This window comes from Bacillota bacterium, assembly GCA_013178305.1.
GTDB lineage: Bacteria > Bacillota > Sulfobacillia > JABLXB01 > JABLXB01 > JABLXB01.
In genome coordinates this window covers 57,672-115,342 of record JABLXB010000006.1, presented here as the reverse complement: position 1 = coordinate 115,342, position 57,671 = coordinate 57,672, and the positions used below count along the sequence as shown (strand labels likewise).

Sequence of the window (57,671 nt, the reverse complement as noted above, 5' to 3'; positions counted from 1 at the left end):
TGTCGCCAGGAGGTTGCTCGTCATCTGTCTACACCCCAGACATCGTCATCAGAGTGAACCCACAGCTCGTTTTCGGATAGTAGCCGCCTATCTTATTTGTCGCGACATGCGATTCCCCTGCTGAAGTGTCGTGTCAAAGTGGGATATTCTCATTCTGCGACAACAGACGCCCGGCGAAGGCCACTGCTATGCACGTGTTCTCCTACCCGGGCAGATTGGTACGGATCTTGCTTCAGGGGGTTGAACGCATGCACTGAGGATACTGCAAGGGGGAGTGCTCCAATGACGGAGGAAGCAAGCCTTCTGTTGGCGTTGGTACGGCAAGGGGCTGAGAAGGCGACGGTTTGTACGGAGCCAGCCATGATAGCCTTCGCGGCGGCCAAATCGAAAAGCCTGATTAGCGAATCCCCCGCCCGCGTGGAGGTAACCGTAAGCCCTGGAGTAATGAAGAATTGCCTGGCTGTCGGTCTTCCGGGCACCGACCGGAAAGGTCCGGAAATCGCGGCGGCCCTTGGAGCTGTCGTGGGTAGGCCTGAGATGGGTCTAGAAGCCCTAAGTGGTGTTGATCCACGTACTGTGCGGGAGGCGCACCGGCTCCTGGACAGCAACAGCGTGAAGGCGAGCTGCAGTCTCCGTTATACGGGCGTGTATTGCCTGGCAAGAGTGGTGGGGGCAACCAGAACAGCAGAAGTGACTATAGAGGGCAATCACACACGTATTACCAGGATGATGGTAGACGGACAGGTCGTCGTCGAGCAGCCTGTGCCCCCAGAAGGCATGGACAAAGGAGACCCGGCACCAAGTAGATGGTCTTCCATGGAATCCGTCAAGCAATTCTCCTACGGTTTTCTGCTTGACATGATCATGTCCGCGGACGTGGACGAAATCCAGTACCTGCAAGAAGGTGCTTTGTCGGCGTTATCGCTGGCGGAGCAGTCCTTACATGGAGGATGTTCTGTCTCGCTACCGGACTTTCCCCATGCTCTTTCGAACATCCTTACCTGTGCCCCCGCAAAGGATGAGGTTGGGCGTAGTCTCATCACAAAGGCTCGATTGTGGGTGGCCGCAGCGGTTTGCGCACGAATGGCGGGCGTTATATGGCCGGTGCTTACATCCTGTGGAAGCGGCAACCAGGGCATATCGATTAGTATTCCCGTCCTTCTGGCGGCAAGAGCCGTCAACGCCGGGCCAATCAAAGAGGTTAAGTCTCTGTTGCTGGCACACGCTACAAATCTCTATGTTAAGGCTTTTACTGGAAATATATCTGCACTGTGTGGAGCGGTAAGCGCAGGGGCCGGAGTGGCTGCTTCGGTCTGCTGGCTAATGGGAGGTCACAAGAAACAGGTGGAGGGAGCAGCTCAAACGGTGATAGGGAACCTCTATGGGATGCTATGTGATGGCGCCAAGGCCAGTTGCGCCCTCAAATGCGCAGCCGGGGCTGCCGAGGGCGCCCTGGCAGGGCAGATGGCGGTGAGCGGGGTTTTCTCGCACGGTGAGGCCGGTATTGTCGGCTGCTCCCTCGGAGAGACCTTATGCACGATTGGGTCTTTCAGTCCAGTTCTGAACCAGGTTGATCCACTGATAGTCGGGGTCCGAGGAGCCCGGATCGAGGGATGATGGTGGGCTTGGATCTGCAGATCCTGGAGAGGATGGAACTCCGCCGGTAGCGTTCTTTCGCGGTTCCCCTTGGCCATCCTCTCTATCGGGGTCTGGTTCCTTGGGTATGACACCGCAGCAGGTCGTGTTGTCACTATGCTGATTCACCATTCTGTCACGGGAGGCCGGCGGCGCATAGCTTATAGACGGCGGGGGATAGGGGGAAGCCGGTGTTGAGAACCTACGACGAGATCGTGCGCCTCTTCGAGGATGGCAAGGTCGGCGCGCCCGAGGTTTTCAGGATGCTCCGCGAGCACGGCTCCAGCCCCCCGGCGCCCGCAAAGACCCCACCTTCCATGCAGCAGGACCCGCTGGAGGAGCTACATTCCCTTGTCGGCCTCACGGAGGTCAAAGCGCTGGTCAGGGAGACCCACGCCTTCGTGGAGGTTCAGCGGCGCCGGCAGAGGGTGGGTCTCGCCACGGAGCCCACCGTACTCCACATGATATTCACCGGCAATCCGGGTACCGGCAAGACGACTGTAGCGCGGATACTTGGGAGGATCCTGAGGGACGCGGGCGCGCTTGAGAAGGGCCACCTGATTGAGGTCGAAAGGGCGGACCTGGTGGGGGAGTACATAGGCCATACTGCGCAGAGGACCAGGGAGCAGGTCAAGAGGGCGCTGGGCGGGATGCTGTTCATCGACGAGGCGTATTCGCTCGCGCGGGGCGGGGAGAAGGATTTCGGCAAAGAAGCCATCGATACGCTCGTCAAGGCCATGGAGGACCACAAGGGCGATTTTGTTCTGGTCCTGGCCGGGTACCCGGACGAGATGGAACGGTTCCTCTGGACCAACCCCGGGCTCAGATCGAGGTTCCCGCTCCACCTGGCGTTTCCGGATTACAGCGTTGACGAGCTCCTGGATATCGCGGGTGTAATGCTCAGGACGCGCCAGTACACGCTCACTCCCGAAGCGAAGGGCGCGCTCGCGGAGCACCTCGCACGCCTGACTGCCGCCGAATCCGTTCCCTCCAACGCGCGGCTCGTCAGGAACCTGATCGAGCGGGCGATCCGCAGGCAGGCGGTAAGGGTGGTCGAGCGGGAGATATTCGAGCGCGATGCGCTGATGACTATCGCTGAGGAAGAAATCGGGGAGGCCGCCGGACTTGAGGGACTGCATCATAATCGGGAAACCCAACGCCGGTAAGACGTTGTTCCTCATAAACTTCGCGGAGTACATAGGCGCCAGGGTCCTGCAGTTCGCGCCGGCGCCGCGAGGGGGGACTTACGAGCTTTCCTGCTCATTCGAGACCGCGCGCAGCGGTCTCGTCGAGCCAACGCCCCACACCACGATGGAAGTGCGTCCCGCAGTGCTTCGCATCAGAGTCGGCAAGGGGATAAGGGATTTCTACCTCACCGATACGCCGGGCATATCCGAGGGCATCCACCCCGACCCCGCTGCCAGATCTGCAATGGCCCAGGCCCTGAAAAGGCTCCGTTCCAGCGACGTCGTCCTGCACGTCGTCGACGCCTCGAAGGCCACCCAACCGGGCGCTCCGGAGGCCCTGGGCGACGTCGACCTGCAGATAGCGGCATTCTCCAGGACCAAGCTCGGCTACGCGGTGCTGGCGAACAAGATGGACCTTTACGGGTCCGAGGCCGGTCTCGCCTACATAAGGCGGATGTTTCCGGCGTGCGTGGTCATTCCCACGTCGGCCGCGCGAGGTACCGGCTTCCGGCAGGTGAAGGCATTCATAGTACAGCACGTCTGACCGCCCTTGCTGGAGGCGCGGTAGACTGTGCCTTCCGGAGTGAAGTCATCCGAGGAGGCGTTGAGCCTTGGTTCCGGGATCGCCATTCTCCTGGCAGGCATGGCTGTTGCTCGCGAGCGCGGCGGCTCTCCTCGCGGCCGTGGCGTTCGCCGCGGGGCGGCGCGCGGGATTACGCCACGGCACCCGATGCGGCCGGGCTGAGGCCCTGATCGTCGCAAGGGAGGCAGCGCTCCGTTCGGGGTGGTGCCCCTTGTGTTCGCCTGGCGTGCTCCCGGCTCCTGACGCGTTCGATACTCGCCGTCCCATCCAGTCTCGACCACGGGCCCCGGACATATCCTCCTAGTGGCCGCGCCGCAGTGGGCGGCTGTGGGAGGATGCACGATGAGCGGCATAGCGCGCGCCGTATCGGGCGGATTAGTCCTGAATATTTTGCGGTTCTTCCTCTGCTCCGCCTTCGTAGGCCTGGCCGTCAAGATCATGGATGACTGGCTCGACGGGGGAGCAGGCGTGGCAAGGCCTGCCAGCGACAAGTCAAACCTGGCGGGCAATCTCGGGGCTGCCTCGCTACCGTACGCCATGCTGGCATTAGTCTGCGGGGCATTGTTCGCTCCCGAGACCGCGGCGGGGCTGTTCCTGTGCTCCTACGCCCTTGGGATGGCCTGGGGCGCGGGGCGGGACCACTATCCGTCGGGCCTCACAGGTTGGCAGGAGTCGGCGCTGGCGCTCCTCATATCGCTGGCGGGCTGCGGGTTCAGGGTCACCGCGGTTTGCGGCCTTTGCATGGCAGCCGTCCAGGGCCTGGACGATGCAATCGACTACAGGACGCTGGGCCCGTCTTCGGCGCCCTTCGCGCGCCGCCTCGGACTTGTGGAGACGGTCCTGGCGTCGTCGGGGATCCTGATGCTGGCATTCGCCGTCGACCTCGCCAGGACCGCCGGCGCGGTGTTGGGCGCGGTGTTCGTGTGGGTACTGGAGGGCTTCTTCAACTCACGTTACTGGGGTTTTGGGGAAGCGGAGTGACTCCGGCCGCGGTCGCGATATGGTATAATTTGTCCTTGCAGGGCTGCCGCGGTCGCTCTCGCGCCGCGGGGCTCTCAGAGGGGTGAGGAGTCGTCGTTACAGACACCGCCGGAGCGCTACTGGTCTCAGTCGTGAGCCCGATGGTGCCGCTGGCTGACCGCGAGGAGCGGGCCGAGGAAATGGTGAGGCTGGCCGATACCGCCGGCCTGGAGGTCCGCGGCCACCTCTTGCAGGTAAGGGAATCACCCGATCCCGGCTTCTTCGTCGGGAAGGGCAAGATCGAGGAGATCAGGGTGGCCATGTCGGAACTCGGCGCCGCCGTGCTCGTCTTCAATTCGGACCTGACTCCCGTTCAGATCCGTAACATCGAGCGCGCTACGAATGCCCGCCCCGTGGACAGGACCCAGCTGATACTCGACATCTTCGCGGCTCGCGCGAGGACCGGGGAAGGCAAACTCCAGGTGGAACTCGCGCAGATGCTGTACGCGCTGCCGCGGTTGACGGGACGTGGCAAGGTCTTGTCCAGGTTGGGGGGAGGGATCGGAACCCGCGGTCCCGGCGAGACCAAACTGGAAGTGGACAGGCGCCGGATGAGGAGACGGATAAGGGACCTCCGCAAGGAGATCGACGCCATAGGTGAGAGGCGCGAGATCCAGCGGTCAAGGCGGAGGGCCGTCCCGTGCCCCGTGATTGCCCTGGTGGGCTACACCAACTCGGGAAAGTCGACGCTCCTGAACTCGTTGACGGGGGCGGGCGTGCTCGCCGAGGACAGGCTGTTCGCCACGCTCGACCCGACCGTCAGGCGCGTGGCCTTGCCTTCGGGACAGGACGCCCTGCTCATCGACACGGTGGGCTTCATCAGGGACCTTCCGCACGAACTCGTGGCCGCTTTCCGTGCGACGCTGGAGGAGGTCCTCGAGGCGGACGTTCTCGTGCACGTCGTTGACGCCAGCAGCGCGGCCTATCCCCAGCAGATGGAGGTCGTTTCCGGTCTCCTGAGATCGCTGGGGGCCGGCGACCGGCCGGTAGTCACGGTGTTCAACAAGTGCGACCTGCGGCCCGTCCCGGACGCGGTGCTCGAGCAATACGCTCCCGCCGTCCGGATATCAGCCCTCACGGGGGCCGGCCTCGATTCGCTCCTGGCTGCCGTAGACGAGCGGCTCGGCGTCGACAGACAGGAAGAGGAGTTGCTGATCCCGTATTCGATGCAGGCGCTCATGTCGCTCATTCACTCCAACGGCAAGATCTCCGAAATTGACTACCTGGCCGACGGTATCAGAGTTCGCGCGGTGTTGCCCCGCGTATGGTCGAGGAGGATACGGAGCAGGATTGAGCAGGATGGAACTCATGATTGCGGCGCTCGAGAGGCTGGGCCTTCGTGATGAGGTCCGCTCCGCGGCGCGAGAGGCCCTTGATTACGTAGAGCCGCTATGTGGCAGGCTGGATGCCACGGCCCTGGGTAATACCAGGAGGGTACTGGAGGCATTCAGGGATACCAGAGTGTCGGAGACGAACCTCTGCCCGAGCACGGGTTACGGCTACGGCGACGCCGGCAGGGAGGCCCTGGACCGCGTCTACGCCCTCGTGTTCGGGGCGGAAAAGGCCCTCGTACGGCTGCAGTTCGTATCCGGTACACACGCTGTGGCATGCGCCCTCCTGGCCGCTGCCGTGCCGGGTAGCGAGCTCCTGTCGCTGACCGGACCGGTGTACAGGACTTTGCACGATACTATACACGGGACCCGGGATGGCTCTGCGCACGGCGGTTACGTCGCCCCGGCGAAGCCCACTGCGGCGCCGGCGCTGACCGGCGGACTCCGTGACTACGGCATAACCTACAGGGAACTCGACCTGACTCGCCTTGACAGGCCCTGGGAGGCTGTGCGCGAGGCGCTGTCCCGGGGCACGCGGACTGTGTATATCCAGAAGTCGAGGGGATACTCGGACAGGGTCGCGCTCTCCACGGAAACGATAGGGAGGATCGCCCGCGAGGTGAAGGCACACAGCCCATCGTGCGCGGTGGTTGTTGACAACTGCTACGGCGAGTTCGTCGAGGAGCGGGAACCGGCCTCGGTTGGCGCGGACCTGGTCGCCGGGTCGCTGATCAAGAACCCCGGTGGAGGCCTGGCCAGGACGGGCGGCTACGTGGCGGGTCGAGCCTCTTTCGTCGATGCCGCGGCCGCGCGGTTGACCGCCCCCGGCCTGGGCGGCGAGGTCGGCGCCACGCTGGGCCTTAACAGGGAATTCTTCCACGGGTTGTTCCTCGCGCCCCATACTGTCTGCGAGTCGCTCAAGGGTGCAGTGTTCTGCGCTCGCCTGTTCGAGAACCTCGGCTTCCAGGTTAGCCCTCTGGCCCGCGAGCCGCGTTACGACCTCGTGCAGGCGGTCAGACTGGGGTCGCCGCAGCGCCTCTCGGCCTTCTGCGGGGCGATTCAGGCATGGTCGCCAGTGGATTCGCACGTCACACCGGAACCCTGGCGGATGCCGGGCTACGATCACGACGTGATCATGGCAGCGGGTACGTTCACGCAGGGATCATCCATCGAGTTGAGCGCCGACGGGCCGTTCGAGGAACCATACTGGGCCTACCTGCAGGGTGGACTCTCGAAGGAGCACGTCATGATAGCCGCCCTGAAGGCGGCCGGAGCGGTGCTTGACGCGACCAAAGAAGCCTAATAGCGGCGGAAAAGGCCGATGACCTTTCCGATTATCCTCACGTCGCGGGTGATTATGGGCGTCATGGCGGGGTTATCGGGCTGCAGCCGGACGTGGTCGGCCTCGCGAAAGAACTTCTTCACGGTGGCATCATCGCCGATAAGCGCGACTACTATATCCCCGTTCTCGGCGGTGTCCTGCGGCCTGACCAGCACGTGATCACCGTCGAGTATCCCCGAGCCTATCATGCTGTCCCCCTTCACAGACAGCAGGAAGGCCTCTTCGCTCTCGATCAGGTCCGTGGGCAGGGGGAAGGTGTCCTCGACATTCTGCACTGCAAGGATCGGCTGGCCTGCGGTCACGCGGCCCAGTAGCGGGACGTCAACCAGGCGCTTCGCGGGGTGTTTCGACCCCGTGATCTCGATGGTCCTCGGTTTCGTAGGATCCCTCTTGATGAGTCCCTTCTGCTCGATCTTGTCGAGGTGGCCGTGGACGGTCGAGGTGGAGCTGAGGCCGACCGCGCGACAGATTTCCCTGACGGACGGGGGATACCCCTTTTCCTGGACGCATCGCTTGATAAACTGCAGTATCTGGGTCTGACGTGGAGTCAGGTCCTCCGCCAACTACCTCACCCCCGTGTTCGTTTCGCGCCAATTATACCACGCGGGCATGCGTAGCGCAAACACCTGTTCGCCGGACCCACGAAGCGCCAATACCGCAAGGCTACAGCATGCTCCAGATAAGCGGGTCCTCGTAACCCAGCCTCCAGATAGCGATGCCGCCCAGCCCGCGCGACCTGGCCACCTTCAGCTTGAACGCCAGGCTGTAGCTGTTTTCCATGTAGACGTGCCTTTTCTCACTGCCGCGCCAGTAGTAGAAGTGCGGGACCTGGGCGGCGTTGTCCCAGAGTATTTCGGCCCCTGTCTCGGCTGCTATCTGCATCGCCCGCGGCGTAGTGATGTACATCGCCGGCCCGCCGGCGTCGGGCCAGTCGTAGGCGTATTGAGGCACTCCGAGGAGCACCTTCTCCGGCGGTGCCGCATTCGCCGCGTAGGCGGCGACCTTGTCCACCCAGCCTATGGATGCTATCGGCCCCGCCGGCCCGTTAACCCAGTGCTGGTCGTAGGCCATTATGACGAGCCTATCCGCGTCGTTCGCCAGCGCGGTGTAGTCGAATGCGCCGCTCCAGGCATCACCCGGGATGTCGCGCGTCTTCGCGGGGACAGCGATGCTGACTGTGCGCCCGTGATGATGAAGCCTCCCCGCGAGGTTCTTGATGAACAGGGAAAACGGGGTCCTCAGATCGGGGGTTAGGCCTTCGAAGTCGATGTTCACGCCGCTGTAGCCTTTTGACAACACGAGGTCCGTGATTGCCCCGGCGGCGCGCGCCCTGCCTTCAAGCGTCACGAGGGAAGGGCGGACGACCTCGGGATCGAAGTTCCCGTTCCTGAAGTTGTGGACCACGGCGACCAGATTGAAGCCAGCGGCCTTCTGCAATGCGAAGAGCCTCTGGTCATCCTCTCCGTATGGCCTGCCGCTCGCGTCGATCCCGTAAAGGAAAGCCGCTGCCGTGTGGACTTTCGAGGCGTGCGCCTTGAGCGAAACGTACCCGGACGGATCCCCGGGATAGTCGACGGGGCAATAGGCGAATACCTCTCCAATCCCTGCAGCCGGCCTGCTGACCTCGGTCGCCGGGCCTGAAGACGGCGCCGCGCCTGCCAGCTGAGTGGAGGTCCCGGCCCCGGCTCCTCCCGGCGACGAAGTTGGCTGCGCCAGCGTAGAGGGGGCGACAGGGGGTTGCGGGTCGGGATACACGGGCGGCGTAGGGGTGGAGACTACAGGTCGCCCCGCGACCCGGCCTCCGAACTGGTAACCGCCCCGTATAACACCCGAATAAATGACCGGGGAACTCCGGTAGGGAAGGGGCGCCCGCACCGAGGCTGAATAGCCCGGCGTAGCGGATGAGATGGACGAACCCGCCTCGACCCGCGGTAAGGTCATGGGTGAGAGGGCGAGTGACGCCACGACACCCGCGGTAATGATGGCCCTGTCCGCTCCGCTCAGTAGCCGGCCGATCCGCGACGGGGCAGCGGAGGGGCCGGCGTGACCAGCGAAGGGAAGGCCGCCAATTCCTTTTGATTGTCTCATTGATTGTCTCATATCAGATTCCCTCCCGGTATTCATCAACTGTCCATCACATGACCGTCACTGTTCGGGGTGAGGTGTTCAAAGTTTACGGAATTCGACGGCACGCCTGGAAAGGCCTTGTCAACAAGGCAGTAGTTACATAACGCAGGATAAATATGACGGCACAGGAACATACTCCTGCTCACCGGGTCAGGGATTTTATGGAAGGAGGTTTCTGTTGACACCGGAACAGCCATAGGATACATTCTATGGCGAAGTGTACCTTTAAGGCTGGTCCGGTGAGGCTAGCAAGGGGACAAAACGATAACCACGGTTTCCGCCCCGGATTGGCAACGCTGGCCTGTCCGCGACCGGCCCCACACAAGGGGGTTGGTTTGATGGATGAGCGTAACGCGCATGTAGTAGGCTATTTACCGGACGACACTCCGCCTCCAGGTCGACTCCTCATCTTCGCGCTCCAGCATGTAATCGTCATGTTCCCCGCGACTGTCCTGGTGGCAATCCTCACGGGCTTTGACGTCGGTGTCACTATCGTGGCGAGTGGCCTTGCCACCCTGGGATTCATCCTGTTCACCTGCCGCAGGATCCCGCTGTACTACGGATCGAGCTTCTCGTACATAGCTGCCGTCGCGGGAGTGGCGAAGGCCGCTGGCGTTCCCGCGGCGCAGTGCGGCATCGTTGCATCCGGCCTGGTCTCGATAATCGCCGGTTGGCTGGTCAAGCGGTACGGCCAGAAGTCCATCAACACGATACTCCCACCGATAGTAACGGGTAGCGTCGCGATCGTCATAGGGCTCGCGCTCGCGTTCGCGGCGATGAGCATGGCGGCTGCCAACTGGACGGTGGCGCTCATTACCCTTGTGGCGACCATCCTGTTCTCGGTGTACCTGAAAGGCGCGCTCGGGCAGCTTCCGGTTCTGTTCGGCGTGGCCGTGGGGTACCTTGCGTCCCTGGCGACAGGCGTTGTCAACTTCGAGCCGCTGCAAAAAGCGGCGTTCTTCGCGATCCCGAAGTTCACCATGCCGGTATGGAGCCCCGTAGCGATCGCCGCGATCATGCCGGTCGCGATAGCCACGATCCCGGAGTCAACCGCCCACCTCTACCAGATCGACCTCTACGTCAATGACCTCGCCGGGAAACTCGGCCGGTCGAGGCGTTACGGTATCTCGGGTCTGCTGGGCGAGAACCTGATGGGCGACGGGATCGGCGACATTATCGCCGGCTTCATCGGAGGGCCCGCGGGGACGAACTACGGCGAGAACAACAGCCTGATGGCGATAACGCGAAACTTCTCCGTCCCCGTGATCATGACCGCCGCCGCGGTGGCCATCGTGATGGGCTTCTTCGGATGGATAGCGGGCATCGTTAACACCATTCCGGTGGCGGTTATCGGCGGAGTATCGATATACCTGTTCGGCGTCATCGGCGGCCAGGGCGTTGCGCTCATGATCTCGGAGAAGGTAGACCTGTTCGACCCGAGGAACCTTGCGATAGGCGCCACCATCCTGGTCATCGGCATCGGTGGATCGTTCTTCGCGGACCCCGGGGCGCTGAAGGCGGGCGCGGTATCATTTACGGGGACCATCCCGATCTGGGGTATGGAGCTTCCGGCGATAGCGACGGCGTCAGTATTCGGCATACTGCTCAATCTCGTATTCAAGGCGTTCCCGTCCAAGCGCTGACGGGTTCGGCCGGGTGGGTGATGACGGTTGCGCGCGTTCTTTGAATGCTATCCCTGCCTCGTGCGCCAGGCGTACGACGTGACGATGAAGTACTGCCCTGATGAGAACAGCCGGGTCGCGGTGATGAAGAGGATATTTGGCGAGATTGCGACAGCGCGCGAGTGGGCGAGCACGCCCGAACTGGCGGGGGCGATCTACAGGATCCTCGGTGAGGCTGCTGGAGCGCGCGACCTGTTCCAGAACGAGAAGGAATACTTCAACCGTGAGATGATGAAACTTGAGGACGACCTCGGGAACGTCATCGCCCGCTCGGCGGACAGATTCTTGACAGCGGTAAGGCTTGCCGCCGCGGGGAACATCATAGACTTCGGGGTGCTTCGTCATGTAGATAAGGAAACCGTGATGGAGGCCATCCGGACTGCTGAATCGAAGCAGATCGACCGGAACGCTCTCGAGAGCCTGAGGAGCGACCTCGCCGGCGCAGGGGTGCTCCTCTACATCGGCGACAACGCAGGCGAAATCGTATTTGACAAGGTGCTGGTATCGTACATCCGTGAGGAGTTCCCGCACCTCGAGGTGTACTTTGGGACGAGAGGCGCGCCCATCGTGAACGATGCCACGCCGGACGACGCTCGGCTGGTGGGCCTTGACTCCCTGGCTACGATAGTGAGCAACGGGACCGCTTTACCGGGGGTGGTTCTGTCGAAATGCTCGCAGGAGTTCCGCGCGGTTTTCGACAGCGCGGACGTGATAATATCGAAAGGCCAGGGGAACTTCGAAGCGCTCAAAGGCGAGACCCGGCGGAACATATACTTCCTCTTCACCTGCAAGTGCGACCTCATCACTCGTACGATGGGGTTGAAGAAACTCGACCTCGTGCTGCTGCGCGAGGATCGCGGAGGGGAATGAACGGTGCGTCCACGACTTCCCGATAGGGTCGGCGTCGCGCTGGGCGGCGGAGTCGTGAGGGGCCTTGCCCATATCGGCGTGCTGCAGGTACTCGAGGAACTCGGCGTCCGTATAGAGTACATAGCCGGCACGAGCTGCGGCGCCGTAATAGGTGGACTGTACGCCGCAGGGGTGCCCCTCGCCGGCATGATGGATATCGCGCTTCACGCGCGCTGGCGGGACCTCGCCGAGATCTCGGTAAGGCGCGACGGCCTCATCGGGACGAGGAAACTCGCAGCCCACCTCGACTCCATAATCGGGGGCAAGAGGTTCGAGGACCTCGACATTCCATTCGCCGCAGTGGCCACCGACATATGTACCGGTGAGGAAGTGCTCATCAACTCGGGGCCCGTATCCGAAGCCATCAGGGCGAGCTGCTCGATTCCCGGGATATTCGTCCCGGTCAAGATGGGCGGGAGGATGCTGGTGGACGGGGGCTTGTGCAACAACGTCCCCACAAGCGTGACCCGCGCCATTGGGGCGGATTACGTGGTCGCGGTCGAGTTGAACTCCCGCGGCGTGGGCGGGCCTCCGCCGAAGAACGTCTTCCAGATAATCCTCCACGCCCACGACATCATCCAGCGCACCAACGTCGACAAAGAGGTCCGCGATGCCGACGTGCTGATCCAGCCCGACCTGTCCGGCCTGAGCCTGATAGATTTCGCCGCGGCCAGGGAGTTCATCAGGAGGGGCAGGGAAGCGGCGGAGCAGGCATTCGCCGTCATTGAGTAGGACCTCGTCATCCTCCAGGGAGGGAGAAGAAAATGCCGGAGTTGTGGGATCCCACCATCTCGGACGTTTTCCGTGCGAGAACCATCGTGAACCGGTTCCTGCAGCCGACCCCGCTCATCAAGCCGGCGGCCCTGGGCAGGATTCTCGGGTGCGAGGCCTGGGTCAAGTGCGAGAATCTCCAGCCGGTCGGCGCGTTCAAGGTGCGCGGCGGGCTGAATCTGGTCTCGCAGTTGACGCCGGAAGAACGGGCCCGCGGTGTCATCACGGCGTCTACAGGAAACCACGGCCAATCCATCGCATACGCTGCCAGGGCGTTCGGCGTGCGGGCTATCGTCGGCGCTCCGGAGGGCGCCAATCCCCTCAAGGTCGACGCGATGCGCAGCCTGGGAGCTGAGGTTGTCCTGCGGGGAAAGGATTTCGATGAAGCGCGCCGGTGGGTGGAGGAGACGGCGAGGGAGGAGGGCTACCGCTACGTTCACTCAATGAATGAACCCCTGCTCATTGCCGGCGTAGGGACCTGCACCCTTGAGGTCGTCGAAGATCTACCCGACCTCGATTACATAATCGTGCCCATCGGCGGTGGCAGCGGGGCATCCGGCGCGTGCATAGTGGTGAAGTCCATTGAACCTCGCATAAAGGTGATCGGGGTTCAGGCCGAGCGCGCGCCCTCTGTCTACCTGTCGTGGAAACACGGTCGCCTTACCGGGACCGACAGCGCGAACACATTCGCGGAGGGGCTGGCAACGCGGGTGGCGTTCGAGCTGCCGTTCCGAATCCTCAGTCGCTATCTTGACGATATGGTCCTCGTGTCCGAGGACGAGATGAAGAATGCCATCGAGATGTTGCTCGAAACCACACACCAGGTCGCCGAGGGCGCGGGCGCGGCCGCCACAGCGGCCGCCACCAAGATAGCTGATCGGCTCCAGGGCAAGCGCGTGGCCCTCATGCTGTCGGGCGGTAACATCACGCTGGAGACCCTCAGGGGCATCCTAAGCCGCCGGCAGGCCCCGGCATCAGGACCCACGGCGGCCCACCAATGAGGCAACTGTCCGCTCAAGACAGGCCTGAGGCGGCCTCCGGCACGTGCCGTGCCTCACACGGCGAGGAGGTATACTCAAAGGAATCGACTATACTCTACATAAGAAATATTATACGACGTTACATTTGGGTTGGCGAGCAACTTTACCGTTGCCCGCCGTCTCTCCCCGCGCGGTCAATCCGGTAGCACCGCACACTGAGCAGTACTGCCGCCGTCCGGGACGCACATGACGAGGTCGGCGGTATTCATATCGATCGCGAACTTCGAGTTCCCCAGCGCGATTACCGGCAACGGCCTTTTCTGGATCAGCCTGATGGCCGACCCGGCGACTATCCCGAGCGACGCGAGTTTCCTGCATGCCAGGTCGCCGCGACCGGAGTGCCCGGGACGGATCCCCACCACCAGAAGCCTCGCACCGTCGGGCCAGTGACATAGCGGCACGCAAGACCTCGGGGACGGCGGCCGGTCGTCACCAGGGTGACCATGACCATGGTGACCGTGAGCAGTATGTGCCTGTCTGCAGCGGCCTCGCCACCCCCATCGAAAACCGGTCACAACACCACCCCCAGGGCGCCCATGGCGGCGTTCAGAACAATGCCAACCCCTGCGGCGCAAAGCGTCACGAACGCGGATATTGCCAGCGTGGCGGTGACCCCACGCTCCCTCATCATTACGGTAAACTGGGCGATACACGGAACGAACAGGGTCAGAACGACGGCCGCGATCAGGATCTGGTTTGTGGACAGGACACCAGCCCTGGCCAGGTCGTAAAGCCCCGCAGCCCCGTAGTCGCGCCGGAAGAAGCCGTATATGAAGACCTCTGCCGCAGCCGCAGGCAGACCCATCGAGCTCATGAGCGGCCCGATCACGGTTATGACCCGCTCGAGCACCCCAAACCTGTCCGCAAGCGTCAGGACCACGCTCATGCCGGCGAACACCGGAATCACCTCGAGCACGTACCACGTCATCCTCGCCCAGGACTTCGAAAGGATGTTCGCCAGTCGCGGGACCCTGAGCGGAGGAAGTTCCATAAAGAAACCCGGCGGGTCTCCCGGTAGCAATCGCGCTGCCATCGTACCCACTGTCACCAGTACCGCGAACACGACCAGCGCCCACAACAACAATGCGACCGGCTGCGGGGACAGTATCGCCATGATGAGTCCAAGTTGCGCCGAGCATGGAATCGCCAGGGCCAGGATCACTGTGGCAATCAGCCTCTCTCTCCTTGTTTCGAGCGTCCGGGTGACTACAGTGGCCATGGTGTCGCACCCGAAGCCCAGCACTATCGGTATAACTGCGCGCCCGTTGAGACCCAACCGCCTGAACCAGCTGTCGAGCAAGAGCGCCATTCTCGGAAGGTAGCCGGAGTCCTCGATCAGCGCGAAGGCGATGAAGAACGTGCCCACTATAGGCATGATGATGGCGAAGGCGTACCGCAGCGCCACCGTGAGTAACCCGTAGTCACCGGCGAGGAGGTCACGAGCGAGATCGGGGAACGCGCCGACTGCCGTAGTGGCCCTGGGGGTCACGAATCGCTCGAATAGCCCCGAGTCGATAAAGTCCACGACCACCCCCGCCCCCAGCTTCCCTACCAGGAGGTAGAGTCCAAAATAGACGACCGCGACGAGCGGAACAAACCCCAGAAGCGGGTGTATCAGCACCCTATCGATGTCGGGGACGGTCTTCGGCAAGGCTCGCCCGGAGGCCGCGGGCCCGCGAGCACCATCGTCTTCCGCCGTGCATGCCTGCGCTTGGCGTGCGAGTTCTCTGGCTCTCGCGTGACGGGCGCCCGCGAGGATAAGGGCGATCTGCTCCGCCTGCTGCGGGTCGATGTCTCCCACGGTGTCGCGCGCGGCCACGAGTGTGGCCTCGTCCAGCACACCGGCCAGCCCGTCGCGCCCGCCCTCAAGGTAGACAGATGCATACAGCCGGCCGCGCCCCGGCGCCCGGGATTCGAAATACCGGCTCAGCGCCTCAAGCATGCTCTTCGCCTGTTGCAGAGCCTCGCCAGCCTCGCCCCCTGGCCCCGCTCCGCTATCCTGCCCCTCGAGCTCCACGGGACCCCACAGGGCGGCAGCCGCACACGAAACCCCGGTTGAGATACACCCGCAGGGCCGGCCGAGCCACACTGTCTCCAGGCTACCGATAATGACGTTGCGAAGATCTTCAATCCCCCGCCCGGATACAGCGCTCGTCGTCACAACGGGTATGCCGAGACAGCCGCTCAACGCATCCGAGTGGATGCTTATACCGGCGGATTCGGCCTCGTCCATCATGTTAAGCACAAGAACCAGGGGGATTCGCAGATCGAGTATCTGCAGGGTTAAGGCCAGGGTCCTTTCGAGGTTCTTGGCGTCGCCGACCTGCACGACTACGGTGTTCTCCGTAGCCGTGAGCGTCTCCCGTACCGCGATGCGTTCCTCCTCAGTCACAGGGACGATGGAATACATCCCGGGGGTATCTGTCACCTGAATGCAGGCGGAGACGCCCTTCAGAAAACCCTGCAGCATTTCCACCGTCGTTCCGGGGTAGTTTGATACAGTCGCCCTGCCACCTGTGAGCGCGTTAAACACCGCGCTCTTACCCACGTTCGGGTTGCCCAGAAGCAGGACCCTGCCGGCCATCCGACGGCTACCCCGGCCTGGACACGACCGGTGGCAGCCCCGGCACCTGCCGTACCCGTAAAACCGGGAAGACAACGACCTTACGAGGTCTCGTACAGTATCGACGGCGGATCTCATTGGGGAAGGCCCCTTTCAACCTGCTCTGAACGTCGCCCGGGCCTTAAGTGAACTTTGGCTGAGAATCATTCTCAATAGTGGGCACGCGTAATCCCTTATGAACCCGTGGAACCACCCGTACCCCTGCACACGCTGCAGATGCCGTAGATCTTCAACGAATGATTCCTGACTGCGAAACCATGGCGAGCCTTTACGTGCTCCTCGATCTGATGCAAGAGGTCGTGTTCGACCTCCTCCACCCTCCCACACACTGTGCATATGAGGTGATGGTGGTGGTGCTCGGGGGCGTCGGAGATCTCGTACCGCGCCCGTCCATCCCCGAGGTCAATGCTTCTCACAATGCCGATTCCCTCGAGCATCGACAGCGTGCGGTACACCGTGGCGAGACCGGGCCCGTCGGTGGCCCTTACTTCCTGGGCGATTTCCTCGGCACTCAGGTGGCCTCCGCCGGCGCCGGCGAGTACACGGATAACGGCCTCTCTCTGGCGGGTAAACCGGAATCCCGCCGTTGTCAGCGCGTCCCTGTAAGCCTCAAGCGAATCAGTTTTCACAGGATATCCGTCCAAGGCCAGGAACCTCACATGTGAGAACGATTCTCATCCCTGGCGACATTATAACACCGCTTGCGGTCGAGTGCAATACCGGGCAGTGTCCGCTCACAGCGGCAGGACGGTACCCCTGCCCGACTCCAGCGCTCTCCTGAACACCGCGGAACCCACGCTGACATCCAGCGCGGACAGGCCGACCATTTTCGCGAAGGTTATTTCGTCGGGCGACTGCCTCCCGCGCAGGCGTCCCAGCACGAGGTCGCCGATCTCCCCCGCTATCCTGTCGCTTGTGATGAGGCCTTTCCGGAGCGGGATTATCACGTCGCCGGCCTCCTCGAGCGCGGCTTCGCGGGAATCGACGATCACGCGCGCCGCGCGTACCACGGTGTCCTCCCCGACCTCCTGCATATCGGGCCTGAACGACCCGATTCCGTTTATGTGCGCCCCGGGCTTCAGCCATTCCGCCCTGAATACCGGCTTCGACGAGGTGGTGGCCGTGACCACTATGTCGGCGCCGTCCACGGCCTCGCGTGCGCCAGGCGCCACCACGCACTTGAATCCGGGCGCCACCCTACCCACGGCAGCGACCTGAGAGATCTCAGCCGCCAGCGCCTCCGCGCGGTCGCGGGCCGGATCGAATATCCTTATCTCGACTATTCGGCGCACGTCCAGGAGTCCCAGGATCTGCATCCTTGCCTGGCCACCGGCACCGAAGACCGCCACCACCGAGGACTCCGGCCTGGACATGTACAGCGCGGCCACTGCCGCCGCCGCGCCCGTGCGCAGGGCGGTCAGGTATGCCCCCTCCATCAGGCACGCCGGCGCCCCGGTCTCGGGGTCGACGAGCAGTACGGCAGCAAGGATCGTTGGTAATCCCTTCGAAGTGTTTCCCGGGAATACCGAGGCCATCTTCATACCGAGGCCGCCCGACGCCCCTCTCAGGCCCGTGGCACCCCCTGCGGATGCGGGCACGTAGCCCGGCATGAACAGGGAGACGCCTCCGTGAGCATCAACCCTTATGGGCGTCCTGACCGGTACCTGGGCGGTCCCGCCGGAGACGGACCCGTATGCGGCCGCAGCGGCCTCAATGGCCTCCGTCATCGTTATTGATTCCGCCACATCCCGTCGGGACAGGAACAGGATACTGTGCCCCGGCTTCCACGCCGGGCTCGACACGCCGTTCCTCACAGTTCGAACACTCCCCGTTTCTACTTTTCTCCCAGGTACGCCTTCCGGACCCGCTCGTCCTTCAGGAAGTCGGCCGCCGACCCGGACAGCGGGATCCTCCCCGTTTCGAGCACGTACGCGCGGTGCGCCAGCTTCAGCGCGGCCCTCGCGTTTTGTTCGACGAGGACTATCGTCACACCGTGCTGGTTGATCTCCTTTATCGTAGAGAAGATGCTCTTCACAAGGAGCGGGGCCAGCCCGAGCGACGGCTCATCCAGCAATAGCAGGCGCGGCGAGGCCATGAGTGCCCTGCCGATGGCGAGCATCTGCTGCTCGCCACCCGAGAGGGTCCCGGCGAGCTGCGCCCGCCTCTCGAGAAGCCTCGGAAACAGCTCGAACACGCGTTTCTTTGTCCCCTCAACGCCCTTGCGGTCCTTCAGGCGCACGTACGCGCCCAGGGTGAGGTTCTCCTCGACGGTCAGCGTCGAGAACACCTTCCGGCCCTCGGGCGACTGCGAGACACCAAGCCTTACGATTTCGTGAGCGGGGCAATCGTTGAGTACCTTACCATGAAACAGGATCCGCCCCGATTTCGGCTTGACAAGGCCCGATATGGCCCTGAGAGTCGTGGACTTACCCGCGCCGTTCGCCCCGAGGAGGGTGACGATCTCCCCTTCCTCGACCGTCAGGTCGATCCCCTTGAGAGCGTGGACCGCCCCGTAGTAGATGTTGAGGTCTTCGATTTGCAGGAGAGCCATCAGAGTTCGTCCTCTTCCTTTCCGAGGTAGGCTTCAACCACCCGCGGGTTGGACTGGACCTCCGCCGGGGTCCCCTCGGCGATTTTCTCCCCATAGTCGAGAACGACCACTCGGTCCGAGATGCCCATCACAACCGTCATGTCGTGCTCGATAAGTAACACTGTAATACCGGAATCGCGGATGCGGCCTATCAAGCCCATGAGTTCCATGCTTTCCTGCTCGTTGAGACCGCCGGCCGGCTCGTCCAGGATCAGCAGTATAGGACTGGTGGCAAGCGCCCTGGCGATTTCCAGGCGCCTCTGGTCGCCGTAGGGCAGGTTCTTGGCGAGCATCTCCTCGTGACCGTGGAGGCCGACGGTTTCGAGGCGGGACAGGGCCTCTCTCCGGATCGAGAGCTCCTCATCTCTCTGAGAACGTGGCTGCAGGATCGCTGAGAGTACGCCGGAGCGAGTCCTGCAATGCCGCCCGGACATCGCGTTCTCCAGGGCGGTGAGGTTCTTGAACAGGCGTATCGTCTGGAACGTCCTCGCCACTCCGAGCTCGGCAATCTTGTGGGGCCTCAGCCCGACGATGCTTCGGCCGTCCAGCAGGATGCCGCCCTCGTCGGGGCGGTAGATCCCGGTTATGAGGTTGAACACCGTGGTTTTACCGGCCCCGTTGGGCCCGATCAGGCCAAGGATCTCCCCTTGCTCGATCTTGAAGTCGACCCTGCTGACGGCGGTCAGGCCGCCAAATCTCTTCGTTAGTGACTTTACCTCAAGCAGTGCCATAGGAGAGCATCATCCCTCGCTTCTCGAGGAGGCCGACGCCCGCTTCCATTGCTGGACCGGCAACAGCCCCTCGGGCCTGAACAGCATCATCGCCACCATAGCCAGACCGAACACCAGGAGCCTCGACTGCAGGAAGTACCCCCGGAACAGCTCGGGCAAGACGAACATGCCGAACGCACCCACTATCACTCCGGGGACAGACCCGGCGCCGCCCAGGACGACGATACAGAACATCAGCACCGATTCCCAGAAACTGAAACTCTCGGGGGCGATGACCGTCATGTTCCCCGCGTAGAGGTTCCCCGCCATTCCGGCGACGCCGGCCCCGAGCGCGAACGCCAGGAGTTTGAGCCGCGCGGTATCGATCCCCATGGCCTCGGCGGCAAGGTCGTCCTCGCGAATGCAGTTCCAGGCCCGCCCCACTCTAGATTCCTCGAGCCGTCGCATGACGAATATGGTTATGACTACCAGAACCCAGATGAGGTAGAAATAGTGGTGCGGCCTCCGGAAAACGAATCCGAACAACCGCGGCCTCGCGATTCCGAATATGCCGTTCGGCCCGCCCGTAAGGTCGAACGGGTTCTGGTACAATGCGATCCGTACGATCTCGCCGAAGCCGATCGTCACTATGGCGAGGTAGTCTCCCCGCAGGTGGAGTATCGGTTTAGAGATCAGCACTGCAAACAGCGCTGCAAAGAGAGCGCTTACGGGAAGCAGGGCCATCGTGGGTATTCCGAACACCGTGTTCAGGATGGCCGTGCTGTAGGCGCCCACAGCGTAAAACGCGGCGTGGCCCAGGTTGAAAAGGCCGGCGTCTCCAACGATCAGGTTCAGGCTGAGGCCGAGCAGCACGTATATACCGTAGAAGTTGCCCACCATCGTCCAGTAGTCGTTCACAACGAGCGGGTACAGCAGAAGCAGGCAGCCGAGTAACGCCAGGAACACGGTCCGGCCTTTGCCCGGCATCAAAGAACCGCGGTTTAGAGGCAGCACTCTCGTCATCCTCTCCGAGACCTAGATCTTCTCGGCCACTCTCTCACCGAGCAGCCCCGTCGGCCTTACCACCAGAATCGTTATCAGGATGATGAATGCGAACGCGTCCTTCCACCCGGTAGAGATATATCCCGCGCCCAGGGTCTCCAGGATGCCGAGCAGGAGGCCGCCAACCATCGCCCCGGGGATGTTTCCGATTCCGCCGAGGATGGCGGCTGTGAACGCCTTAAGACCGTAGGTCCACCCCATCGTGAAGTTGACCTGCCTGTAATAGATCCCCACCATTATGCCGCCCGCTGCGCCCAGGGCCGGCCCGATCAGGAAGACCGTAAGGATGATCCGGTCCACATCGATGCCCATAAGCCTGGCGGCGTCGTGGTCGAGCGCCGTGGCGCGGACGGCGGTCCCCAGCGGAGTTTTCTGAACGAATATATACAGGGCGGCCATCAGGCCGACCGAGATCAGCAGGATGACCACCCGCATCAGGGTGATCTCGACTCCGGCGACCTGCCAGACCAACTCCGGCAAAAGTCCCTCGGGGAACACCTGGTATTGGGTCCCGTAGGTGAGCATGACCGCGTTCTGCACGGCCAGGGACATCCCGAGCGCCGACACAATAGGCGCCAGCCTGCCCGCCTTCCGGAGCGGCCTGTACGCTATCCGTTCAATGGCCACCCCTACGCCCCCGACCACAATCATCGACATAATGAACACGCCGAGCAGCACGACGAACAGGTTGGGAATCGTCGCCAGCAGGTTGACCTTCTGGGAAACCAGCAGCGTGAGGGCGATATATGACCCGAGCATGAACATCTCACCGTGGGCGAAGTTAATCATGCGGAGGATCCCGTAGACCATCGTGTAGCCCAGCGCCACGAGGGCGTACACCGATCCGACCGTGATGCCGTTGACCATTTGCTGGAAGAATTGCTCCACAACTGAGTCCTCCCGGGTGTGAGTATGTGGAGTCTGGGAGGGAGCGGGGTGATTCCCCGCCCCCTGCTGACATTACTTGGCCGGTATGAACTCGCCCTTCTCGTTGACGATGTAGGCCTTGTGGATTGTGCCCAGCCTGTCGCCCTTCTCATCGAACCCGATGATGGGTCCCGAGATGCCGGGGAAGTCTTTGACCTTGGTGTGGAGGTACTCGGCGAGCTTCGCCGGATCGGTACTGCTGGTCTTCTGGATTGCCTCGACTATCACACGGAACGCGTCGGCCGCGAGCAGCGCCCATACACTCTTCGCGGAATCGCCGTACTTGGCCTTGTAGTCCGCCATGAACTGCTTGGCCTCAGGATAAGGCAGATCGTCCGGAAGCGGTTCGGTGGTGACGATCGTGCCCTGCGCAGCGCTGAGTCCGGCGATCTTCACGAACTCGGGGTTGTTGACGGCGTTGCCGCCCATGAAGACGGCATTGACCTTGAGGTCCTTGGCCTGCTTGCACAGGAGCCCGCCCTCCGGGAAGTAGCCGGTGAAGTAGACTACGTCGGGTTTCGCGGCCTTCACCTTGGTGAGGGTCGGTGTAAAGTCCTTCTCACCCGGGGTGATGGCGTCGAAGAACACGGTCTTGATGCCCTTCTCCTCGGCGTACTTCTTGGTCCACTCGGCGAGTCCCTTCGCAAAGGTCGTGTTGTCGTGGATTATCGCGGCGTTCTTGTAGCCCTTCTGCGCCATGTAATCCGCGGCGAAAAGGCCTTGCCTGTCATCGAGGAAGCAGGTCCTGAAGAACTTCTTGTATCCCTTCGTAGTGAGCTTCGTCGCCGTGGAAGACGGCGTGATGTGGAGGATGCCCGCCTCGTCATAGATGGCCGACGCCGGCTCCGTGAGGCCCGAGGCGTAGCTGCCGATGACCGCTATGACCTTTTCCGCTACCATCTTTTGAGCGACGAGCGCCGACTCCTTCGGGTCGCTCTTGTCGTCGGCCTGGACGATCTGGACCTTCTTGCCGAGGAGCCCGCCCTTGGCGTTCAGCTGCTCCGCAAGCAGCGTCACCGCGCGGACAAAACCCTCGCCCTCAAACGCCCACTGGCCCGAGATTGGGCCCTGCACCGCGATCTTGATGGCTTCAGGCGCCGCCGGCTTCTGTTCGGCCGGTTTCTGCTCGGCAGGCTTCTGCGCGGGCTGCCCGCCGCAGCCGGTAACCATGCCAGCTATCATGACCAGGATCACGAGGAGCGCAACGAGTCTACCTTTAAACATCTTCCCCCTCCTTCAGGATTTGTTCCGGTTCTCGCTATCTCCAACTTCTCTGCCGTTTTACCTCCCGCCCACCTCCTTCACGGGAACCGGTTCGCCGAAACTGGAGAAACCCGGCGCGGAGCTACACGCAAGCGGGTTCCGGAATCAACCTGCCGGTCTCAAACCTCTCGAGATAAAGGGGGCTCACGTCGATCATGGGCTGCCGGTGGAGTACCACCTCAGCGAGGATCTGCCCGATGGTGGGTGCAAACTGGAACCCGTGGCCGCTCCACCCCGCATTGACGTACAGCCCGTCCACCGGTGTGGGTCCGATGATCGCCTGCGAATCGGGGGTGATATCGTAAGTGCCCGCCCACTGCCGGACCACGCGGGCTCCGGCCAGGCGCGGCATGTGCCGTTCTATCTTCACCGACACCTCGTGCAGGAACTGCCACGACGAGCCGACCGCGTGGCCCTTGGCTTCGTTGGGGTCGCCGATTCCCATCAGGAAGCTCCCGTGGGGGGTCTGCTTCCAGTACGTCCCGTCGTCGAAGCACAGCACCATGGGGTTGAGCGCGTGCTCGAACGGCTCAGTCACGAGGATCTGGTGCCTCTCCGAGTAGATGGGCGCCTGCACGCCCGCGGTAGCCAGGAGGTCAGCGCTGCGTCCCCCGGCTGCCACAACGACGACTGGCGCATCCACGGCGCACCTGCCGGTCACGACCCCTGCGACCTTGTCCGACCGTACCCTAAGCGCTTCCACCGTTTCGTACAGGCGGAACGTCGCGCCGAGCCTCCCGGCGGCTCGAGCGTAAGCCATCGTCACGTGAAACGGGTTCGCGTGCCCATCCCTGGGGCAGAAGCTCGCCCCCAGGACGCCATCGAGGTTGAGGTCAGGGGCGATGGACGAAATGTCGTCCGGCTCCAACATCACGGATTCGATGCCGAGGCTGTTTTGAAGGGCGACGTTTCGCTCGAACTGCTGGAGCTGTCCCTGGCTGTACGCTATGAGGAGATAGCCACCTTGCGCGAATTCGATGTCGCCGCCATAGTCCAGGTCCTGCTCGAGGGTTTCGAACCGGCGGATGTTCTCCATGGCGAGATTACAGTTGATCTCGGTGCCGAACTGGTGCCGCACCCCGGCGGCGGAGCGGCCGGTCCCGCCGCTCGCCAGGTACTGGCTGTCGAATACGACTATACGCCCCGCGCCCAGCCTTGCCAGGTGATACGCCACGGCGCAGCCGTGAACTCCCCCGCCCACGACAACTACGTCTGCCGTCTCCAACCCAGATACCTCCGGACGGCGTCATTGGGCTGCCAGGCTGCCCACTCTACCGAGATCAAGACTTTCTCTCCTGACACGCATGCGTATGCTTATAGCCCCGACAGTTATTCGATACGGGCCTGTTCGATTCCTTCCTCCCCCATCCATACCGCGGCTCAGAAAAACCGCGCAGCGTACGATGCAGGATAAAGCCTGACCCTGGTGGAAACATTGGGAAAAGGAGGGGGAGTGCCTGTGGACATACACGTGATCGGGATCGAGAAACCCAACCCCGAGACGAACATGATCCTCGGACAATCGCACTTCATAAAGACCGTCGAGGACATTCATGAGGCGATAGTGACAACGGCCCCGTCGCTCAAGTGGGGTCTCGCGTTCAACGAGTCTTCAGGTCCATGCCTCACCAGGTACACCGGCAACGATGACCGCCTGATCGAACTCGCACGGAAGAACGCGCTCAACCTGGCAACGGGCCACACTTTCATCATCTTCATGGAGAACGGCTTTCCCATTAACATTCTAAATGCCCTGAAGCAGGTCCCCGAGGTATGCGGCTTCTACTGCGCGACCGCGAATCCCGTGGAAGTGCTCGTCGCTGAAACGGAACAGGGGCGCGGCATCCTCGGCGTGGTAGATGGGTTCAAGACGAAGGGCATAGAGAGCCAGTCGGATATCGAGCACAGGAAGGCTTTCCTCAGGAAGATCGGGTATAAGGCGTAGAGCGCGAGCATCAGGGAACGACGAGGGGCGGGCTCGTCGAACGCAGGGCCCGCCCCTCGTCGAGTGTGCTGCAGGTTACATCAGTCCGCGCTCCGCGAGCCGGCGTAACACCTCGCGCGTGCCTCGCGTTATGTCAAGGTTAGCGGCCTCGCCAAGTGTTACCCACGTGGCGTCGCTCACATCGGATCCCGCCTCCAGCGAGCCGCCCTCCGGCTCCGCAAGGAAGTCGATGATCACGTAGTGGAACTTGAGCGCGCCAGCGTTATCCCTTACGAAGACGTCGAATATCTCGAACACGTCTAGAACCGTGATATCGAGCCCGCACTCTTCTTTCACTTCGCGGCGGACGGCGTCCCGCGCCGCTTCGCCCAGCTCGATCGCGCCCCCCGGGATGCTCCACTTTCCCACCGCGGGCTCAATGCCGCGCTTGATTAGCAGGATTTTACGCGTGCCGCTGCCTTTCGAAGGCCTCAGTATGACGGCGGCGACCGCCGCGACCGGCTGCTCCGGGTACATCCTCTTCACTGTGAGCCACCCGCCTTGCGCCACCTCAGGGCGGCGCCTTCAATTCGGGGCTGCGCGAGGCCCTGGCTCTCGAGGTAGCTGAGATGGGCGTTGACAGCCGAGAGGAGGAGGTAATAGTGGGCCAGAGACGCGGGCGCGACACCAAGCGTGCGGCACACCGCGTCCAGGATCGCCTCGGCGCCGGCGCCCACGCCGCCCGTCCCGGCATTCTCCAGGGCGAGACCGGTCACGGTCCGGATCCGCGCGACGTTGGCTTCGACCGCGCCATTGACATCCCGGCACACTCCGCCGTGGCCCGGGATCACGGATTTCGCAGCCAGCGCCGGGACTTTCGCGAGGGTGTCGAGCTGCGCGCCGATGTCTACGTTGTACGGGATGACGTGCTTGTGGAGCTGCTCCTCCTGGAAGAAGGCATCGCCACAGAACAGCGCCCCGCCGGCGATTACGCCTGTCTGGTTCGGGCTGTGGCCCTTGAGATCCACCGCCTCGAACAGGATGCCAAACACCTCATGCTCGCCCGGTTCGAGTACGCGGTCCACACCGCATGCCTCGGCCATTGTGAATTTGTTCCTGAGGCCCTGCGGGGGCGACGCCCCCACGAAGAGCGCGAGGGGCTCGCTCAGCGGGTAACGTATCCACGCCTCCTCGAACGCGGGGGCCACGACTTCGCAGGACGTCCTTCGCTTGAGCTCGGCGTTGCCCCCCACGTGGTCGGCGTGCGCGTGGGTGTTGATGACGGCCCTGACGCGCCAGCCCCGTTCGCTGACTTCGCGGATGCAACGCCTCGCGATCGACTGGTCGAGGCCCGAGTCCACGAGGACGGCGTCTCCGTCAACCGATACCAGCACGCCGATGTTCGTTGCGCCGGCCAGGCAGTATGCCCCGTCTCCTACTTCGACGAACTCCATATCCTGAGCATCTCCGATGCAGAATTCAGTTGCCGCGCCCCGGTGACACCCGCTCCCCTGGCTACAATCTGCCTGAGGGCGGAGACTCTCCTGGCCTCGCCGATAGAGACCGCTCCGACCGGCGTTTCACCCTTGAAGAACACCTTGAGGTACTCGTCCTTCGCGGGCGGATCACCGAGCGCGAAATCCCCTCCACCGACCTCGCCCACGGACGCGATCGAGAATCCCAGGATGTTGATCACCACGCTCAATTCCGGCTCGACGTACGTGATATCGCCACCCGCGGCGTTGGCGCCGGCGACTTTCCCCTGAGCGACAGCCACAGGCATGACGCCGGCCACGCGCCCATCCCATTCCGCCACGTCTCCCGCGGCATAGACCGAACCGGCGCTCGTGCGCATCCTGTCGTCGACCACTACGCCCCCCTGGACCTGCAGCCCCGCCGCCTTCGCTACGGCGGTGTTCGGTCTGACGCCGGCCGAGAACAGCACGAAGTCCGCCTCGATCACCCGCGAGTCCTTGAGACTGACACCCTCCACCCTGCCCGCGCCGGTAATCTCCCCGGTATCCGCGCCGTAGACCACGCTTATCCCCGCCCTCCCGAGCAGGTCGTGCAGGAATCGAGAGCCCTCTTCGTCAATCTGCCGTTTCAGAAGGCGGTCGCCGCGTTCCAGCACCGTGACACCCTTCCCTGCCGAGGCGATCGCCCAGGCCGCCTCCAGTCCCAGGGGTCCCCCGCCGATGATGACTGGCTTCGTAGCGCTCGACAGCGTCTCGCGGACGCCCAGCGCGTCGGTGATGTTCCTGAGCGTGAAAACGCCCCTCAGTTCCCTCCCCCTTACAGGAGGCAGGAAGCTGCTGCTGCCCATCGCCAGAACGCAGGCATCGTACGCCGCCGATTCACCACCGGCCAGTTCAACCCGCTTTTCGTCTACGAGCAGTCGTATCACGGCAGTCCCCAACCTGAGTTCCACGCGGTTCTGCGCGTACCATTCGGGCTTCCTGATCAGCAGGGATTGGGGATCCGCTCCGGTCACCAGGCGGTGAGAGAGCTGCGGCCGGTAATACGCGGGGTGCGGCTCATTCGATATGGCTGTAATGCGGGCGGCGGGGGCCGTCTTCCTCGCCTCTTCCACGGCGGCGAGCCCAGCGGCCCCCAGACCGACCACCACGATCCTCATCACGTTGTTTCCTCCCAGACTGTCCCTCGGACTTTACTCTTTTTCGAACGCGTCCTTTCCGGCGCCGCACAGCGGGCATACCCAGTCGTCCGGAAGGTCCTCAAAACGCGTCCCCGGCGGTACCGGGTGCTCGCCCTTCTCGGGGTCGTACACGTATCCGCACAGCGTGCACACATATTTCTCCAATTCGATCAACCCCACTTACCCTTGTTCATGTGCCAGGCCAACTCCGCCTTCGCCATACCGGAACATATCCTCGCCTGCGCCGGCGAATGCCTCCTCGTCTGGTCGTGATGGCGCCTGCATTCGGCGCTGGATCAGCCCATTCCTCTTTGCCCGAAACACAAGTCGGGCGGGCCCTGGCTCCACGCGCGGGCCCGCCCGTCGGGCGTCCTGAAATGCCTTCTGCACGCCTACATTGCCAACTCTCCCTCACCAGCGGGTACCAGCTGCATGATCCTCTCCTCGTCGCCGGTGAGCGCGTTGACGTACACGAGGTAATCCGTCGCTCCGAGTCTCGTCCTGAACTCGTAGGCCAGCACCTCGTCCAGGTTTTCGAGCGGTATCAGCGCCAGCCTGCACTGGGACACCTTCAGCCTTGGGCTGATCCTCTGGCTCGCCTTTTCCGCGCTGATCCGCGGTTTTGGGATCGTCCTCTGCCGGTGGGACATCAAATACCCGAGGCTGTCGAACCCGGTAACCTCGCCAGTGTCCAGTGCGACCTGCACCTTGATGAGGTCGCTGTATATCCTAACCCCATCCTGCTTGTACGCGAACAGCACGTACGCACTACCGTTCTCCTTCACGGCGTAGGTCGGTTCCATCGACGCGTAACCTCGCGACTGCAGGAACTCGACGGCCCTCTGCCTCGCTTGTTCGAGCGGCAGGTTGCCGGAGCGGGGTACGCGGCTCGACGTCATCCAGACCACGTGGCCGCCCGTCCTGCTTATGTCGATGTTGAATGACGGACTGTTCCGCGCCTCAGGCGTTCCCTGCGGGACCACCTCCAGCGAAAACCCGGGGATTTTCCCGGCCACCTCGTTCTTCACCCTGGCGGCGTACGAGACGCCCGCGGGGGTAGGCGCGAACTTGAGCGCCCTCGCGATTGCCTCGTCCGCGGTAATCGGATTGCCGGTGACGCCGGCGGGCTGTCGCCTTTCGATGTGGTCCGAGAACGGCCCGTCGTAAACGAGCGACGGGTACCTCTCCATCTCTTTCTCGATCCCCTTGAACCGGTCACCCACGTTCAGGTTCGCGCCCGTCACGCGGGCCGCGGCCGCGCCCCTCATGCTCGACCAGGTCAGGCCCTGCTTCAGAGAGGATATCTCGAGGTCTTTGATCTGCCCCCCTAATTTGGCCGCCTGGTCGCGGAGGTTGTTCATGATCTCCCAGTCCTTGTCGGAGATAGTCCCCCCGCGCGCGACCTTCTTTCCCAGCGAATAGGCAAGGTCGGCGGCCTGGTTCAGGAATCGCGAGGACTTCTGGAGTTCGATTATCGGTAGCGGCAGCCTGCTCAGGTTGGCCAGGGCCATGTTCGCCTGGTACCAGATATCCGGAAACACGGTCGCGCTCTGCAGCGCGGAGGACAGCACGAGCCCTTTCCCCAGCAGCACCTCCACGTTCGCCACGTTGTCCGCAAGGTTCGAGAACGCCCGCTGCCTCTCGGCCTCAAGACTCAGTTCCACCTGCCGCCGCGCCCTTGCTTGCGACGCCCCCCATAGTAGCGACAGCGCCAGCAGGCCAACAAGGGCGTACAGTATCCACCTCGATCTCGTCATATCCCTCAATCCCTCCTAGAGCGCGAACACGTGGCGCCCGATCTGGGTGACTATCTGCCGCGTCCAGACCCACGGGTTCACGGGCTTGTAGGGATTCCAGAAGAACAGGGCGCCGTAGGTCGGGTCCCACCCGTTGAGCGCGGCCGTCGCCGCCGCGATGTTTTCTTCGCTCGGATAATCGGACCATATCAAACCGTTGGATACCGACTCGAATGCCCCGGGCTCGTATACGACGTCGGGGATGGACTTGGGAAATCCGGGCGCCTGCACGCGGTTCAATATGACAGACGCCACGGCCACCTGCCCCGCGTACGGCTCGGCGTTCGCTTCACCGTGCACCAGCCGGGCGAGAAGCAGGGTCTCACCGCCACGCGATACCCCGGAGCTCGCGATCACGGGCTCAATATCCAGCGCAGTTTTCCTGTTCGAGGCGTAGGCTGCGGCGGCGACCAGCGCGACGACCAGCAGGATGGCCGCGCACAGGCGCCTTTGTCTGGTCATACGATTCACTCCCGCACTTGCGTTGAATCTCACGGCTTATGGTTTCCATGGGAGCAGGCCCGGTATACCGCGCAGGTCCCGCGGCGAAAAGAAAAGACCGGCGGGGAGCGAATCCCGCCGGTCCCGTTTGATTCAGCCGGTCAGGCGCAGGAAGAACAGCTGCCTGACGAACAAGAGGAGCAGGACTTTCCGCCAATGGACTTGGAGGCGCCGGCCGGCGAATTGCTCCTCGCCGCGAAACGGGATATAAGCCGCTTCAGATCAGCGGAACCACACTTCGGGCAGGCAGCCTCCTCGCCCGCCCTTACGAGGGTTTCGAACGTGTTCTCACAGCGTGTGCAGCAGAATTCCATCATGGGCATGGACTCCGACCTCCATTCCCCTTGAGTTTAGTATTCGCCCTGTCGCGAGTCAAGCGCTGACAGCAGTTCCTCGAGCCTGCGAATAACCTCGTCTGTCGTGCCCGGGCCCGTCCAGACAAGCGGCTCACATCGCATCGCCTCAAGTATCTCGAGGGCCTCCCCGGACTTCAATACGATGAATCCGGCCGCCAGCCGCGCGTCATCCCCCTCGGCCTTGCCTGAGGACTCGAGCAACCTATCGAGCCTGGAGGCGGCCTCATGGATCTCAGACAGGTAATCCTTCAGGAAACCGCACGACAGGAAATGCGTCACCACAATCACCTGCCGGATCGTGGGATTTGTCGTACTGCGCCGAAAATCCTCCGGAGCCGCCGGATAGAGGTGGGAACAGGCAGGCAAGAATAGGTATGGCGGCCCCGCGGGCACGCGGGACAGGCGGTACGGAGGTGACAACATGCCTGAAAGGGAGAATTACGACACATCCAGGACGGGTCTTGAGAAGGAACTCGGCCAATCCGTCAACGCGGGCGACGCATCGACGCCAGCCACGCCGGGCGAGGAGGTGCGCAGGGCGCTCGGAGATATTCAGGCGACGATAAGGGGGCAGCAACTCGCGGCGGAACGCGAGCTGCAGTCCGTCCTCGGGCAGGCGTCCGCCTACATCGAATCCTCTAAACGGCTGGACGCTATGTTCGGGATCGTGCAGAAGGTCTCGCCCCTCGTGGCCAGCGACGACGCGATCCGTTCGAACAATGCTCAGGTTCTGCAGGCGCTCCAGCAACTATCCGACCTTGCGACCACGCAACAGGCCAAGATAGCGGAGCGTCTCGCCCAGTCGCTCCAGGAAGGTATCTCCTCGATGTCGCAAGCGCACGCGGCGATGTTCGAGAGCCAGGCGTTTATGCAGGTTCAGGAGCTCGTGGGCGCCTGGAAATCCAATATACGGCAGGTGTCTCCACCATCGCCCCCGGTCCAGTGAGGCCGGCGGGTTACGCCCTACCGGCCCTTCATGGCCCCAGCGTCGAAAACCTGTATCCATCTGCGGCCAGGCGTTCCACTATGGCGGGTAACGAGGATTCGATGACGCCGGGTTGCTCGCGGACCATCAGTACCGCGCCATCGAACGCGGCCGCGACAGCCGACCGGGCGTCGTCCCCCCACAGGTTCGACCACAATGCGACCGTGTGGCCCTGCCTGGACGCGGCAGCCAGCAGCTCCGCGGGGGTACGACCGCCGGGGGGCCTGTAATACTTGCTTTTCGATCCCGTGAGCCGTTCGATGACCCGCGCACAGCGGGCCATGCCGTCCTCAGCCGCGGCGGAGCCGGCCATTTCGGCTTCAGCATGCGTGTGCGAGTGGTTCTGAACCGAATGGCCTTCGGCGGCCATCCTCCTCACGAGCGCCTCGTTGCGTTCCGCTTTCTCCCCAACCACGAAGAACGTGGCCCTGACTCGCTTCGACTTCAGGAAGTCCAGCACCCACGGGGTCGTTGCGGGGTCGGGACCGTCGTCCATGGTGAGGTAAATCACGCCACGCGAACCCGGCTGCCTGCCTGGCTCACCCTCGACGATCGCGCCCGCCGCGCCCCCGGCCTGTCCCAAAGTCTTCCGCGCCTCCAACACCTGTTTTCTCAGCCGTTCCAGGGACGCGCGCTTCTCGTCGAGCCGCTTCTGCTCCTCACGCCTCCTTGCCAGGGCGCGTAGCTCGCCCTGGATGGCCGCCAGCGTGACCGGACCGGCGACCCCGTCAGCGGTAACCTTCGCCCTCGCCTGAAACGAACGCACGGCCCGTTCGGTAGCCGGGCCGAACACCCCGTCAACCGCGCCGGACAGGAGGCCGAGTGTTTTGAGTGATGTTTGCAGTTCCCTGACGTGAGGGCCGGCGTCTCCCCTCGAGCATGATTTGGGAGCGGCCGCTGCGCGATCCGCTCCCAGAGCCAAACACGACGCCAGCACCGAAGCCAGCACGATCATAGATGCGACCCTGTTCGCCAACTGCAACCCTCCGGGAGAGGCATCACGCTAATTCTGCCCCCTCCGGAGTTGCCCTATTCATCACCCCCTTCGGGGTCAGAGGTTGACTCCGGCCATCCCGCCTACCGCGCCAATCCCGAAGCCGAGCAACAGCCTCCTTGCGAGGAAGCCTGCCGGAAGCATCTCCGGGAAAACGAGAATGCTGAGAACGAAACACGCCAGCGTGTAAACGGCGCCCGACAAACCCCCGTGGAACCACCCGACTCCACCGCTCTGCCTTCCCGACACAAAACCGCCGGCGAACACGCTCAGAGCCCCCACCACGTTGACGATCGCCGGCAGCATCCTCTCAGTCATCGGCGTGAGCATCAGCAGGATGGTGAGAACTCCCGCCGCGAGCAGCGTCACCGAGAAACAGATCACCACCCCCGCCAGGACGGAGTTCGGGGATAACCGGACGTTATTCCGCGCCGGAGCGGCCTCACCCACCTTCAACATCGTTCACCCCCGCTGAGTCCGTGTCGCTAAAGTCTATTCCGGCGGGGGTCGCCTCAGACCGTGACGGCGCGGCCCAGCCTACACCGGACCTCCGCCGTCACGGTCGGGGAGATCGATCTCCCAGGCGCATATCTCGTCCATGGCCCAGTGTGCGGTGAGGTCGAGGTGGATGGGCGTTATCGAGACCTTGTTCTGTTGAATCGCGCCGACGTCGGTCCCCTCGGCGTTCTCCACGTCCATCACGCCGCCGGCGAGCCAGTAGTACACATCCCCCTTGGCGTCCACCTTCCGCTCGAACTCGTCGTTATAGCGCCTCACCCCCAGCCTCGTCACTTCCATGCCCGCGATGTGCTCGGGTTCGAGTGCGGGGATGTTCACGTTCAGGAGGCTGTTCGGCGTCATCCCGCGCTTCAGAATGATGCCGGCGAGACAGGCGGCAACTCTGGAGGCGTAGGAATAGTCGAGGTTCTCGTACCCGTTGAGAGACATCGCGATTGCGGGGACACCCAACACGGCGGCTTCCAGAGCTGCCGCGACCGTCCCCGAATAGAACACGTCCGTGCCGAGGTTCGGTCCCCTGTTGATTCCGGAGATCACGAGCGACGGCGGCCCGGGGAGGAGCGCCCTGATGCCGATTTTCGTACAGTCGGCCGGCGTCCCCGAAACCGCCCATATCCTCGCGCGGCTTCCGTCGATACTGACCTCTTCAACCCGCAAGGGCTGGTGGATCGTTATCCCGTGGCCGCTGGCGCTGCGCTCCTTGTCCGGGGCGACCACAAAGACCTCAATGCCGGGCATCTTCTCCATTTGCGCCCTCAGCGCCTGGAGACCGTCGGCGTGAACCCCGTCGTCGTTCGTCAGGAGGATTACCAAGTCACTCTACACCCCATCTTGCGGGAGCCATTCCCGCAGCTTCTCTATCAGTTCCTCTTCGTCGCCAGAAGCCACCGAAGGGCCCGGCAGCGACTCGAGGAACCGTCTTCCGTAAGTCGATTCGCCGGGGAGCACCCTGCGGTCAAACACCGCCACGACCCCTCTGTCGGTCTTACTGCGGATGAGCCTGCCGAACCCCTGCTTAAACCTCAGGACCGCCTCCGGCACGAGCAAGTGCAGGAACGGGTCCAGGCCCTCCCTGGCTAATCGCTCCGCCCTGGCCTCGAGGAGCGGCTGGTTCGGTGGAGAGAACGGGAGCTTCACGAGGACGACGCAGGAGAGCGCGGGGCCGACCACATCGATACCCTCCCAGAAGCTCTGGGAGCCGAACAACACCGTGCCCCCGTCCTCGCGAAATTCCTCGAGCAGCCTCGATCTCGACCCGTCGATTCCCTGGCCGAGAAGGCATATCCCCGAAGCCTCCAGCCGCGACTTCACACGGTGGTACACCGCCCTCAACATCCGGTGCGAGGTGAACAGCACCAGCATCCTTCCGCCCGACGCCTCGGCCAGCCTGCAAAGGAGCGGCTCTATAGCGCGGCAAAACCCGTTCTCGCCGGACCTCGGATTCGGGATGCCCGCCGGGACGTAAACCAGCGCCTGCCTTGCGTAATCGAACGGCGAACCGATCGACTCGGATATGAGGCGCTCCTGGGGCTGCACGTCGAGGCCCAGCCGGTGCTTGAAATAGTCGAAACTGCCGCCGACCGTCAGGGTCGCCGAAGTCATTATGACCGATCGCAGTCGTTCGAAAACCGGTTCACGTAGGGATTCGCCCACATGAACCGGGGCGAGCCTGAACACCACGCGCGGGCGCTCGCCCTTGTCGACCTCGATCCAGCGGACAAGCCCGTCGTCGCGCGGCGAGGAAACCTCGCCAATTACCCTCGCGGCAGACCCGAGTCTCGCGACGACGCGCTTCAGCTCGATCTCGAGGTCGTCCGCGTCGTCCGCGCGGGGTCCGGATTGAGCTACCCGCGCTCGAGACTCGGAAGTCAGTCCCCACAGGCGCGACACGGCCGCAGCCGCCTCGTCGAGAGAGCCGGCCAGGGCGGCAGCCATCCCGAGGAACGGGCCAAGCCCTGCTTGCGCCAGCGCAGGAGTGATTCCCACCGCCCGCGGGAACTGTTCGCCTTCTTCCCCGCCGCTCCCGCCTCCCACCTGTAATCCACGCACACCGTCGAGAATGGACTGGAGGTCGCTCCGCGCGCGGCGCGCCGCGTCCCTCGCGGTCGAAAACGACTCGATCAGTCCGGCGTCCGCCGCCCCCGCGGCCCCCTCCGCGCGCAGCACACGCTCCGCCCTGTCGAGCAGGCCGTTCCGGTTCTGAACGGCAAGAAGCCGGTCCAGGTCGTAGGTGGACACGGAATCGCCCAGGTGCTCGCTGGCCACCTTCTCCAGGTGATGCGCCTCGTCGAAGACGATGTGCGCGTACTCCGGAAGCACTTTGTTTCCCGACGCAAGGTCGGAGAACACGAGTGAGTGGTTGACGACTATCAGATCCGCGCGCGACGCGGCTTCCCGCGCCTTTTGGAAGAAGCACGACCCGCATTCGGGGCAGCCACGCCCGTCGCACGAGTCCGGGTCCGAGGAGACAAGATCCCAGAAGGGCTCCTGGTCGGGGAGCAGCCCAAGCTCGGACTTGTCCCCCGTGAGGGTCTCGCGGACCCATACCGCAGTGCGCGCGAGGAGCCGGAGGTCGTCCGCGGGTAGCGCCGGCGCCCGGCGCGATAGAGCTTTCCACCGCCTCAGGCAGAGGTAGTTCGACTTGCCCTTGAGCAGGGCGTGTTCGAAATGGAGCCCAAGCTTGTCCTTTACGAGCGGGATGTCCTTGGACCAGAGCTGCTCCTGAAGGTTTATGGTGTGGGTCGAGACGACAACCCTCGTCCGGTTCGCGTACGCGAACGCGGCGGCGGGGACCAGGTACGCGATGGACTTGCCGATTCCCGTCCCGGCCTCCGCCAGGAGGTGCTTACCGTCACTGAGCGCCTCGGCCACCAGGTACCCCATCTGCAGCTGCTGCGGCCTGAATTCGTAAGAATCCATCATTCTGTGGAGGCGCCCGCCCTCTCCCAGCGCATCGCGGACGACATCGTACGGGACCGGGGTGTACTCCCCCTCGCTCCTGCGCATTGCGCCGCGGGCCCCCGCCTCCTGGAACACCGCCGCCCCGGCGGCCGCCACACCGCCGCGGTCGCCGCCGGCTGCGGCCCGGCCGTCGCCCCGCATCCTCCCGGCTACCGACAGCGAAACCGCCTCATCCAGGACATCGGATATGGCCCACTTCGAGAGTCGCGCAAACGATGCGATCTGGTCGAGCAGGGCGGGTTCGAACCCGCATAGCCTTTCGAAAAGCGACAGGAACACGAGGCCCGCCGTACGGGCATCCTCGAGGGCGTCGTGCGCCCTCGTGACCGGGATTCCTTCCGAGGCGGCGAGGCGCTCCAGCCTGAAGCTCTTGAGCGATGGCCGGACCAGCCTTGCGAGGTCGAGAGTATCGTACCGGTTGTTGGCCGGAGCCCTCTGGCCACAACGGGTCATCGCCGCCGTGATGAACGCGGCGTCGAAATCGGCGTTGTGCGCGATGAGGGGCTTGTCCCCCAGGAAACCCGCGAGCTCCGCAGATATCTCCTCGAATTCCGGCGCCGCATCGACGGCCCCCTGTGAGATGCCGGTCATACGCTGTATCTTGAGAGGCACAGGGACGGCCGGCCTGACGAGGGAGCTCATCTCGGCCACCGCCCGCCCCCCTTCAAACAGGACGGCGCCGACCTGTATGATGGAATCACGATCGGGCAGGACACCCGTGGTTTCAACGTCTACGGCAACAAACGAAGTGGAAACCGGCTGCATTGTAACCTCCTGGATAAGCGCCTGACTAGAGTGTGACCTTTCTACCATCCAATTCGCAAGTCCTTCAGCGCCCCCGCGCCCGGTCGCTTATCCATGCGGCAAGCGCCGCCGCCATCATTCCGCCGGCCACGCCCGCCGTCGCGATCACCGCGAAGTCCACGGGCCTCGAACCGGCAGCCTGGAGCACGTCGACCACCCTCCTGCCCGTCAGGAGCGCGGTGCCAGGCGCCGCCGCCAGCAGCGACACGACCGCGCCCCACGCAACCCGCCTTGTCGCAGTGCCGCCGCAGGCTGCTCCCACGGCGGCCGCGGGCAGGAGCGTAAGGAACACCTCACGGGAAGACGACGCCACCTCCAGGGCAACGGTTTTCCACGGGATCACCCTCCAGCGAAGCCAGGCAAGCGAGGCGAGCGCCCCCAGCCCGGCAGGAAGGGCACCGAGTGCCCCCGCCAGGGCCGGCAAGACCGTTCCGGCCAGGACCGCGGCCTGTGTCTTCGCCGCCAACCGCAAAGCGGCCATTTCCCATCCCCCCCGTAAAGGATATGAATGGGGGTCCGCCTGATTACGCGCCCTTTGTTGTAGCCCGCCCGGACCGGGTGTTATAATTGGCCGGGAAGAAGGGTGGGGTTAGGGGTTGGTCTTGCAGGGATTGGGGCTGTTGGCGGCCATCACGCTCATTCTGGCGGGGGCCCAGCGGAGAGTCCCCGAGGTTTACACGATGAGCGTTTCTGCCGTAATACTGGGGTTTGCGATGGGATGGCCGGCAACCAGGGTCCTTCCCACCTTCGCCACCTCGGCGGTCTCGCTTGATACGCTGGAACTCGCAGCGAGCGTCGGCCTCATCAAAGTACTCGGCGAGACCATGCAGAAGTACGGCCTGCTCGACTCGATGGCCACGTCACTCCGGCGAATTCTCAGGAGCGCCAGTCTCGCGATAATGGCTGTCCCCGCGCTGTTGGGCAGCCTGGCGGTGTTCGGGGGGGCGTTCCTGTCGGCCCCGCTGGTCGACAGGGTGGGTGACTCCCTCAGGTTCAGCCCTGTGAGGAAAGCCGCGGTCAACGTGATTTTTCGCCACGCGGTATTCTTCGTGTTCCCCTTCTCGACTACGCTCCTGCTTACGGCCAAGCTCGCCGGGGTGTCGGCATTCGACATCGTCAAGATCGTCTGGCCTCTCACCGTCATCATGGCTTTCACCGGATACCTGCGACTCATCCGGAATTCAAAGAGCTCTAGTGAGCCGCCGGCGGCCCCGCTCAAGGACAGCCTCGTGGAGTTCCTCCGCTCCGCCAGCCCGATAATCCTCGCGCTCCTGCTTGCCACCGTTTTTTCGGTAAGGCTAGCCATCGCGCTCGTGGCGGGCATCTTGCTCGGACTGCTCCTCGCACGCGGAAGAGAGGGTTTCGACGTCCGTGCAATGGGAGCATTCGTGGACTGGAACCTGATGGGCATGGTCGTGGCGGTCATGGTGCTAAAGGCATTCATCTCGGAAATGAGCCTCGTACGCAGCGGTACCGCGGCGCTTACCGCTGCGGGGGTGCCGCTTGAGGTAGTAGCCAGTCTCGCGATGTTGCTGTTTGGGTTCGCTTCGGGGACCATACAGGCGGCCGTCGCAATCGGGCTTTCCATATTGACCTCGTTGTCGGAACCGTACGCCCAGCGCGTGCTGGCGGCATCCTTTGCGTACGTGATCTCGTTCGTGGCCTACCTGGTATCCCCGCTCCATCTCTGCCTGGTCCTGACCGACAGGCACTTCGACGTAGAGCCCGGGCCGGTGTACAGGGAATGCTGGCCGGTGCCCGTCGTGACCACCGCGGCCTGGATCGCCATGTACCTCGTGTACAAGGTCTGGCTCTGATGGCGGGACCACCCCGCTAAGCGCTCTTGACGATGCGCTTCGCCCTGGCCTCGACTTCGCGGCGTATGACCTCCTCGTCCAGCGTGAGTACCTGATCGTCCTTTTTGAGCACCCTACCGTCCACCATGACGAGCCTGACGTCCTCCGGCCTGGCGCAGTGTACGAGGCACGCCCCGGCATCGAGCCCCGGTTGGAAATGCGGGCCCTTCGTGCTCACGCAGATCATGTCCGCCTTCATCCCCTCGCGGATCGCGCCGGTATCGCCCAGTCCCAGCGCGAGCGCCCCGCCGCGCGTGGCCATCCACAACGCGCGTGTCGCCGGTAACGCGGTCGGGTCTCCCGTCAGGTGCTTCTGCGCCAGCGTGGCCAGTCTCATAGCGGTGAACATCTCGTGCGTGCTGCCCGACGCAGGTCCGTCCGTCCCCAGCGCGACGGTTACGCCCGCAGTAAGCATTCGGGCCACGGGAGCGATACCGCACGCCAGGTTGAGGTTTGAAACGGGGCAGTGGACCGCTGCCGCGCGCGGTGAACCCAGGAGCCGCACGTCCTCCTCGCCGGCGTGCACGCAGTGCGCCGCTATCATCCCCACCGAGGCCAGTCCCGAGTCGAACGCGAGCCGTACCGGCGTCTTCCCGTGCCTTCTCAGGCACTCCTCGACTTCATCCCGGGTTTCGGCCAGGTGTATCGTGACCTGAACCCCGAGTTCGGTCGACAGCCTACCGACCTCCTCGAGGAAGTCCGGCGGGCAAGTATAAGGCGCGTGAGGGCCGAGGATCACGCGGATTCGGCCGCCCGCGCCGCCGTTCCACCGGTGGTAAAGCTCCAGGCTGGCGTCCCACGTCCGCCGCCGGTCAGCCTGGTTGAGGCCCGCCATGCCCTGGGACAGGAGCGCCCGGAGACCGGACGCCTCCACCGCTTCCGCCACGCCGTCCATCTTGAAGTACATGTCGCAGAACGACGTCACACCCGCGGCGATCATCTCTACGCAGCCGAGCAGCGCCCCCCAGTGGATGTCCTCCGGGGTCATCCGGCCTTCCGCCGGCCAGATCCTCTTCCTGAGCCAATCGTCCAGGGTCATGTCCTGCGCATAGCCCCGGAGCAGCGTCATCGAGCAGTGGGTGTGGCCGTTCACGAAGCCAGGCATGACCACCTGCCCCGTGGCGTCGTACTCCACGCACGTCGCGGCCGCGGGGGCGCTGCCTGTGGGTCCGACGTACGCGATCCTGTCCCCGGACACGAGCACGTCTAGACCCTCCAGGATCTCCACGCCCCGGGCCCCGCCCGGCGCCCCGGCAGCCTCGAGCAGGACGGAGCCGCCGCGGATGAGCATCGATCCCGCGCCTTCTTTCACGACCCCAGCCTCCGTCCTATTCCCTCCACGATTCGAGGTAACGGCTTTGCTCCACGCTGAGGGAGTCGATTCCGACGCCCAGCGCCTCCAGTCTCAACCGCGCGACTGCCTCGTCGAGCTCCGCAGGGACAGGAACGACCCGCGCCCCGAGGGCCGACGCGTTCTCCCTGACGTGGTTCAAGGCGAGAGCCTGGATTGCGAAGCTCATGTCCATAATTTCAACGGGATGACCGTCCCCGGCGGCCAGGTTTACGAGCCTGCCCTCCGCCAGAAGGTACAGCCTCTTCCCCGTCGCGGTACGGTACTCCGCGACATTCGGCCTGGCCTGCCTCACCTCGGGGCTGATCGAATTCAAATCTGGCTTGGAAATCTCGACGTCGAAGTGCCCCGCGTTCGCGAGGATGGCCCCGTCCTTCATCCGCTCGAAGTGCTCTCTGCGCAGGACGTCCCTGCAACCGGTCACCGTGATGAAGATGTCGCCCACGGCGGCGGCGTCTACGGACTTCATCACGCGGTAACCGTCCGCGAGCGCCTCGTTCGCCGCGACGGGGTCGACCTCGCACACCACGACGCCGGCGCCGAGTCCCCTCGCCCTCATCGCCACGCCCTTGCCGCACCACCCGTATCCCATAACCACGACTGTCCTGCCGGCTATAAACAGGTTCGTGGTCCTGAGGATCCCGTCCCACACCGACTGCCCGGTGCCGTATCTGTTGTCGAACAGGTACTTGCAGCGCGCGTTGTTGACCGCCACCATCGGGAATCGCAGCACGCCGTCCCTCTCCATCGACCGCAGGCGCTTCACACCGGTGGTGGTCTCCTCGCAACCGCCGAGAACCTGATCGGCGTGCCTGCTCATCTCCCCGTGCAGCAGCCCCACGAGGTCTCCTCCGTCATCGATAACCAGGTGCGGGCGGTCTTCCAGCACGGCTTTGATGAATGTGAAGTATTCCTCGGGCGTCGCGCCGTGCCACGCGTATACGCGGACACCCCGCTCGGCCAGGGCAGCCGCGACATCGTCCTGCGTCGACAGCGGGTTCGATCCGGCCACCGACACCGTCGCGCCAGCCTCCGCGAGCGCAATCGCGAGACAGGCGGTCTTGGCCTCCAGGTGCAGGCATATTCCCACGTTCATCCCGCTGAACGGCCTGCTCTCCCTGTACCTTCTTCGAATCTCGTTCAGGACCGGCATGTGGGACTCCGCCCAGTCGATCTTCTTCCTCCCGCCTTCGGCAAGGCGGCTGTCGCGCACCGTCGTCATCGCAGTCCTCCTGTCCCGCCCGGCGTTTTCGCGAGCAGTCCCCAGTTTCTCGCGCACCCGCACTCCCGCTTCTCGGGCGCGCGCGCCGCCAGGCGCGCCACGGCGCCCTCGATCACCGGGGCCACCCGTCCCGCCGCCTCTTTCATCGCTTCGAGAACCTCTTCGTGCGTCAGCGGCTGGGAGGAGATGCCCGCGGCGAAGTTTGTGACGATCGCCACGAGGCCGTAACACATGCCGGCCTCCTTGGCCAACACTACCTCCGGTACGTTCGTCATCCCGACAAGGTCCCCGCCAAGCTTCCTGTATGCCTTGATTTCTGCGCGCGTTTCGAACCTGGGTCCCTCGGTACACACGTAGCAGCCCGAATCGTGCAGGCGGACATCCCGTTCCCTTGCGGCCCCGTTAAGGGCCTCTCTCACCTCGGCGCAGTAAGGGTCGGTGACGTCTGTGTGCACGACCCCCATTTCGCCCCCCTCGAAGAACGTCGCCGCCCGGGACCTTGTAAAGTCGATGAACTGGTCCACCGCCACGAGGTCGCCCGGGGCCATGGACGGATTCAGCGACCCGGACGCGGCGGTGCCGATCACCCGCTGCACGCCGAGCCACCAGAGCGCCCAAATATTGGCCCTGTAGTTGACCTTGTGCGGCGGCACCGTGTGCCCTTCGCCGTGGCGGTACAGCAATGTCACCTCTGTCTTGCCGATAAGCCCCTGCTTCATGAATGCGTCACCGTACGGCGTCCTCACACTGAGGTCTCTGAGGGACGACAGGGCGAGGCAGCCGTACACTCCGGTCCCCCCGATAACGCCCACTTTCAATGCGGACCCCTCCCATCAAGGCGGGCAGTCGGCAGTGACAACGGGTATCAAGTTCCGGCGCCTACCTCCATGTCACCTGCCACGAGTTCATCCGGGAAAAACAGGCCTATCTCGAATTCCGCAGAGGATGCGGAATCCGAGGCGTGGACCAGATTGCGCTGGACATCCGCACCGAGGTCGCCGCGGATAGTCCCGGGCGCGGCCTTCCGCGGGTCCGTGGCGCCGATGAGAGCGCGCGCCGATTCCACAGCACGCGGTCCCTCACACACCATCGCTACGACCGGCCCCGACGTTATGTATTCGACGAGACCCGCATAGAACGGCTTGGCGGCGTGGACGTGGTAGTGCCGCCCCGCAAGGTCCCCCGTCATACGGAGCATGCGCATCGCGACGACCTTCAGCCCAGCTCGTTCGAACCTCGACACGACTTCGCCGATGAGACCCCTCTCGACCCCATCGGGCTTGATGATGATCAGGGTGCGTTCCATCGATCGCCCTCCGTCGCCGGCGCGTCCGCTGCTACAACTTGAGGCCGGCGACCGTCGCAGCGTCGAGGCGCTTCACGATGGCCACCAGCAGGGATACTGCCGCATCGAAGTCGTCCCTGTGAATCAGTCCTACGTGAGAGTGAATGTACCGGCTGGGGACGCTGATAACTACCGAGGGGACACCCCTTCCGTGGATGTGTATGCGGCCCGCATCGGTGCCACCGCGCGCCATGAAATTCATCTGGAGCGGGATCTTCTCCCGCTCGGCGACGGAGATCACGAGGTCGCGGAGCTTGACGTTGGGGACCATCGAGGCGTCGTACACCGTGAGGGACGGCCCGTGCCCCAACCTCGACAGCGCCTCCGCTTCGTCCATGCCGGGGGCGCCGCCGGCTATGTCCACCTCAAGGGCGAACGCGACATCGGGATCGGTGACGTGACAGGACGTAGTGGCGCCGCGCAGTCCGACTTCCTCCTGCACGGTGCCCACTCCGAATACGGTGTTGGGATGGTCCGTGGTCGAAAGCCTGCGGAGCACCTCGATAAAGAGCGCGCAGCCCGCGCGGTCGTCCCACGCCTTACCCATCAGCAGTTTTCCGTTGGCGGTAACGCCGAACTGGCTGACCGGCAGTACCGGGTCTCCCGGCCGGACTCCGAGGGCCGACGCCTCTTCACGGCTCGCGGCCCCGATGTCGATGAACATGTCCTTCATCATGATGACCTTCTTGCGGTCGTCCTCGGTCATCAGATGAGGCGGCTTACAGCCGATCACGCCCGGCACGTCGCCCTTGGAGGTCTTGATGACCACACGCTGCGCCAGGAGCACCTGGTCGAACCAGCCGCCCATGGGCTGGAACTTCACGAATCCCTTCTCCGTTATGTATATCGCGATGAACCCGACTTCGTCCATGTGTCCCGCAAGCATGATTCTCGGCGAAGTCGAGGAGCCTTCTTTACGGCAGATGATGCTTCCCAGCGAGTCGTACTCTGTGGTAGAGAATGGCTCACAGTACCCCCTGATAAGCCTGCGCACGTCTTGCTCGAAACCCGGCAGTCCCGGGGCCTCGGAAAGGTCCCTGAGCATCGTCAGAACCGAATCGTCCACAGTGCGCCCCCCTTTGATCAGACAGTCTATATTATACACCAGTGCAAGGAAGATCCCTCCAGAGAAACTTCGAGCCCTACGGTACGTGCCTCCTGGTACCGTAGGGCTTCACGTGTGAACCTTGGGCCCTCGATCTCTTCGATTGTGGCCTAGAATAAATATCCCCCCTGATACGAGGTTGGCGCTCCCGGCGCTTCCAGTATGTCAGCTGGCTGCCTGGGCCGCCGTTTCCTCGAATATCCCCCGCCTGGTCTCGGTCGCGGTGTAGTGACCCGCGTCCAGGTCCTTGATGATGCGGTTCATGATGTCCCAGGGGTCCACCTTGCTGCCGCAAGTGAACACGTCGACCGCAGCGTACCCATACTCCGGCCACGTATGCACGGCCACGTGGCTTTCCGAGATAACCACCACGCCGGACACTCCCTGGGGGCTGAACTTGTGGAACGCCACTTCTCTGACTTCAGCGCCGGCTTTGAGAGCCGCGTTGACCATGACCTGCTCTACTTCTCCTGTGTCATCCAGGATGCTTCGGTTGCAGTCATAGACCTCGGCCAACACGTGACGGCCCAAAGCGTTCATCTCATTACCAACCCCCTTTTGTGATCAAAACCCGAATATGGGTGGGGAAAACCACCCCCTGAAGCCAATCAAAATAGATCTTAGCAAAGTTCTACCAGTTGTCAAGGATAACGGCGGTATTCCGCCGCTCTTCACCACCTTACGTCGCTGCCGCTCGCCACCGCTCATCCGATCATTACAATACTATTCCGTAACGCGGGCGGTGGCGCAGCCCTACGCCTGGTACCAGCCGTACTTGAGGGCGGAATTGTACAGCGCCAGGATGTTCTCGGGCGGCGTGTCCGCCTGCAGGTTGTGGGTCGCCCCGAGCACGTAGCCACCGCCCGGCCCCAGCACCTCGATTATCCTGCGGACCTCAGTCTCCACGTCCGCCGCGGTGCCGGTTGAAACCACCTTCTGGATGTCGATCCCGCCCCAGAACACGATGTCCTTGCCGAACTCGTTCTTCAGATAGAGGGGGTCCATGCCGGCGGCCGAAGTCTGAACCGGGTCCAGGACGTCGACGCCTATCTCGATGAAGTCGCGAATTATCGGGGCGATCGCGCCGTCACAGTGGATGAACAACTTCGCCCGGGTCCTGGACTTGATTGCGTCGAACACCTGCTTCTGGCGGGGCTTTATCATCTCGCGGTACATCCGTGGCGAAACGAAGGTCCTCTCCTGCGTGCCGAGGTCGTCGGCGAAACACACCACGTCCACGTAGTCGCCCACAGCGGTCATGTACGCCTCGTACAGGCCGATGTACACCTCCACCAGTCTATCCATGAACGCATTCGCGAACCGCTTGTCGGCCGCGAGGTCCCGGAGGAACTGCTCGAACCCGCGCATCCGGCAGGCGTGCAGGAACACTCCCGACGCTGCGCCGTCGGCGATTATCGCGCAGTCGGTATTCTCACGGAGCGCCTTGACCTTGTCGCGGAGCCCCCTCACCCGCCCCGGATTGGCGGGGTCGGGCCACGGATACCGCTCGAGGTCATCCACCGTGGCCTTCGCGAGCGGGAACTCGCATATCTCCCAGTAGAAACCGACTTTCTTACGGCGAATGCCCCACTCGTCCACGTACGTCCCATCGGCCTGGATAACCCTCTTGTACCCGTCGGGAGCCTGGAGGCTCGTCCGGCGGAAATCCGCGCCCAGAAACCTCTGGATTCGCTCACTGGGCACGAAGGCTTCGCCGCCGTCGATGCTCATCCCCTGGTCGGTGCCACGGACCTGGAGGTACTCGAGAAGCCTCTCGTATGCCGGCCTCGTGATGCTCGTGACCTTCGTGCCGCCGAAGTCGATCGGTACCCGGTCGGGCTCTCTGTGATTGAGAGCGGCAAGTGCGCGTTCCCTCGAGTTCACCTGGAGTCACCCCCCACCAGGCTCTTCGCCTTCTCAACAGCGTCCACCGCGTCCCTCGCGTACGCGTCCGCCCCTATCGACTCCGCCCACTTCGCCGTCACAGGAGCGCCCCCGATGATGACCTTCAGAGACCGCCGCAGGCCGGCCTCCTCGAGCGCCTCTATGGTGGACTTCTGGTTGGGCATCGTCGTGGTGAGGAGCGCCGAAAGCCCGACGATGTCGGGCTTCATCTCCCGCGCTTTTTCCACGAAGACGCTCTGCGGGACGTTTGTCCCGAGGTCGGTCACGAGGAAGCCGTGCGCGGTGAGCAGCGACGCCACGATGTTCTTGCCTATGTCGTGCTCGTCGTCCTTTACAGAGCCGATGACCACCTTGCCCACCGGCTCCTTTGCTTTGCCCTGAGCCAGTAGCGCGTCGTTGACCACGGCCGCCCCGGCCTTCATGGCGTCGGCACTAACGATCAACTCGGGCAGGAAGTATTCCCCGGCCCCGAAAAGCTCGCCGACCTTGTTGATCCCTGCCGACAGCCCGTCGTTGATTATCTCCAGCGGCTCGAGGCCGGCGTCGAGCGCCTTCAGGCACGAATCCACGGTGGCGTTCGAATCCCCGTCGATCACGTGTCTCGCTATGGTTGCATAGATCTCCGTCTTGTCCATCGTTCGTTACCTCCATGGCGTTCTTGCTGCGAAACCATCGTGAGTTGTTCGCTCCATCCCCCGCAAAACCTGCCTTACCGGGAGGACTTTTTTGCACGCTCTGAGACAAATTTCACGAGATGCAGTATTGAGGCGCTGCCCCGCCTGCTGACGGGCGCAGCGCCCCCTGCCCAGGTGAAACCCTAGCCCGCCGTGACCCGCGTCACGAATTCCCCCGCCAGGCCGCCTCTCCGGCGCGCCGCCACGACCTTCTCCCATTCCGCGGGGGACAGCGGCCTGTCGAAGCTCCGCAGGTCCGCCAGCCCGAACCCGTGTTTGGCGGCGAGTTCGCGCATGAACGTTACCCTGTCTATGTCGAGGTCCAGCCCGATGCTGGTGTGCTCGTAGTGATGCTCCAGCGCGAGCATAATGGTTTCGGCCATGCAGGCGTAGGCCAGGCCCTGCTCGAAGCCGAAATTCCACCCGAGCGACGGAAGCCCGGGCAGCGCCACGACCCCGCCGTCGATGACGAGGACGTCGGGCCTCGATTCGCTGATCTCGCGGCTAACGTTGGGCGGCCTCGAAAGGTCGCACACGACTGCCCCGGACTTCACGTTCCCCGGGGTGACCAGGGTGGCGAGCGTGCTGGTGGCGGTCACGACGACGTCGGACATTGCCACGCACCTGTCGGAATCGGTGGTGACTGTCAGCAGCCCATCCCGCTCGAGCCCCGCGGCTATTGCGGCGTAATCCCCTGCCGCGCAGTCTTCCGCGGGGATACCGCGCGCCTGGATCCAGTCTCCGATGCTGCCCCGCGAAAAAACCCTACCCTTCCTGATCTGGCCGGACAGGTGCCTGCACGCGCCCGCGCCCACTTCGAGAAGCCGCCTGCGGCTTCTATCCGGCCACCTGGGGTTGCCGACGAGAGCCAGGCGCGGCGCGAACTCCGAGAGGAGAATCGCGGTCGCGCGGCCGATGGAGCCCGTGGCGCCGACCACGCACATTGTCGTGTCGAGCGGGTCGACGCCCAGCCGCTCGAGCGACCTCGCGACGGCCTCTACCGCCGAAACGACGGTATAGCTGTTACCCGTAGTCACCGCCACGCCCTCGCCGAGCAGGTCGCGGCCTCCCCGCGAACCTATCGACGTGTACGCCCCCAGTCCGACGACCCTCGCGCCGTTGGCTCTCGCCAGCTCGACCGCACGCTTGATTATGCCGAGTACGTCGTCTCGGCTCCGCTCGAGGAGCTGCTCAGTGGTCCGCGGTACAGCGATGAACTCGCCGTACGCGGATGCTCCCGTCTTCGACACAACCCTCGCGCGCGACAGGACGAACGGCTCCACGAGGTCGTTCCACCGCTCCGCCAGTTCCCCGAGCTCTGGTTCACTGAACGCGGAGAGGCTCTCGTCGAACTCGGGGTAATTCCTGAGCGTGAGCGGGTGTAGGAGGAACGCGAATCGCCCCTCCTGCGGGTCGCCTGACGGTCCGGGCTCGATATGAGGCGATGGCGCCGCGGGCGCGACCCGCTCGCCACCGCGCCCTGCCGCCCCCGTCACCGCGCCGGATCCCCGCCCCGCCCCCGCCACGAGGTGGCTCAGGAGACGAGCGGTGTTGCCCGAGGCAAGCACTGACACGGCTCGCCCTATCCCCTCGATCGCTTCCCTGCACTGCGACTCCGACATGATGAGGGGTGGTTCGATCCTTATTACATCAGCCCCGTTCAAAGTCGGAGCTACCCGGAGGCCCTCTATGTTCAAAAGGTAACTGGACACGACCGGCGTGAGCAGCTCCTGCTCCGCCATTACCCCGAGAAGACCGCCGGTGAACGTGTCCCGCGTGATACCGAACTCGAGCCCCAGCATGAATCCACGCCCGCGGATGGAGCGAAGGGCGTGCGGGTACCTGCGCTGAACGTCCTCCAACCCTTCCTTCAGCACGGCGCCGTTTGCCTTGACTTGCTTGATCAGCGCGCACTCACCGGCGGTCAGCAGATCGAGCGCGGCGATCCCGGCGCGGCAGGCCAGCGTGTTACCCGCGAACGTGGAGGAGTGTTTCATGGCGAATTCCTCGGTGTACACCCGCTCGGAGCACAGCACAGCGCCTATCGGGACTATCCCGCCGCCCAGCGCCTTCGCGAGGAGCATGACGTCGGGCACGACTCCCTCCTCCTCGCAAGCGAAGAGCCTGCCGGTACGACCCAGGCCGGTCTGGATCTCATCCAGGACTAGCGGGACCTCGTACCTGTCGCACAATTCGCGGACCTCTTTGAGGAAGCCCGCCGGGGGCGTCACTATACCACCCTCCCCCTGTATGGGTTCGAGGATCACCGCGGCGTACTCCCCGCCGCGGGACTTGAAGACACCCTCAATGGCCTGCGCGTCACCGTACGGGACAAAGTCGAACCCCTCGACCGGGGCGCCGAACACTTTCTGGTACGCCTCTCTGCCGGTGGCCGAGAGCGCGCCCAGGGTCTTCCCGTGGAAGCTGTTCCTGGCGGCGAGTATCCGCAGCCTGCCCGTGGCTGCCCTGCACGCCTTTATGGCGGCCTCCACCGCCTCCGCCCCGCTGTTCGTGAATGTCACGCGCGACAGCCCGCCGGGCGCGACGCTCGCGAGCCGCCGGGCGAGTTCGCCGGCGGCGTTCAGGTACGACGGCTGCACGAAACTGGGTTCGAGCGTATCGCGAACCGCGAGAATCGCGTCCCAGATCGCGGGCGGGTTGAAGCCGAACGGCAGCGCCCCGTAGGACGCTATGAGGTCCACGTAGCGCCTTCCTTCCGAGTCGTAAAGGTAACAGCCCTCGCCGCGCACGAACGACTTGTCCATGTTGATCTTCTTCAAGAGCCGCGCGAGGTGCGGGTTAACGTGCTCCGCAAAAGGATGTGTTACGGTAAGTTCAGTCTCAGGCAATTCTGCTCCGTCCTCCCACCGGGCGTCCCCTAACGCGATAGGCGTTCGATCCTGGGGACGAACCCGATTTTGTCTATGAGTTCCAGGTAATCCGCCGGGGTGATCTCTGTCGCCGGTTTGCCGGACAGCGCCACGAGCAGGCCCTCCATTACGTTCGTGCCGAACGACCGCCCCTCCAGTTCGGGGGTCGTGGTAATCAGCGTGGCCACGCCCCTCCCCCTCAGATCCTCCACGTCGGACGACGTGACCGTGTTCGTCAGGATCACCTTGCCGTCCAGATGCACCGGCATGTACCTGCGGATGAAATGGTAGTCCCCCGCGATGATGTCCGCCCAGTGGTAGTAGCGAGCGTACTTCGGGGTAGTGGACTCCTGCTTCTTGCCCGTCGGGTACACCATCTCGAATGGAAGCCGCACTATGATGGGCGCGATGAGGCGAGCGAGGATGTCAAGCGCGCGGAGCGATCTGATGGGGGCCGGGATTCCGAGCGCGAATATCAGGTCGCCGAACATCATCTCGCAGCCGGCCCCGGTCAGCGCCTCGGCCATCCCGAACCGGTCAACTCCTGAGACGAGGAGCACTCTGCGCCCTTTGAGCGGGATGACGTCGTGCCTGGCGATGTATTCGACCACCCTGCGCTCGAGCGTGTTCTTGAGGCCTGAGCCGTCGACCATAGGCGTTTTCCTGGCCGCCGCGGCGATCTTCCTGGCGTCGCGGAACATGTACCTCCGGTTCCCCGCGCATATGTACAGGTCTATCCCGCCCATCCCGAAGACGTCCACTTTGCCGTCGAGGTCCTTGACCATCTGGATGGCCTTGTTCATGTCGCCGTCGGTGCCCACCCTCTCGACCTGGAATTCCTGGCCGAGCACCGTCACCCTCACAGAATGATCCCTCTTCGAGGATCCGAGGCTGACGCTCACGATTCTCTTCACAGTCTCATCTCCAATCCGCGAAGTCTAGACCCTGAGACTCCTTATGGTGTCCCTCAGCATGTTGGGGTCTACGTACTTGTCCTCCTTGATGGGCGAGATCCCGAGCTCGATCCCGACCACTTTGGGGCCGAGGAGCGCCTCGGCAAGCTTTATCCTCATATCCGAACCGATGAAAACGACCACGTCGTAATTCTTCGCCTCGGCAATCAGGCCCATGATCTCGTTCAGGAGGACGTCCCCGCTCTTCCCGCGGACGAAGTCCCACCTTTCCTCGTCGTTCATCAGAAGAATGAGGTCCACTCCTTCCGACGACGCGACCCGGCGGAGTTCCTCTTTGTTCCCGACAGGGAAGCCGATGAGCGCCACTCTTCCGCCGCGCCTGACCTCGCCCATGCTCTCGACCTTCGAGACGAACGCACGGTCTATCGCCATCCGGGCGGCCACTTCCTGCTGGGGGAGCCCCGACGCCCGGAGTTCCAGGATCCTGTCGATGGCGTGGACAATTCGCTCCCTGCTCACGACCTTGTCCCCTATTCTGATGATGTCCACCCGCACCACCTTCCCCAGAGCCCAGTGTGCACAGAATTGTGCTCATCGCCTATCATATCCCACTATACCCGGCAACACAATAGCGGCCACCGTGAATCCGGCACAACCACAGGAATAATGTGGGAGCGCGGCGAATCAATCTGGATTTGGAGGCGCAGGTCCGTACGCATCCGGCTGGCAGCTCAAACCTGGCCGGCCCGATTGAAGGAGGTCTTTCAGGATGGGACCCGGGCGAAGGATTGTATGTGTATCGTTACTGGCGGCGATGCTCGCCTGCCTTATTTCGGCCCCGTCTTCGGCGATCAACCCACAACCCGAGCCGCCGAATGAGATCCGGGTACTCGTCGACGATAACCCGCTCTCGCTGGACGTGGCCCCGATCATCGACCAGGGGCGGACGCTCGTTCCGCTCCGCGCCATCTTCGAAGCGCTCGGCGCCACTATCGAGTGGAACGGGGCGGAAAGGCGCATCACCGCCAGGAAGGGCAGGAGGACGATCAGCCTTCAGGTCGGCAACCCGCAGGCCTCGATCGTTACCGAGCTGCTGCCATGGGTTGACGGGTTCGCTCAGGAGAACGGCCCCACTACCAGCCAGGATGAGCAAGTACCCCTCGACGTCGCGCCGAAGATCGTGAACGACAGGACGATGGTGCCGGTGCGTTTCGTAAGCGAGGCGCTCGGAGCGGCCGTCGATTGGGATGGAACCGAGCGGAAGGTGCTGGTCAAGGCCAAGGCCGGCGTACAGGCAGTGACGGCGGACCTCACGGGCGTACACGGCACGTTCTGGGCGCAGCGGAAGCCGGAGTCGAGGAATGCCTCGAGGCCAACCAGGCTCGGAACCGTGCTCGTCCTCGTCGACCATAATGTGTACAACGCCGTCAAGTCATCTATAGCAACGTACACAGCCGATCTCGCGGCCGAAGGGTACGCATCTGACGTCTACATGACAGCCTGGGGCGACCACCGCGACCTCAAGCAGTTCATCAGGCAGTGGTGGGCGGGGCTGGCCGGGGCGGTGCTGGTTAACAATCTGTCACTCGACGACTTCAAGTACGGGTCGGGCGTCGTACTCGTCGGCGATCTCCCAATCCCCTGGGTCCACCAGCGAATAGGCAAGAACGACAAGGGACAGCCGTACGAGGGAACTTTCGCCTGCGACCTGTATCTCACCGACATGAACGGGAACTGGGACTATGTCGACGACGAGGGCAATCCGTTCATATCCACTGTCGACCCAAACATAATCCCGATCGATTCGGAATGCACGGTAGACGACTTCAATTCGCCGAAGTGGAAGACCCTCCCGGACCACGGCAAGGGTGGGGCGAAGCCCGAGCTGTGGATAGGGCGGATCATGCCCGGCCCCTTGTGCCTGGATCCTGGTACGGGCAAGCCCGACCCTGCGAAAGAGGCCCAGATGATAAACGAGTACTTCACGCAGAATCACGCCTATAGACACGGCCACTACCCACAGATCCCCCAGGGGCAGAAGGGCGAGGACGTGGCCTGCCGCGACAGGATGCTGTATTACGATAACGACTGGAAGGATATGGCCCCCTCGCTGGTCAACTCGATAGCCGAGGTATGGCCCGGCCCGATCGTGGCGGACAGCGGCACTGCAGCGTCGTCCGCCCCGGTGAACCGCTACGTCAACGGCAAGAACATCACCTGGTCGTCCGATTACGAGGCGCGGCTCAAGAACGGCCGGTTCCTCTGGGTGGAATCACTGATGCATTCCGGCCCGAACGTACACGAGTTCGGGCAGCATTACTGGGACGACTCGAAGAAGGACTGGGCGTGGTCCCCCGAAGGGTCGATTTTCCACGCGGCGGTGAACTGGAAGGCCCTCTTCTACTACCTCCAGGGATGCGACACATCGGACTACACCAGGGCGAACAACCTTGGGACGGAATACCTGTTCAAATCGGGCGCGCTCGCCGTGCTGGGCAACACCACGGTCGGCCCGCACGACACCGGCGTCTTCTACAAGATGCTGGCCTCCGGCATGAACCTGGGCCAGTCGTACATGCTGAACCAGCGCGCGTACATGAGCTACGACGCCTGGCCATCGAACTGGGCGAAGAATCCGCCGGACCCCGGCTCTCCGAAACGGTATTACAGCCAGGTATTCCTTGGCGACCCGACACTCAGGCCGATACCGTTCATCCCCACGAGAGAGCCGGTGCACCTCCACACCCAGATGAAGGACTACACAGTAACCCAGTCGCTGCCGGCGTCCGTGCAGATTCCCGGCGCCGGGAAGGCAAAGAGCGATGCCGAAAAACGCCAGGTGGCCGAAGCCCGCGACAGGCTGAAAAGGGTGGCTTACATGCCGTCGCCGGGTATCAGGTACCTGGACGTTGGGCCGGGCAAGCGGGTGCTCGACCCCAACTGGCTCGATTTCACGCACCTCCGGCTGCTGCAGATGCCCATCATCCCGCTTGCTCAGTATAACCTGACCCTCGAGCCGGACGCCGCCACGGTGACGTACGGCCAGACCGTAACCCTGAGCGGCAAACTGACGACCACGGCCCAGACAGCCGCAACGGCGGCGCCGGAGACCCCGGTCGCGGGCAAGACCGTCAGGATATTCAAGGTCGAGCAGGGCGCCACAACCGGCGGCGACGAGGTCAAGACCCTCAAGGGGACCGTGACCACCGCGGGTGACGGCGTCTACAAATTTTCCTTCGCCCCCGCAGAGACCGCCACCTACGTAGCCCTGTTCTCTGAGGACGACCAGGAACTGGCGAGGAGCGACACGTCGACAATCACCCTGACCAGGGCCGCGCTTGTTTACGACCTTACGCTGCGGCCGGCGCAGGCCTCAGTGACAGCGGGGCAGGTTGTCACGCTGAGTGGCGCCCTGACGTCGCGCCCGGCCACCGTCATCGCAGTCAGTACGGGTACGCCGCTCCCCGGGAAGCAGATCAAGATATACGAGGTCACATCTAGCGCGGCCGCACGCTCGACGCAGCGGGCACTGAAGGCCACCGTAACCACGGGCAGCGGCGGCGAGTATTCGTACGAGTTCACACCGGCCCAGAATGGGACCTTCGTCGCCGTCTACTCGGAGGGCACCCAGGAACTTGCGGCGAGCAACCAGGCCGTGATTGCAGTCACCCAGCCGCAGGTCCAGTATAACATCGCGCTGGAGCCAGGGACGGTGGCCATCCTGGCCGGACAGTCAGTCACATTGACCGGGGAACTTACCAGCCGCATACAGGTCTCGGACGTGATAGCCGTATCCAGCCCGGTGGCCGGCAAACCCGTGAAGATATACGAGGTCACGGAGGCAGCCGTGACGGGCACTGCAGTGATCCAGCAGCGAACGCTCAAGGCCACGGTGACCACCGGTTCGGACGGAAAATACTCGTACCAGTTCACGCCGGGGCAATCCGGCAAATATGTCGCGGTGTTTGCGGAAGGCGACCGCGAGACCGCCACCAGCGATCAGAGTTCGGTCACCGTGAACACCCTCAGGATCCAGGCACCCACGCAGCCGTAGGGATCGCCCGGCCGCCCGGGGGGATTATTGAGGGGCCGCGAGATTCACGGCCCCTCTCAGTTTTCCAGGCGGGGTGTGGCCTAGAATGGGATGACCACCGGCACCAGGATCGTAAGGATGATCCAGCTGAAGATGAATATCGGCAGTCCGGTTACCGTGAAGTCGGAAAACTTGTAGCCGCCCTTCTCGTACACGATGACGTTCGGCGGCGTCCCGATCGGGGTGGCCATGGCTATCGAGGTCGCCTGGCACAGCGCCATCAGGAGGGGCGCCGGGCTTACCTTCAGCTGCCCGGCGAGCGCCACGCACACCGGGGCCAGGATGCTGGTCGCCGCGGTGTGCGACATGAACTGCGCCAGGACGCCCGCGCCCAGGATGACCATGGCGGTCAGCAGCATAGGGCTGGGCGATGGCAGCAACTTGATGAACCACTCCGCCACCATCTTCGCGGCGCCGGTCTTCTGCATGGCGGTGCCGAGCGGGAGCATTCCAGCGAACAGGATGACGGCCGTCCACTCCACGCTGCCGTGGAACTCCTTGATAGTGAGGCACCTGGTGACCACGGTCAGGATCGCGCCCGCTACCGCGATGACCGCCAGGTTGAGCCCGAACTGCGAAATCTGCTGCTCAAAGAACATGGCCACGACGACGATGACGAGAATGGCGACGGACGTCCACATTTTGTCGGTTTTGTAAGCCTGTTGTTTTATGTCCGCGGCCTTGGCGACGGGGAGCCTCGCCGGAACTTGCTTGCGGCCGATATGCATCATGTACAGGATACCGAGAATCGTAACGGGCAGGGCCACCTTGCCGAAATCGAAGAACCCGAATTGCATGGCGCCCTTGGTGGCGTCCTTGAGGGCGCCATTTGCGATCATGTTCGGCGGCGTACCGATCAGGGTGAGCATGCCGCCGAACGACGCGGCGTACGCCAGGGGCAGGAGCAGGACACTCGGGCTAACCTCGACGACCGCCGCCATGGCCACTACGAGGGGCGCCATGACGAGCGTGGTCCCAGTGTTGCTACTGAAAGCGGATAGTACTGCGGCGGCCGTCATGATCGCCGCGATGAGCTTGATCTGGCTCTTGCCGGCCCATGCCAGAGCCTTCTGACCTATCCAGTTGCCGAACCCTGTCTTGAACAGCGCCTCACCGACGGGGGCCATGAACCAGATCAAGATTGTCGTGTCGTTCGAGAACCCCGCCAGGGCCTCTTTTGGGGTGAGGACCTTGCTCACCGAAAGGGCTACCACCACCAGAAGCGATGTGATGGCGAGCGGGAACACCTCAAACAGGAAGCATAACACCGCACCCAACAAGATCAGTAATGTAAGGATGGCTGGCGACACTGAGACCCCTCCCCTGATTTAATTTGAGATGAAGCGAAAGCGCCTCAGCGCTTCCGCATATCTCCGGACTCAATGAACTTGACGTGCCACGACAGCGCTTCCTTCAGGATGTGCGGCGTGTGGCCGCCCGCCTTCACCGCGGCGTCCAGGTACTCCCTCAGAAGTGCCCTGTACTCGGGGTGCGCGCAGTTGTCGATGATGACCCTGGCCTTCTCCTTCGGCGACAGGCCCCTCAGGTCCGCGAGCCCCTGCTCCGTCACTACCACGTGCACCTCGTGCTCCGTGTGGTCGACGTGCGAGCACATCGGGACAATCGACGAAATCGCCCCGTTCTTGGCGACCGACTCGGTCGAGAAGATCGTCAGGTAGGCGTTCCTGGAGAAATCGCCGGACCCGCCGATACCGTTCATCATCCTGGTCCCGAGGATGCTGGTGGAGTTGACATTCCCGTAGATATCGCACTCGATCGCGGTGTTCATCGCGATGCTGCCGAGCCGGCGCACGACCTCGGGGTTGTTCGAGATCTCCTGTGGCCTCAGGATGATCTGCTTCCTGTACTGGTTCATCTTTGAGTACATGAGTGGGAGCCTTTCGGGCGAGGGTGTGAGCGAGGTGCCGGACGCGATCGTGAACTTCCCTGCGTCCAGGAGATCCAGCGCGGAGTCCTGGATGACTTCTGAATAGAATGTCATGCCGGTGAACTTGGAGTCCAGGAGGCCCGCAAGGACCGCGTTCGCGACACTACCCACGCCGGACTGGAGAGGAAGAAGCCTCGGCGGCAGCCTGCCTATTTCCACTTCGTGCTCGAAGAATTCCACGAGGTGCCCCGCGATCGCCCTCGCCACGTCGTCGATGGGAGCCAGGGGCCTCACGTTGTCCTTTATGTCCGTGACCACGATAGCGGCTATCTTGTCGGGGCCGCAGGGGATGTACTCGGTGCCTATCCGCTGCTCCGGAGATGTGATGGGGATGGGCTTCCTTGCGGGCGGATCATCCGGTATATATATGTCGTGCATGCCGGCCAGATCCAACGGCTGGCTGGTGTTGATTTCCACGATCACCTGCTTCGCCTGCTTCACAAAGGTGGGCGAGTTGCCGACCGACGTGGACGGAATGATGTGCCCGTCCTCGGTGATCTTGACTGCCTCGATGATGGCCATGTCGAGCGGGCCGTAGAACCCGTACCTGCACCGCTGGGCGACGTGGCTGAGGTGCTCGTCGAGATACAGCACGTCACCCTTGTTGATGGCATCCCTCATCGCGTTGGTGGTCTGGTACGGCATCCGCTTCCGCACGACCCCCGCGGTGACCAGTGAGCCGTCGAGCTCGGGACCAACCGAAGCCCCCGTCAGAAGGTTGACCTTGAGTTTCTCGCCCGTGCGCTTCACTCTCTCCGCCAGAGCCAGCGGCACAGCCTTGGGGTAACCGGCTGGAGTGAACCCGCTGGCGCCGATGGTCATGCCGTCCCGGACGAGATCCGCGGCTTCCTGCGCCGTCACAACCTTACCCAGGAGTCTTCGGCACTTGATCCTGTCGCTCAGGTCAGACGTCATGCTCATGCCTCCCTGAAGTTGTTATCAAACAAAAACCTGACCCGCACCATTCAAGGTGAGATCAGGTTTGTCGCCGTGGGGGCGCATCCGCCCTTGAGGCTGACATCGTGATCACAGGTCGCTGTCCCGCCGAAGCGAGCAGGTTCCCCAATCAACGTTATGCCCTTGTACGCCGGCTTACCAGATTACCAGCTTATCTCATTCCTCTTCCTCGACAGGGCAACCCGTCTTGTACGCTATGTACCGCTGTTCGATTACCCGCAAGGCCGCTATGATGGCTTTTTGCGCTGAGCCGTGATATCTCCGCTCGAACCTCTGCACGAGCGGCTCGATCCCGACGCCCAGGTCGTAGCCCACGACCAGCTTCTTGAAGAAGCTCTTGCCAACCGTTGTCGCGAGGGTGCAGTCGGCATCGATTATGACTTCCGTCCTTGGGTCTATCTCCACCCCGATGCCCAGAACCTTGTACAGCTGGTTTGCTGTGATCCCCTCGGGAATCCGGGCGTATCCAGTGACGAAAATGGTCCGCGACTCCGTTGGACCCGACGCCCCAAAACCCATTCATCCATCCCCCCGATATTCCCAAAGCCGGCCATCACTGCAACAAAACCCCGCTACGCATCACCTCACTGAAGAGGTCCTGCTGTTTGCGGGGTTTTCGCCTGCGTAGCGCCGGACCGACGGATCCGGACTGACAGGTGAATTGCCGTTTCGCATCTCCAGATGACCCGCGGTCATCAGTCCATGCGCAGGACTTAATTGGGTTTGTGAAATAGTTCGTTACCCCCCGAGGAATTCCTTCTAGGGATCCTCATCCGGGCGCGGATTTGTCTTGGTGGCGCGCTGGCACTACTGTCCACTGATCCGTCTTCGTCCCACGCTCCATCCCGCGCGGCTCCCGGAACCGAAAGACAACCTCGTTCTGGAACTGGAGAATCCTTTACTGCGCTGAGGTGGCTGTCCTCTGCGACGATGCAACTAGCCCCTCCGGGGAAAATGTTATCCTTTCTGGACCTCTGCGATCTTGGGCAGGCAAAGGGGCCAACAGTATATTTACCAACGAGCGTGTATCAAACAAAAGAGCCGCAATGGCTGCGGCTCAAATTCTTCATGGTCGGGCTGCCGAGACTTGAACTCGGGACCTCCTGAACCCCATTCAGGCGCGCTAGCCAAAC

General features: G+C 63.3%; 53 protein-coding genes, 1 tRNA gene and 1 pseudogene (2 of these 55 cut by a window edge). 14 read left to right on the top strand and 41 right to left on the bottom strand.

All coding sequences use genetic code 11. The features are described from left to right. Positions 1–24, bottom strand: partial view of a sigma 54-interacting transcriptional regulator gene (locus tag HPY55_12415; GenBank protein ID NPV71428.1) — the start only. 1,785 nt of this gene lie to the left of the window's left edge; 24 of the gene's 1,809 nt are visible here — the first part of the coding sequence; it begins with the start codon at positions 22–24; its stop codon lies beyond the left edge, outside the window. Positions 25–282: 258 nt separating this feature from the next. On the opposite strand from HPY55_12415, the gene HPY55_12410 reads away from it, so the two are divergent. The 6 genes from HPY55_12410 (at position 283) to HPY55_12385 (ending at position 7,059) form a co-directional block, all read left to right on the top strand. Continuing rightward, positions 283–1,617 (top strand): serine dehydratase subunit alpha family protein, encoded by a 1,335-nt coding sequence (locus tag HPY55_12410; GenBank protein ID NPV71427.1) that lies wholly within the window; start codon positions 283–285, stop codon positions 1,615–1,617. A 281-nt stretch (positions 1,618–1,898) separates the two neighbouring features. After that, positions 1,899–2,801, top strand: a complete 903-nt coding sequence (locus HPY55_12405) for an AAA family ATPase (GenBank protein ID NPV71426.1) — start codon at positions 1,899–1,901, stop codon at positions 2,799–2,801. Further along, complete coding sequence (locus HPY55_12400; protein ID NPV71425.1) at positions 2,761–3,366, top strand: GTP-binding protein HSR1; 606 nt, start codon at positions 2,761–2,763, stop codon at positions 3,364–3,366. The genes HPY55_12405 and HPY55_12400 overlap by 41 nt, the downstream gene beginning before the upstream one ends. Before the next feature lie 381 nt (positions 3,367–3,747). Next, positions 3,748–4,386, top strand: a complete 639-nt coding sequence (locus HPY55_12395) for a hypothetical protein (protein NPV71424.1) — start codon at positions 3,748–3,750, stop codon at positions 4,384–4,386. Between the two features lie 131 nt (positions 4,387–4,517). Then, complete coding sequence (hflX, locus tag HPY55_12390; GenBank protein ID NPV71423.1) at positions 4,518–5,768, top strand: GTPase HflX; 1,251 nt, start codon at positions 4,518–4,520, stop codon at positions 5,766–5,768. Further along, positions 5,734–7,059 (top strand): hypothetical protein, encoded by a 1,326-nt coding sequence (locus HPY55_12385; protein ID NPV71422.1) that lies wholly within the window; start codon positions 5,734–5,736, stop codon positions 7,057–7,059. The genes hflX and HPY55_12385 overlap by 35 nt, the downstream gene beginning before the upstream one ends. Here HPY55_12385 and lexA read toward each other — a convergent pair. Beyond that, positions 7,056–7,661: a transcriptional repressor LexA gene (gene lexA, locus HPY55_12380; protein ID NPV71421.1), complete on the bottom strand. Its 606-nt coding sequence runs from the start codon at positions 7,659–7,661 to the stop codon at positions 7,056–7,058. The genes HPY55_12385 and lexA overlap by 4 nt on opposite strands. Before the next feature lie 100 nt (positions 7,662–7,761). Further along, the gene (locus tag HPY55_12375) at positions 7,762–9,198 is read right to left on the bottom strand and encodes a hypothetical protein (GenBank protein ID NPV71420.1); all 1,437 of its coding nucleotides are present in this window, start codon (positions 9,196–9,198) and stop codon (positions 7,762–7,764) included. Between the two features lie 365 nt (positions 9,199–9,563). Between HPY55_12375 and HPY55_12370 the strand changes: the two genes are divergently transcribed. The 4 genes from HPY55_12370 to HPY55_12355 are packed head-to-tail and all read left to right on the top strand — an operon-like array spanning position 9,564 to position 13,588. Then, entirely contained in the window at positions 9,564–10,868 is a 1,305-nt protein-coding gene (locus HPY55_12370) for a xanthine permease (GenBank protein ID NPV71419.1), read from the top strand. A gap of 27 nt (positions 10,869–10,895) precedes the next feature. Continuing rightward, on the top strand, positions 10,896–11,777 hold the full coding sequence (locus HPY55_12365; protein NPV71418.1) for a DUF89 family protein: 882 nt from the start codon (positions 10,896–10,898) through the stop codon (positions 11,775–11,777). 3 nt (positions 11,778–11,780) lie between these two features. Further along, complete coding sequence (locus HPY55_12360; GenBank protein ID NPV71417.1) at positions 11,781–12,548, top strand: patatin-like phospholipase family protein; 768 nt, start codon at positions 11,781–11,783, stop codon at positions 12,546–12,548. A 32-nt stretch (positions 12,549–12,580) separates the two neighbouring features. Next, positions 12,581–13,588 (top strand): threonine/serine dehydratase, encoded by a 1,008-nt coding sequence (locus tag HPY55_12355; GenBank protein ID NPV71416.1) that lies wholly within the window; start codon positions 12,581–12,583, stop codon positions 13,586–13,588. 173 nt (positions 13,589–13,761) lie between these two features. Here HPY55_12355 and HPY55_12350 read toward each other — a convergent pair whose 3' ends face one another. From HPY55_12350 to HPY55_12305, 10 genes are all read right to left on the bottom strand, one after another. Beyond that, positions 13,762–13,989 carry a ferrous iron transport protein A gene (locus HPY55_12350; protein ID NPV71415.1) on the bottom strand — a complete coding sequence of 76 codons (228 nt, stop codon included), beginning with the start codon at positions 13,987–13,989 and terminating at the stop codon, positions 13,762–13,764. Between the two features lie 149 nt (positions 13,990–14,138). After that, on the bottom strand, positions 14,139–16,211 hold the full coding sequence (gene feoB, locus HPY55_12345) for a ferrous iron transport protein B (protein ID NPV71414.1): 2,073 nt from the start codon (positions 16,209–16,211) through the stop codon (positions 14,139–14,141). A 212-nt stretch (positions 16,212–16,423) separates the two neighbouring features. Further along, complete coding sequence (locus tag HPY55_12340) at positions 16,424–16,879, bottom strand: transcriptional repressor (GenBank protein ID NPV71413.1); 456 nt, start codon at positions 16,877–16,879, stop codon at positions 16,424–16,426. Positions 16,880–16,984: 105 nt separating this feature from the next. Then, positions 16,985–18,064, bottom strand: a complete 1,080-nt coding sequence (locus HPY55_12335; protein ID NPV71412.1) for an ornithine cyclodeaminase family protein — start codon at positions 18,062–18,064, stop codon at positions 16,985–16,987. A gap of 20 nt (positions 18,065–18,084) precedes the next feature. Then, complete coding sequence (locus tag HPY55_12330; GenBank protein ID NPV71411.1) at positions 18,085–18,801, bottom strand: ABC transporter ATP-binding protein; 717 nt, start codon at positions 18,799–18,801, stop codon at positions 18,085–18,087. After that, a complete protein-coding gene (locus HPY55_12325) occupies positions 18,801–19,571 on the bottom strand; it encodes an ABC transporter ATP-binding protein (GenBank protein ID NPV71410.1) in 771 nt (256 codons plus the stop codon). Before HPY55_12325 ends, HPY55_12330 begins: the two co-directional genes overlap by 1 nt. 9 nt (positions 19,572–19,580) lie before the next feature. After that, a complete protein-coding gene (locus HPY55_12320) occupies positions 19,581–20,537 on the bottom strand; it encodes a branched-chain amino acid ABC transporter permease (protein ID NPV71409.1) in 957 nt (318 codons plus the stop codon). A gap of 48 nt (positions 20,538–20,585) precedes the next feature. Then, positions 20,586–21,500: a branched-chain amino acid ABC transporter permease gene (locus HPY55_12315; GenBank protein ID NPV71408.1), complete on the bottom strand. Its 915-nt coding sequence runs from the start codon at positions 21,498–21,500 to the stop codon at positions 20,586–20,588. Between the two features lie 72 nt (positions 21,501–21,572). Further along, positions 21,573–22,709 carry a branched-chain amino acid ABC transporter substrate-binding protein gene (locus HPY55_12310; GenBank protein NPV71407.1) on the bottom strand — a complete coding sequence of 379 codons (1,137 nt, stop codon included), beginning with the start codon at positions 22,707–22,709 and terminating at the stop codon, positions 21,573–21,575. 175 nt (positions 22,710–22,884) lie between these two features. Then, a complete protein-coding gene (locus HPY55_12305; protein NPV71406.1) occupies positions 22,885–24,027 on the bottom strand; it encodes an FAD-binding oxidoreductase in 1,143 nt (380 codons plus the stop codon). A 234-nt stretch (positions 24,028–24,261) separates the two neighbouring features. Between HPY55_12305 and HPY55_12300 the strand changes: the two genes are divergently transcribed. Continuing rightward, positions 24,262–24,747, top strand: coding sequence for a hypothetical protein (locus HPY55_12300; protein ID NPV71405.1), 486 nt, complete (start codon positions 24,262–24,264; stop codon positions 24,745–24,747). 75 nt (positions 24,748–24,822) lie between these two features. On the opposite strand, the gene HPY55_12295 is transcribed toward HPY55_12300, so the two are convergent. From HPY55_12295 to HPY55_12260, 8 genes are all read right to left on the bottom strand, one after another. Beyond that, positions 24,823–25,272 carry an NUDIX hydrolase gene (locus tag HPY55_12295; GenBank protein NPV71404.1) on the bottom strand — a complete coding sequence of 150 codons (450 nt, stop codon included), beginning with the start codon at positions 25,270–25,272 and terminating at the stop codon, positions 24,823–24,825. Then, positions 25,269–26,180 (bottom strand): MBL fold metallo-hydrolase, encoded by a 912-nt coding sequence (locus tag HPY55_12290; GenBank protein ID NPV71403.1) that lies wholly within the window; start codon positions 26,178–26,180, stop codon positions 25,269–25,271. The genes HPY55_12295 and HPY55_12290 overlap by 4 nt, the downstream gene beginning before the upstream one ends. Next, positions 26,162–27,364, bottom strand: a complete 1,203-nt coding sequence (locus HPY55_12285) for an NAD(P)/FAD-dependent oxidoreductase (GenBank protein NPV71402.1) — start codon at positions 27,362–27,364, stop codon at positions 26,162–26,164. Before HPY55_12285 ends, HPY55_12290 begins: the two co-directional genes overlap by 19 nt. Before the next feature lie 30 nt (positions 27,365–27,394). Continuing rightward, positions 27,395–27,547 (bottom strand): rubredoxin, encoded by a 153-nt coding sequence (locus HPY55_12280; protein ID NPV71401.1) that lies wholly within the window; start codon positions 27,545–27,547, stop codon positions 27,395–27,397. Positions 27,548–27,774: 227 nt separating this feature from the next. Further along, complete coding sequence (ypeB, locus tag HPY55_12275) at positions 27,775–29,139, bottom strand: germination protein YpeB (protein NPV71400.1); 1,365 nt, start codon at positions 29,137–29,139, stop codon at positions 27,775–27,777. Between the two features lie 15 nt (positions 29,140–29,154). Further along, positions 29,155–29,640, bottom strand: a complete 486-nt coding sequence (locus HPY55_12270; GenBank protein NPV71399.1) for a spore cortex-lytic protein — start codon at positions 29,638–29,640, stop codon at positions 29,155–29,157. Positions 29,641–29,780: 140 nt separating this feature from the next. After that, positions 29,781–30,002 carry a zinc ribbon domain-containing protein gene (locus HPY55_12265; GenBank protein ID NPV71398.1) on the bottom strand — a complete coding sequence of 74 codons (222 nt, stop codon included), beginning with the start codon at positions 30,000–30,002 and terminating at the stop codon, positions 29,781–29,783. A 27-nt stretch (positions 30,003–30,029) separates the two neighbouring features. Next, positions 30,030–30,314 carry a hypothetical protein gene (locus HPY55_12260; protein ID NPV71397.1) on the bottom strand — a complete coding sequence of 95 codons (285 nt, stop codon included), beginning with the start codon at positions 30,312–30,314 and terminating at the stop codon, positions 30,030–30,032. A 142-nt stretch (positions 30,315–30,456) separates the two neighbouring features. Between HPY55_12260 and HPY55_12255 the strand changes: the two genes are divergently transcribed. Next, a complete protein-coding gene (locus HPY55_12255; GenBank protein ID NPV71396.1) occupies positions 30,457–30,981 on the top strand; it encodes a hypothetical protein in 525 nt (174 codons plus the stop codon). 28 nt (positions 30,982–31,009) lie between these two features. On the opposite strand, the gene HPY55_12250 is transcribed toward HPY55_12255, so the two are convergent. From HPY55_12250 to HPY55_12230, 5 genes are all read right to left on the bottom strand, one after another. Further along, positions 31,010–31,996, bottom strand: a complete 987-nt coding sequence (locus HPY55_12250; GenBank protein ID NPV71395.1) for a polysaccharide deacetylase family protein — start codon at positions 31,994–31,996, stop codon at positions 31,010–31,012. 75 nt (positions 31,997–32,071) lie between these two features. After that, positions 32,072–32,473, bottom strand: a complete 402-nt coding sequence (locus HPY55_12245; GenBank protein NPV71394.1) for a TIGR04086 family membrane protein — start codon at positions 32,471–32,473, stop codon at positions 32,072–32,074. 78 nt (positions 32,474–32,551) lie between these two features. Then, positions 32,552–33,346, bottom strand: a complete 795-nt coding sequence (gene surE, locus HPY55_12240) for a 5'/3'-nucleotidase SurE (protein NPV71393.1) — start codon at positions 33,344–33,346, stop codon at positions 32,552–32,554. 6 nt (positions 33,347–33,352) lie between these two features. Continuing rightward, on the bottom strand, positions 33,353–36,259 hold the full coding sequence (locus HPY55_12235; GenBank protein NPV71392.1) for a hypothetical protein: 2,907 nt from the start codon (positions 36,257–36,259) through the stop codon (positions 33,353–33,355). 64 nt (positions 36,260–36,323) lie between these two features. Then, positions 36,324–36,779: a hypothetical protein gene (locus HPY55_12230; protein ID NPV71391.1), complete on the bottom strand. Its 456-nt coding sequence runs from the start codon at positions 36,777–36,779 to the stop codon at positions 36,324–36,326. Between the two features lie 139 nt (positions 36,780–36,918). On the opposite strand from HPY55_12230, the gene HPY55_12225 reads away from it, so the two are divergent. Beyond that, positions 36,919–38,115, top strand: a complete 1,197-nt coding sequence (locus HPY55_12225) for a DUF401 family protein (protein NPV71390.1) — start codon at positions 36,919–36,921, stop codon at positions 38,113–38,115. A 16-nt stretch (positions 38,116–38,131) separates the two neighbouring features. Here HPY55_12225 and HPY55_12220 read toward each other — a convergent pair whose 3' ends face one another. The 11 genes from HPY55_12220 to HPY55_12170 form a co-directional block, all read right to left on the bottom strand. After that, positions 38,132–39,466, bottom strand: a complete 1,335-nt coding sequence (locus HPY55_12220) for an amidohydrolase (protein NPV71389.1) — start codon at positions 39,464–39,466, stop codon at positions 38,132–38,134. Positions 39,467–39,482: 16 nt separating this feature from the next. Next, a complete protein-coding gene (locus tag HPY55_12215) occupies positions 39,483–40,727 on the bottom strand; it encodes an adenosylhomocysteinase (protein NPV71388.1) in 1,245 nt (414 codons plus the stop codon). Beyond that, complete coding sequence (gene mtnP / locus HPY55_12210) at positions 40,724–41,545, bottom strand: S-methyl-5'-thioadenosine phosphorylase (protein ID NPV71387.1); 822 nt, start codon at positions 41,543–41,545, stop codon at positions 40,724–40,726. Before mtnP ends, HPY55_12215 begins: the two co-directional genes overlap by 4 nt. Before the next feature lie 47 nt (positions 41,546–41,592). Then, the gene (gene ndk, locus HPY55_12205; protein NPV71386.1) at positions 41,593–42,033 is read right to left on the bottom strand and encodes a nucleoside-diphosphate kinase; all 441 of its coding nucleotides are present in this window, start codon (positions 42,031–42,033) and stop codon (positions 41,593–41,595) included. Between the two features lie 31 nt (positions 42,034–42,064). Then, complete coding sequence (locus HPY55_12200; GenBank protein NPV71385.1) at positions 42,065–43,117, bottom strand: M42 family metallopeptidase; 1,053 nt, start codon at positions 43,115–43,117, stop codon at positions 42,065–42,067. Positions 43,118–43,342: 225 nt separating this feature from the next. Next, positions 43,343–43,717: an S-adenosylmethionine decarboxylase proenzyme gene (locus HPY55_12195; protein NPV71384.1), complete on the bottom strand. Its 375-nt coding sequence runs from the start codon at positions 43,715–43,717 to the stop codon at positions 43,343–43,345. A 213-nt stretch (positions 43,718–43,930) separates the two neighbouring features. Next, positions 43,931–45,061: a uroporphyrinogen decarboxylase gene (locus HPY55_12190; protein NPV71383.1), complete on the bottom strand. Its 1,131-nt coding sequence runs from the start codon at positions 45,059–45,061 to the stop codon at positions 43,931–43,933. After that, entirely contained in the window at positions 45,058–45,717 is a 660-nt protein-coding gene (locus tag HPY55_12185; GenBank protein NPV71382.1) for a corrinoid protein, read from the bottom strand. The genes HPY55_12190 and HPY55_12185 overlap by 4 nt, the downstream gene beginning before the upstream one ends. 182 nt (positions 45,718–45,899) lie before the next feature. Continuing rightward, positions 45,900–48,521, bottom strand: coding sequence for an aminotransferase class III-fold pyridoxal phosphate-dependent enzyme (locus tag HPY55_12180; GenBank protein NPV71381.1), 2,622 nt, complete (start codon positions 48,519–48,521; stop codon positions 45,900–45,902). A gap of 113 nt (positions 48,522–48,634) precedes the next feature. Continuing rightward, positions 48,635–49,540 (bottom strand): quinate 5-dehydrogenase, encoded by a 906-nt coding sequence (locus HPY55_12175; GenBank protein NPV71380.1) that lies wholly within the window; start codon positions 49,538–49,540, stop codon positions 48,635–48,637. Positions 49,541–49,564: 24 nt separating this feature from the next. Then, the gene (locus tag HPY55_12170; GenBank protein NPV71379.1) at positions 49,565–50,089 is read right to left on the bottom strand and encodes a transcriptional regulator; all 525 of its coding nucleotides are present in this window, start codon (positions 50,087–50,089) and stop codon (positions 49,565–49,567) included. A 265-nt stretch (positions 50,090–50,354) separates the two neighbouring features. Here HPY55_12170 and HPY55_12165 point away from each other — a divergent pair. After that, a pseudogene (locus HPY55_12165) lies at positions 50,355–50,816 on the top strand (copper amine oxidase N-terminal domain-containing protein). Between the two features lie 2,858 nt (positions 50,817–53,674). Here the strand turns inward: HPY55_12165 and HPY55_12160 are convergent. The 4 genes from HPY55_12160 to HPY55_12145 all read right to left on the bottom strand — a co-directional run. Continuing rightward, the gene (locus tag HPY55_12160; protein ID NPV71378.1) at positions 53,675–54,943 is read right to left on the bottom strand and encodes an SLC13/DASS family transporter; all 1,269 of its coding nucleotides are present in this window, start codon (positions 54,941–54,943) and stop codon (positions 53,675–53,677) included. A gap of 44 nt (positions 54,944–54,987) precedes the next feature. Continuing rightward, complete coding sequence (locus HPY55_12155) at positions 54,988–56,496, bottom strand: acetyl-CoA hydrolase/transferase family protein (GenBank protein NPV71377.1); 1,509 nt, start codon at positions 56,494–56,496, stop codon at positions 54,988–54,990. A gap of 198 nt (positions 56,497–56,694) precedes the next feature. Further along, positions 56,695–57,057 carry a DUF3870 domain-containing protein gene (locus tag HPY55_12150; protein NPV71376.1) on the bottom strand — a complete coding sequence of 121 codons (363 nt, stop codon included), beginning with the start codon at positions 57,055–57,057 and terminating at the stop codon, positions 56,695–56,697. A gap of 550 nt (positions 57,058–57,607) precedes the next feature. Then, positions 57,608–57,671, bottom strand: a tRNA-Pro gene (locus HPY55_12145) (it continues 14 nt past the right edge of the window).

Excerpts from the sequence above, each read along its gene's own strand:
- HPY55_12195 (NPV71384.1), bottom strand. The coding sequence starts at position 43,717 with ATGAACGCTTTGGGCCGTCACGTGTTGGCCGAGGTCTATGACTGCAAC.
- HPY55_12330 (NPV71411.1), bottom strand. The coding sequence starts at position 18,801 with ATGGCTCTCCTGCAAATCGAAGACCTCAACATCTACTACGGGGCGGTC.
- HPY55_12310 (NPV71407.1), bottom strand. The coding sequence starts at position 22,709 with ATGGTTACCGGCTGCGGCGGGCAGCCCGCGCAGAAGCCTGCCGAGCAG.
- HPY55_12265 (NPV71398.1), bottom strand. The coding sequence starts at position 30,002 with ATGCCCATGATGGAATTCTGCTGCACACGCTGTGAGAACACGTTCGAA.
- HPY55_12155 (NPV71377.1), bottom strand. The coding sequence starts at position 56,496 with ATGACGTCTGACCTGAGCGACAGGATCAAGTGCCGAAGACTCCTGGGT.
- ndk (NPV71386.1), bottom strand. The coding sequence starts at position 42,033 with ATGGAACGCACCCTGATCATCATCAAGCCCGATGGGGTCGAGAGGGGT.
- HPY55_12355 (NPV71416.1), top strand. The coding sequence starts at position 12,581 with ATGCCGGAGTTGTGGGATCCCACCATCTCGGACGTTTTCCGTGCGAGA.
- HPY55_12370 (NPV71419.1), top strand. The coding sequence starts at position 9,564 with ATGGATGAGCGTAACGCGCATGTAGTAGGCTATTTACCGGACGACACT.
- HPY55_12185 (NPV71382.1), bottom strand. The coding sequence starts at position 45,717 with ATGGACAAGACGGAGATCTATGCAACCATAGCGAGACACGTGATCGAC.
- HPY55_12270 (NPV71399.1), bottom strand. The coding sequence starts at position 29,640 with ATGACCAGACAAAGGCGCCTGTGCGCGGCCATCCTGCTGGTCGTCGCG.
- HPY55_12235 (NPV71392.1), bottom strand. The coding sequence starts at position 36,259 with ATGCAGCCGGTTTCCACTTCGTTTGTTGCCGTAGACGTTGAAACCACG.
- HPY55_12200 (NPV71385.1), bottom strand. The coding sequence starts at position 43,117 with ATGCTCAGGGACCTTTCCGAGGCCCCGGGACTGCCGGGTTTCGAGCAA.
- HPY55_12375 (NPV71420.1), bottom strand. The coding sequence starts at position 9,198 with ATGAGACAATCAATGAGACAATCAAAAGGAATTGGCGGCCTTCCCTTC.
- HPY55_12150 (NPV71376.1), bottom strand. The coding sequence starts at position 57,057 with ATGGGTTTTGGGGCGTCGGGTCCAACGGAGTCGCGGACCATTTTCGTC.
- feoB (NPV71414.1), bottom strand. The coding sequence starts at position 16,211 with ATGGCCGGCAGGGTCCTGCTTCTGGGCAACCCGAACGTGGGTAAGAGC.
- HPY55_12245 (NPV71394.1), bottom strand. The coding sequence starts at position 32,473 with ATGTTGAAGGTGGGTGAGGCCGCTCCGGCGCGGAATAACGTCCGGTTA.
- HPY55_12405 (NPV71426.1), top strand. The coding sequence starts at position 1,899 with ATGCTCCGCGAGCACGGCTCCAGCCCCCCGGCGCCCGCAAAGACCCCA.
- HPY55_12410 (NPV71427.1), top strand. The coding sequence starts at position 283 with ATGACGGAGGAAGCAAGCCTTCTGTTGGCGTTGGTACGGCAAGGGGCT.
- HPY55_12325 (NPV71410.1), bottom strand. The coding sequence starts at position 19,571 with ATGGCACTGCTTGAGGTAAAGTCACTAACGAAGAGATTTGGCGGCCTG.
- HPY55_12320 (NPV71409.1), bottom strand. The coding sequence starts at position 20,537 with ATGCCGGGCAAAGGCCGGACCGTGTTCCTGGCGTTACTCGGCTGCCTG.
- HPY55_12215 (NPV71388.1), bottom strand. The coding sequence starts at position 40,727 with ATGACGACGGTGCGCGACAGCCGCCTTGCCGAAGGCGGGAGGAAGAAG.
- HPY55_12290 (NPV71403.1), bottom strand. The coding sequence starts at position 26,180 with ATGGAGTTCGTCGAAGTAGGAGACGGGGCATACTGCCTGGCCGGCGCA.
- ypeB (NPV71400.1), bottom strand. The coding sequence starts at position 29,139 with ATGACGAGATCGAGGTGGATACTGTACGCCCTTGTTGGCCTGCTGGCG.
- HPY55_12180 (NPV71381.1), bottom strand. The coding sequence starts at position 48,521 with ATGGACAAGTCGTTCGTGCGCGGCGAGGGCTGTTACCTTTACGACTCG.
- HPY55_12230 (NPV71391.1), bottom strand. The coding sequence starts at position 36,779 with ATGGCCGCTTTGCGGTTGGCGGCGAAGACACAGGCCGCGGTCCTGGCC.
- HPY55_12395 (NPV71424.1), top strand. The coding sequence starts at position 3,748 with ATGAGCGGCATAGCGCGCGCCGTATCGGGCGGATTAGTCCTGAATATT.
- HPY55_12255 (NPV71396.1), top strand. The coding sequence starts at position 30,457 with ATGCCTGAAAGGGAGAATTACGACACATCCAGGACGGGTCTTGAGAAG.
- HPY55_12385 (NPV71422.1), top strand. The coding sequence starts at position 5,734 with ATGATTGCGGCGCTCGAGAGGCTGGGCCTTCGTGATGAGGTCCGCTCC.